Origin of the sequence: Microvirga flocculans ATCC BAA-817, from assembly GCF_000518665.1 — a bacterium.
GTDB lineage: Bacteria > Pseudomonadota > Alphaproteobacteria > Rhizobiales > Beijerinckiaceae > Microvirga > Microvirga flocculans.
In genome coordinates this window covers 1-55,838 of the sequence record NZ_JAEA01000015.1, presented here as the reverse complement: position 1 = coordinate 55,838, position 55,838 = coordinate 1, and the positions used below count along the sequence as shown (strand labels likewise).

The 55,838-nt window shown below is 65.3% G+C and carries 51 protein-coding genes (1 of these 51 running past the window's edge); 20 read left to right on the top strand and 31 right to left on the bottom strand.

Annotation, left to right across the window (positions count from 1 at the left end; all coding sequences use genetic code 11):
• Positions 1-384: the final stretch of an SDR family oxidoreductase gene (locus tag L879_RS0116300; protein WP_027317054.1), read on the top strand. 477 nt of this gene lie to the left of the window's left edge; only the last 384 of its 861 coding nucleotides appear in the window; the start codon falls outside the window, past its left edge; its stop codon occupies positions 382-384.
• A gap of 63 nt (positions 385-447) precedes the next feature.
• Here L879_RS0116300 and L879_RS0116295 read toward each other — a convergent pair whose 3' ends face one another.
• Positions 448-651 carry a hypothetical protein gene (locus L879_RS0116295; RefSeq protein WP_027317053.1) on the bottom strand — a complete coding sequence of 68 codons (204 nt, stop codon included), beginning with the start codon at positions 649-651 and terminating at the stop codon, positions 448-450.
• Between the two features lie 196 nt (positions 652-847).
• Between L879_RS0116295 and L879_RS23355 the strand changes: the two genes are divergently transcribed.
• On the top strand, positions 848-1,021 hold the full coding sequence (locus L879_RS23355) for a DUF1328 domain-containing protein (RefSeq protein ID WP_009494036.1): 174 nt from the start codon (positions 848-850) through the stop codon (positions 1,019-1,021).
• A gap of 238 nt (positions 1,022-1,259) precedes the next feature.
• Here the strand turns inward: L879_RS23355 and L879_RS0116285 are convergent, their stop codons facing one another.
• Together L879_RS0116285 and L879_RS0116280 are read right to left on the bottom strand one after the other, a co-directional pair.
• Positions 1,260-1,805, bottom strand: coding sequence for a sigma-70 family RNA polymerase sigma factor (locus L879_RS0116285; RefSeq protein WP_027317052.1), 546 nt, complete (start codon positions 1,803-1,805; stop codon positions 1,260-1,262).
• Positions 1,802-2,026 carry a NepR family anti-sigma factor gene (locus tag L879_RS0116280; protein ID WP_027317051.1) on the bottom strand — a complete coding sequence of 75 codons (225 nt, stop codon included), beginning with the start codon at positions 2,024-2,026 and terminating at the stop codon, positions 1,802-1,804. Before L879_RS0116280 ends, L879_RS0116285 begins: the two co-directional genes overlap by 4 nt.
• A 184-nt stretch (positions 2,027-2,210) precedes the next feature.
• Here L879_RS0116280 and L879_RS21950 point away from each other — a divergent pair, with 184 nt between their 5' ends.
• The 5 genes from L879_RS21950 to L879_RS0116250 all read left to right on the top strand — a co-directional run bounded on the left by L879_RS21950 (position 2,211) and on the right by L879_RS0116250 (position 5,874).
• The gene (locus L879_RS21950) at positions 2,211-3,071 is read left to right on the top strand and encodes a response regulator (RefSeq protein WP_245265252.1); all 861 of its coding nucleotides are present in this window, start codon (positions 2,211-2,213) and stop codon (positions 3,069-3,071) included.
• Positions 3,072-3,313: 242 nt separating this feature from the next.
• Positions 3,314-3,862: a hypothetical protein gene (locus L879_RS0116270; protein ID WP_027317050.1), complete on the top strand. Its 549-nt coding sequence runs from the start codon at positions 3,314-3,316 to the stop codon at positions 3,860-3,862.
• Positions 3,863-4,177: 315 nt separating this feature from the next.
• Positions 4,178-4,918, top strand: a complete 741-nt coding sequence (locus L879_RS21945) for a PRC-barrel domain-containing protein (RefSeq protein WP_084021100.1) — start codon at positions 4,178-4,180, stop codon at positions 4,916-4,918.
• 151 nt (positions 4,919-5,069) lie between these two features.
• Positions 5,070-5,339, top strand: coding sequence for a hypothetical protein (locus tag L879_RS21940; protein WP_035459889.1), 270 nt, complete (start codon positions 5,070-5,072; stop codon positions 5,337-5,339).
• A complete protein-coding gene (locus tag L879_RS0116250; protein ID WP_027317048.1) occupies positions 5,332-5,874 on the top strand; it encodes a hypothetical protein in 543 nt (180 codons plus the stop codon). The genes L879_RS21940 and L879_RS0116250 overlap by 8 nt, the downstream gene beginning before the upstream one ends.
• A gap of 76 nt (positions 5,875-5,950) precedes the next feature.
• Here L879_RS0116250 and L879_RS0116245 read toward each other — a convergent pair whose 3' ends face one another.
• Positions 5,951-6,142, bottom strand: a complete 192-nt coding sequence (locus tag L879_RS0116245) for a con-10 family general stress protein (RefSeq protein ID WP_027317047.1) — start codon at positions 6,140-6,142, stop codon at positions 5,951-5,953.
• Positions 6,143-6,593: 451 nt separating this feature from the next.
• On the opposite strand from L879_RS0116245, the gene L879_RS0116240 reads away from it, so the two are divergent.
• Complete coding sequence (locus tag L879_RS0116240) at positions 6,594-7,019, top strand: HIT family protein (RefSeq protein ID WP_027317046.1); 426 nt, start codon at positions 6,594-6,596, stop codon at positions 7,017-7,019.
• Between the two features lie 48 nt (positions 7,020-7,067).
• Here L879_RS0116240 and glpK read toward each other — a convergent pair whose 3' ends face one another.
• The 3 genes from glpK to L879_RS21935 all read right to left on the bottom strand — a co-directional run bounded on the left by glpK (position 7,068) and on the right by L879_RS21935 (position 11,391).
• Positions 7,068-8,564, bottom strand: a complete 1,497-nt coding sequence (gene glpK, locus L879_RS0116235; RefSeq protein ID WP_027317045.1) for a glycerol kinase GlpK — start codon at positions 8,562-8,564, stop codon at positions 7,068-7,070.
• A 14-nt stretch (positions 8,565-8,578) separates the two neighbouring features.
• A complete protein-coding gene (locus L879_RS0116230) occupies positions 8,579-10,099 on the bottom strand; it encodes a glycerol-3-phosphate dehydrogenase (protein ID WP_027317044.1) in 1,521 nt (506 codons plus the stop codon).
• An 89-nt stretch (positions 10,100-10,188) separates the two neighbouring features.
• On the bottom strand, positions 10,189-11,391 hold the full coding sequence (locus L879_RS21935) for an MFS transporter (protein ID WP_051435365.1): 1,203 nt from the start codon (positions 11,389-11,391) through the stop codon (positions 10,189-10,191).
• Positions 11,392-11,664: 273 nt separating this feature from the next.
• On the opposite strand from L879_RS21935, the gene L879_RS0116220 reads away from it, so the two are divergent.
• Positions 11,665-13,155, top strand: coding sequence for a DEAD/DEAH box helicase (locus tag L879_RS0116220; RefSeq protein WP_027317043.1), 1,491 nt, complete (start codon positions 11,665-11,667; stop codon positions 13,153-13,155).
• 93 nt (positions 13,156-13,248) lie between these two features.
• On the opposite strand, the gene L879_RS0116215 is transcribed toward L879_RS0116220, so the two are convergent.
• The 8 genes from L879_RS0116215 to L879_RS21930 are packed head-to-tail and all read right to left on the bottom strand — an operon-like array spanning position 13,249 to position 24,849.
• Positions 13,249-14,412 (bottom strand): ABC transporter permease, encoded by a 1,164-nt coding sequence (locus tag L879_RS0116215; protein ID WP_027317042.1) that lies wholly within the window; start codon positions 14,410-14,412, stop codon positions 13,249-13,251.
• The gene (locus L879_RS0116210; protein WP_027317041.1) at positions 14,409-15,428 is read right to left on the bottom strand and encodes an ABC transporter permease; all 1,020 of its coding nucleotides are present in this window, start codon (positions 15,426-15,428) and stop codon (positions 14,409-14,411) included. The genes L879_RS0116215 and L879_RS0116210 overlap by 4 nt, the downstream gene beginning before the upstream one ends.
• Positions 15,425-17,341, bottom strand: coding sequence for an ABC transporter substrate-binding protein (locus L879_RS0116205; protein WP_438268116.1), 1,917 nt, complete (start codon positions 17,339-17,341; stop codon positions 15,425-15,427). The genes L879_RS0116210 and L879_RS0116205 overlap by 4 nt, the downstream gene beginning before the upstream one ends.
• Positions 17,338-19,203, bottom strand: coding sequence for an ABC transporter ATP-binding protein (locus tag L879_RS0116200; protein ID WP_027317039.1), 1,866 nt, complete (start codon positions 19,201-19,203; stop codon positions 17,338-17,340). The genes L879_RS0116205 and L879_RS0116200 overlap by 4 nt, the downstream gene beginning before the upstream one ends.
• A gap of 30 nt (positions 19,204-19,233) precedes the next feature.
• Positions 19,234-21,174, bottom strand: a complete 1,941-nt coding sequence (locus tag L879_RS0116195; RefSeq protein WP_027317038.1) for a glycosyltransferase — start codon at positions 21,172-21,174, stop codon at positions 19,234-19,236.
• On the bottom strand, positions 21,171-22,301 hold the full coding sequence (locus L879_RS0116190) for a glycosyltransferase family 4 protein (RefSeq protein WP_027317037.1): 1,131 nt from the start codon (positions 22,299-22,301) through the stop codon (positions 21,171-21,173). Before L879_RS0116190 ends, L879_RS0116195 begins: the two co-directional genes overlap by 4 nt.
• On the bottom strand, positions 22,298-23,569 hold the full coding sequence (locus tag L879_RS0116185) for a glycosyltransferase family 4 protein (protein WP_027317036.1): 1,272 nt from the start codon (positions 23,567-23,569) through the stop codon (positions 22,298-22,300). Before L879_RS0116185 ends, L879_RS0116190 begins: the two co-directional genes overlap by 4 nt.
• 8 nt (positions 23,570-23,577) lie before the next feature.
• The gene (locus L879_RS21930; RefSeq protein WP_084021098.1) at positions 23,578-24,849 is read right to left on the bottom strand and encodes a glycosyltransferase family protein; all 1,272 of its coding nucleotides are present in this window, start codon (positions 24,847-24,849) and stop codon (positions 23,578-23,580) included.
• A gap of 165 nt (positions 24,850-25,014) precedes the next feature.
• On the opposite strand from L879_RS21930, the gene L879_RS0116175 reads away from it, so the two are divergent.
• From L879_RS0116175 to L879_RS22910, 3 genes are all read left to right on the top strand, one after another.
• Positions 25,015-27,732, top strand: a complete 2,718-nt coding sequence (locus tag L879_RS0116175) for an ABC transporter transmembrane domain-containing protein (RefSeq protein ID WP_027317035.1) — start codon at positions 25,015-25,017, stop codon at positions 27,730-27,732.
• Positions 27,729-28,175 carry a Crp/Fnr family transcriptional regulator gene (locus L879_RS0116170; protein WP_027317034.1) on the top strand — a complete coding sequence of 149 codons (447 nt, stop codon included), beginning with the start codon at positions 27,729-27,731 and terminating at the stop codon, positions 28,173-28,175. The genes L879_RS0116175 and L879_RS0116170 overlap by 4 nt, the downstream gene beginning before the upstream one ends.
• 172 nt (positions 28,176-28,347) lie before the next feature.
• Complete coding sequence (locus L879_RS22910; RefSeq protein WP_051435364.1) at positions 28,348-29,430, top strand: transglycosylase SLT domain-containing protein; 1,083 nt, start codon at positions 28,348-28,350, stop codon at positions 29,428-29,430.
• Positions 29,431-29,442: 12 nt separating this feature from the next.
• Here L879_RS22910 and L879_RS0116160 read toward each other — a convergent pair whose 3' ends face one another.
• Together L879_RS0116160 and L879_RS0116155 are read right to left on the bottom strand one after the other, a co-directional pair.
• Positions 29,443-29,679 carry an Lrp/AsnC ligand binding domain-containing protein gene (locus L879_RS0116160; protein WP_027317033.1) on the bottom strand — a complete coding sequence of 79 codons (237 nt, stop codon included), beginning with the start codon at positions 29,677-29,679 and terminating at the stop codon, positions 29,443-29,445.
• Positions 29,680-29,775: 96 nt separating this feature from the next.
• Positions 29,776-31,080 carry a UDP-glucose dehydrogenase family protein gene (locus L879_RS0116155; RefSeq protein ID WP_027317032.1) on the bottom strand — a complete coding sequence of 435 codons (1,305 nt, stop codon included), beginning with the start codon at positions 31,078-31,080 and terminating at the stop codon, positions 29,776-29,778.
• A 169-nt stretch (positions 31,081-31,249) separates the two neighbouring features.
• Here L879_RS0116155 and L879_RS0116150 point away from each other — a divergent pair, with 169 nt between their 5' ends.
• Positions 31,250-32,263, top strand: a complete 1,014-nt coding sequence (locus tag L879_RS0116150; RefSeq protein WP_027317031.1) for an asparaginase — start codon at positions 31,250-31,252, stop codon at positions 32,261-32,263.
• A gap of 7 nt (positions 32,264-32,270) precedes the next feature.
• Here L879_RS0116150 and L879_RS0116145 read toward each other — a convergent pair whose 3' ends face one another.
• The 3 genes from L879_RS0116145 to L879_RS21920 all read right to left on the bottom strand — a co-directional run bounded on the left by L879_RS0116145 (position 32,271) and on the right by L879_RS21920 (position 34,940).
• Positions 32,271-33,062 (bottom strand): bestrophin-like domain, encoded by a 792-nt coding sequence (locus L879_RS0116145; protein WP_027317030.1) that lies wholly within the window; start codon positions 33,060-33,062, stop codon positions 32,271-32,273.
• A gap of 104 nt (positions 33,063-33,166) precedes the next feature.
• Positions 33,167-34,150: a methylmalonyl Co-A mutase-associated GTPase MeaB gene (meaB, locus tag L879_RS0116140; protein ID WP_051435363.1), complete on the bottom strand. Its 984-nt coding sequence runs from the start codon at positions 34,148-34,150 to the stop codon at positions 33,167-33,169.
• A gap of 31 nt (positions 34,151-34,181) precedes the next feature.
• On the bottom strand, positions 34,182-34,940 hold the full coding sequence (locus L879_RS21920) for a DUF3750 domain-containing protein (protein WP_035459898.1): 759 nt from the start codon (positions 34,938-34,940) through the stop codon (positions 34,182-34,184).
• A gap of 184 nt (positions 34,941-35,124) precedes the next feature.
• On the opposite strand from L879_RS21920, the gene L879_RS0116130 reads away from it, so the two are divergent.
• The gene (locus L879_RS0116130) at positions 35,125-36,111 is read left to right on the top strand and encodes an alpha/beta hydrolase (RefSeq protein WP_035459886.1); all 987 of its coding nucleotides are present in this window, start codon (positions 35,125-35,127) and stop codon (positions 36,109-36,111) included.
• A gap of 189 nt (positions 36,112-36,300) precedes the next feature.
• Here L879_RS0116130 and L879_RS0116125 read toward each other — a convergent pair whose 3' ends face one another.
• The 4 genes from L879_RS0116125 to L879_RS0116110 form a co-directional block, all read right to left on the bottom strand.
• Entirely contained in the window at positions 36,301-37,077 is a 777-nt protein-coding gene (locus tag L879_RS0116125; protein ID WP_027317027.1) for a glucose 1-dehydrogenase, read from the bottom strand.
• Between the two features lie 74 nt (positions 37,078-37,151).
• Complete coding sequence (scpA, locus tag L879_RS0116120; protein ID WP_027317026.1) at positions 37,152-39,314, bottom strand: methylmalonyl-CoA mutase; 2,163 nt, start codon at positions 39,312-39,314, stop codon at positions 37,152-37,154.
• A 108-nt stretch (positions 39,315-39,422) separates the two neighbouring features.
• A complete protein-coding gene (locus L879_RS0116115; protein WP_027317025.1) occupies positions 39,423-41,405 on the bottom strand; it encodes a methylmalonyl-CoA mutase subunit beta in 1,983 nt (660 codons plus the stop codon).
• Positions 41,406-41,593: 188 nt separating this feature from the next.
• Positions 41,594-41,974: a DUF2267 domain-containing protein gene (locus L879_RS0116110; protein WP_027317024.1), complete on the bottom strand. Its 381-nt coding sequence runs from the start codon at positions 41,972-41,974 to the stop codon at positions 41,594-41,596.
• 122 nt (positions 41,975-42,096) lie between these two features.
• On the opposite strand from L879_RS0116110, the gene L879_RS0116105 reads away from it, so the two are divergent.
• The 3 genes from L879_RS0116105 (at position 42,097) to L879_RS0116095 (ending at position 46,010) form a co-directional block, all read left to right on the top strand.
• On the top strand, positions 42,097-43,635 hold the full coding sequence (locus tag L879_RS0116105) for a helicase HerA-like domain-containing protein (RefSeq protein ID WP_027317023.1): 1,539 nt from the start codon (positions 42,097-42,099) through the stop codon (positions 43,633-43,635).
• Between the two features lie 124 nt (positions 43,636-43,759).
• Positions 43,760-44,512 carry an SGNH/GDSL hydrolase family protein gene (locus tag L879_RS21915; RefSeq protein WP_051435362.1) on the top strand — a complete coding sequence of 251 codons (753 nt, stop codon included), beginning with the start codon at positions 43,760-43,762 and terminating at the stop codon, positions 44,510-44,512.
• A 115-nt stretch (positions 44,513-44,627) separates the two neighbouring features.
• Positions 44,628-46,010, top strand: a complete 1,383-nt coding sequence (locus L879_RS0116095; RefSeq protein ID WP_027317022.1) for a M20/M25/M40 family metallo-hydrolase — start codon at positions 44,628-44,630, stop codon at positions 46,008-46,010.
• Positions 46,011-46,118: 108 nt separating this feature from the next.
• Here L879_RS0116095 and L879_RS0116090 read toward each other — a convergent pair whose 3' ends face one another.
• The gene (locus L879_RS0116090) at positions 46,119-47,597 is read right to left on the bottom strand and encodes a methyl-accepting chemotaxis protein (protein ID WP_027317021.1); all 1,479 of its coding nucleotides are present in this window, start codon (positions 47,595-47,597) and stop codon (positions 46,119-46,121) included.
• 119 nt (positions 47,598-47,716) lie between these two features.
• Positions 47,717-48,397: a haloacid dehalogenase type II gene (locus L879_RS0116085; RefSeq protein ID WP_035459884.1), complete on the bottom strand. Its 681-nt coding sequence runs from the start codon at positions 48,395-48,397 to the stop codon at positions 47,717-47,719.
• 169 nt (positions 48,398-48,566) lie between these two features.
• Here L879_RS0116085 and L879_RS0116080 point away from each other — a divergent pair, with 169 nt between their 5' ends.
• Positions 48,567-49,442, top strand: coding sequence for a branched-chain amino acid aminotransferase (locus tag L879_RS0116080; protein WP_027317019.1), 876 nt, complete (start codon positions 48,567-48,569; stop codon positions 49,440-49,442).
• Between the two features lie 101 nt (positions 49,443-49,543).
• On the opposite strand, the gene murJ is transcribed toward L879_RS0116080, so the two are convergent.
• The gene (gene murJ / locus L879_RS0116075) at positions 49,544-51,070 is read right to left on the bottom strand and encodes a murein biosynthesis integral membrane protein MurJ (protein WP_027317018.1); all 1,527 of its coding nucleotides are present in this window, start codon (positions 51,068-51,070) and stop codon (positions 49,544-49,546) included.
• A 3-nt stretch (positions 51,071-51,073) separates the two neighbouring features.
• On the bottom strand, positions 51,074-52,060 hold the full coding sequence (locus tag L879_RS0116070) for a glycosyltransferase family 2 protein (RefSeq protein WP_027317017.1): 987 nt from the start codon (positions 52,058-52,060) through the stop codon (positions 51,074-51,076).
• A gap of 96 nt (positions 52,061-52,156) precedes the next feature.
• Here L879_RS0116070 and L879_RS0116065 point away from each other — a divergent pair, with 96 nt between their 5' ends.
• Positions 52,157-53,002 carry a ChbG/HpnK family deacetylase gene (locus L879_RS0116065; RefSeq protein WP_027317016.1) on the top strand — a complete coding sequence of 282 codons (846 nt, stop codon included), beginning with the start codon at positions 52,157-52,159 and terminating at the stop codon, positions 53,000-53,002.
• A 96-nt stretch (positions 53,003-53,098) separates the two neighbouring features.
• Here the strand turns inward: L879_RS0116065 and L879_RS0116060 are convergent, their stop codons facing one another.
• Positions 53,099-53,698: a superoxide dismutase gene (locus L879_RS0116060; protein ID WP_027317015.1), complete on the bottom strand. Its 600-nt coding sequence runs from the start codon at positions 53,696-53,698 to the stop codon at positions 53,099-53,101.
• Positions 53,699-53,873: 175 nt separating this feature from the next.
• On the opposite strand from L879_RS0116060, the gene L879_RS24010 reads away from it, so the two are divergent.
• Positions 53,874-54,824: a hypothetical protein gene (locus tag L879_RS24010; RefSeq protein WP_027317014.1), complete on the top strand. Its 951-nt coding sequence runs from the start codon at positions 53,874-53,876 to the stop codon at positions 54,822-54,824.
• Here L879_RS24010 and L879_RS0116050 read toward each other — a convergent pair.
• Positions 54,817-55,371: an isochorismatase family protein gene (locus tag L879_RS0116050; RefSeq protein ID WP_027317013.1), complete on the bottom strand. Its 555-nt coding sequence runs from the start codon at positions 55,369-55,371 to the stop codon at positions 54,817-54,819. The genes L879_RS24010 and L879_RS0116050 overlap by 8 nt on opposite strands.
• An 8-nt stretch (positions 55,372-55,379) precedes the next feature.
• The coding region (locus L879_RS0116045; RefSeq protein WP_027317012.1) for a sensor histidine kinase at positions 55,380-55,838 on the bottom strand (459 nt) is incomplete at its 5' end.

Sequence of the window (55,838 nt, the reverse complement as noted above, 5' to 3'; positions counted from 1 at the left end):
GTTCAGGCGGCGATGCCGCATCTCAGGAAGGGCGCGGCGATCGTCAACACCGCATCGGTGACCGCCTATCGCGGCAGCGCGGAGCTTCTCGATTACAGCGCCACCAAGGGCGCCATCGTCGCCTTCACGCGCTCGCTGGCACAGAAACTCGCGGGGGATGGGGTCCGGGTCAACGGCGTCGCGCCCGGGCCCATCTGGACGCCTTTGATCCCCTCGACCTTTCCTGCTGAAAAAGTAAAGCGGTTCGGAGCCGATACGCCGATGAAGCGACCGGGACAGCCGAACGAAGTGGCTCCGTCCTACCTGTTCCTGGCCTGCGAGGATTCCTCTTATGTCACCGGCTCGGTCCTGCATCCGAATGGTGGCGATCCGACGGAGGCCTGAAGATGCAAAGGGCGGCTCAATAGAGTCGCCCTTTGCACGAAGGATTATGGAGAATGATGATCGTCAGCGCCGCCGTTTGACGCGCACCGGAACGAGACTGTGTCTCGGCATCGTCGCGATAAAGAAAAGCATGACGACCGAGAGCGCTCCTCCGATCAGGAAAAGTACTTCTGCGATCTCGACTGCCGAGGTTACGCCCACGATTGCGGCAAGCATAGTAACAAGAGCAAAGATGAAAAAGGTACGAAGGGCAACTGAACGGGTCATTGACCATCACTCCCAAGTGTTTTGAAAAACGTCCGGGCGAAGGGCGGGTTCCATGCGGTGAAAAGCCTTAGGGAATACTTTTGAACGGGCGATGAACATGATCGATCCCGCTTCGCAGCCGGAACCTTATAGTCGCGCTTGGCGTTGTTCGTGCATCGTCGGCTGTAGCCGATTATCAAGTTAGCGAGGTAACACCATGCTTGGTTGGGCAGTCACGTTTCTGATTATCGCCCTGGTTGCGGCCCTGTTCGGCTTCGGCGGCATCGCAGGGACGGCGGTGGAGATTGCAAAGCTCATCTTCTTCGTTGCGATCGTCCTGTTCGCCATATCCGCCGTGATCGGCCTGCTGCGTGGGCGAAGCCCCATGTAGTCCCGAACCGGTTCAGTCCCGTGCGATGCGATGGGATACCGGGTTTCCGAACTAAAGCGCCGCCGTTCAAGGCGGCGTTTTCGTGTGGGGTGAATGGGATTTGAAAAAGAGCCTGCGGGCTTAGAGCCGGTTGCCTTTTCTTAGAATAGCAAGCCGCTGCACACGTTTTTGCTCGCCGCCATTTCGGACGCAAAAACCGGTTCCCAATTGTCCTGAAATGGCTCTCGGTTCGAGGCGCTTATCCCTGCAGCGCCGCTCGCGTCATGCTGTCCGGGCCGAGATCTTCCACATCGTCGACCTTCAGCATGCCGGCGAGACGCTGGCGAGCCCGATTGACGCGGCTCTTGATCGTGCCGACGGCGCAGCCGCAGATCTGGGCCGCTTCCTCATAGGAGAAGCCCGAGGCGCCGATCAGGAGCAGGGCCTCGCGCTGGTCGTCGGGAAGCTCGGCGAGGGCGCTGCGGAAATCCTCGAAGTCGAGATGCACGCCTTGTGCAGGATGAACCTTCAGGCGCCCGACATAGGAGCCGTCCGGGTCTTCGATCTCCCGGCGGCGCTTGCGGTATTCGGAGTGGAAGAGATTGCGCAGGATGGTGAAAAGCCAGGCGTTCAGGTTGGTGCCCTGCTCGAACCGGTGGAGATTGGACAGGGCCCGCAGGAGAGTGTCCTGGACGAGGTCGTCCGCCCGGTCGACCTGACCCGCGAGAGAAATGGCAAAGGCGCGGAGGCCGGGAACCGCTGCGAGGAGAGCCTCCCGCAGGTCCGGCTCCGCCTCTGAGCTCATTGCGCCGCCCCTTTTCCCCCGTTCTTCTTCTCGAGCTGGTCGAGCAGTTCCTTGAAGCGGTCGGGGACGGGCTGCTGCATCAGCTCGTCGTACATGGCTCGAAGTTGGTCGCCGATGCGTTTTTGACTGCTGCTGTCCAGTTTAGGATCGGTTGCAAGCTTCCGGCCCGAGGAGCTGTCATGGACGACCCGAGCAAGCTTGTTCCCCTTATCAACCGTCATATTCGTCCCCTTACCATCCCGTGACGTTGGACAGGGATGGCCAACCTTGGCAGTATCCATATATTCGTTTTCGAGCAATAACGCTGGTTACTGCACCCGGTTCCATCGATGGAACTTTTGCAGCTTTGCCACGTTGAATGGACCGTCGGTACAACGAGTCAAAAGCACAGTTAAGGGGAAGCGAATGTCGACAGCGCAGCTTGTCGTCCAGCATTTACCATACCTTCGCCGCTACGCACGCGCCCTGACGGGAAGTCAGATGGCCGGCGATGCCTATGTGGCGGCCACCCTCGAGACGCTCGTCAGCGAGCCTGAGACCATCGGCCCATCCGGAAACGTGAAGGTCGAGCTTTTCAAGGTCTTTACGCGCATCTGGAACTCGCTGTCGGTCAACGGGCGGAGCGAGCAGATCCAGCGCGATCTCCCTGCGGAAGTGCGCCTTGGGCAGATCACCCCGCTTCCCCGGCAGGCCTTCCTCCTGTCGTGCCTCGAAGGTTTCGGCGAGGAGGAGGTCGGCCAGATCCTCGACGTTGACACCAGGACCGTTCGCGATCTCGTCGACGAGGCGGGCCGCGAGCTGGCCGCCGACATGGCGACGGAGATCCTCATCATCGAGGACGAGCCGCTGATCGCCATGGATCTGGAGGCCCTGGTCGAAGGTCTGGGCCATAACGTGACGGGCGTGGCCCGCACCCGGACCGAGGCCGTCAAGCTCGCATCCACCAAGCAGCCCGGGTTGATCCTGGCCGATATCCAGCTTGCCGATGGCAGCTCGGGACTGGATGCCGTCAACGATCTCCTCAAGGCCTTCGAGGTGCCGGTGATCTTCATCACGGCCTATCCCGAGCGCTTCCTGACCGGCGAGCGGCCCGAACCGGCCTTCCTGATCGCCAAGCCGTTCCAGCCGGCGAATGTTTCGGCGGTCATCAGCCAGGCCCTCTTCTTCCAGCAGAGCGCACGTCGCCGCGAGCCGCGACGGCCTAAGCTCCGCCGGAACGCTCCATCAAGTAAAGACCCAGCCGCGAGGCTGGGTTTTTCTTTGTGATCTGATGTATTGGCGCAAAAAAAGACGGGCTCAAGAGCCCGTCCAAGGTGCCGGCCAATGCACAAGGGGAATGCGGGGAGGACCAGGAGGCCGGTGCTTTAAGAACGCGATATCGAAAACAAAGGTTCCAGGTCGATCGATGCTCTTTTTATTCACGATCTCTACGACAGGAGGCAGGAACATCGAAGTTAGAGGGGCGTTGTTTCTTCGAATAGCTGAGCTGAAGAGCGGGAGAGAAAGGGATGGTCCGCACGTCTGTGGCATTGGTTGGACTGGCTGGGGCGTTCTTCGTCGCCGGGAGCTTTTTCCCCTCCGCCTTCAACGTCTCTCCGCAGGCACAGTCGGAAGTCCGGTCGCCGGCGGATGGGCTGATCCGCGCAGCTTTGCTGCGCACCGCAGCTCCTTCAGGCAAAGGCAATCGCATCGGCGAGCCGATGCCGGAGCGTCATCCTGAAACGGTGACGATTGTCGAACTGGTCGGTGTGACCCAGGCGACGGTGATCCTCCGGGGAAGCGACGGCAGGATCCTCTACAAGTCCGATCCGCGGTCCGGCGTCACGACGCTTGTGCGCGGCACCGAACTGCCGGTCGTGAGCCTCAAGGAGGATGAGCGGGAGCCGGTCGTTCACCATCCCTCCGAGCAGAGAGAGGGCAATGAAGCGCCGGCCATCCAGAAGCCGAAGGGCCGCAATCCCGTCGGCTGCATGGGGGACGTCAGTCCCCTCGTCAAGGCAAGTGCCGACAGGATGCCGAGCCTCTGCCTTGCCTTTCTCGACCAATCCCTGTCCTGACGGGCCTCGACAGTCGGTCTGAAGCAGGCGGCAAGCCTCGTCGCCGACGAGGCTTCGCGCGATGCTGCCTGGAACCTTTCCGCCAGATCAAAGTTGTCTGCCGAATGAAGATGCTGCCAAGAAAAGCTCTATTGGCGGCATGCGTCCTCTCATTTCGAAATATTGAAAAGTATTTCTGTTTCGATTTTCGCATTTATAGCATCCAAAATTGAATTCAATATACAGATTTTCGGAACGGTTGCTGAAGCTATGCGTTTAGAACCCGCGCACTAAGGCGCTCAACGCGATGAAATGTATTCTCAGGAGAACAATACGATGCTGAAGAAGCATATGGCTGCCTGTCTTGTCGTGACGGCTTTCGCGGCTGCGCCCGCCTTTGCACAGACTTCGTCCTCGACGGCCCCAACGGACCGCCCGGCTGCCACCGGTTCCGGCTCGACCGCCACCGGCTCGCCGGCCATGCAACCCGGCATGTCGGGCTTGTCTTCATCCACGAACCAGCCTTCGGCCACCATGAGCCAGAGCGGCGCCATGCAGGGTCAGTTCATGACAAAGATGGACGCCGACCAGATGATGGCGTCGGACCTGATCGGCACCCGTGTGATCAGTGCCAACAACGAATCGATCGGCGACATCAACGACGTGATCCTGGGCCGTGACGGCCGGGTCATGGCGGCCGTGGTCGGCGTCGGCGGCTTCCTTGGCATCGGCGAGAAGGACGTGGCCGTTCCGTTCTCGGCGCTCGAGTTCCTGACCGACCAGCAGGTTCAGGCCATGAACAACGGCAACAAGGGCAATGTCGCCACCACCGGCTCGACCGCCACCGGTTCGTCTTCCTCAATGACCGGCAACACGGCGAGCACGGGCACGAACACCATGTCGTCCGACAACGACCGGAACGAGCCCGAACGGGTGATGCTCCGCATGACCAAGGCCGAGCTTCAGGCGGCCCCTGCCTTCGATGAGGACGGCGACGACAACAATCGCTCGACCACCGGCACGACGGGCGTGACCTCTCCGGCTCCGGCTGGCACGACCACGGCCCCCAAGAAGTAATCGTGAGGCCTTAGAGACGAGCGGCGCCCGGAACATCCGGGCGCCGTTTTTCATGGGCGCGGGCGAAAGGGAAGTTCGGTTGGCGTTGCCGCAGCAGGAACCGGGATTTGCCGCATACGTTGCCGTTTCACGAGCGATACGGAGAAAGCCTATGACTGCAACCAACGAGATGGACGCCGTGCTGTGCCAGGAGGAATTGCCCGATGAATTCTCCCGGCTGGCATCGAGTTCTCCATCGGGAGACAAGCTGTCCGTCGCATCCATGCTGAGCGGCGTCGTTCCCGCCGGTCATCCGGACGAGGTGACATGCCCCCTGCTGCTGAGGCGACATCTCGTCGTTCCGGCCTGGCCCCATGTCCTGATCACCGCATTTCCAGAAACCAGACCGTCTTCAGTGCAGAGGGCGCCGTTTCATGCGTGAGTTCCCCACGGTTTCGCAAGGCACTCGTTCCGTTGCAGTTCTGTTCCATCCCAGCCTCGTGCCGGTGCTGGATGTCTTCCGTTCCTTGAGCCGTTTGGATGACCATTACGATCTGACGCTGCTCGACGGGCCTGAGAAGGCGCTCACCTCCTATGCGCGCCCCGAAGCCGCCAAGGGCATTATTTCCGATGCGCTGCTGCTGGCATTCGCCTTGATCCGCCAGCGGGGCAGGGCTCTCTCGCATCGGCCCATCGGTGCCCGCCAGGGAAGCGGGGATGAATATTGCCTCCTGACGCTGCTCGGCTGCGCAGGCAACCTCGACTCGGACGTTGCGCGCGAGGCCGCCCGTCACCTGGAGATTGCGTCGCTCGATGTCCTGGGCACCCTGGCGATCGAGCTGGCTCGCCAGATCGATCGGGCCGGGCTCGCGCTGGAGACGCCGTCGCTGCCCGAGTTCCGGGCGGTCATGGGAGAGGGAGAGGAATTTCAGGTCGAGCTATCTGCGGACAGGTCCGGTTTGTCCGTCGGAATCTGACGGCTCTCGCTCGGGTCAGAGGTAAAAGTAAAGGGGCCGCGCGGCGGCCCCTTAACGTAGAAATTGTAGAAAGGAACTATTCCTGCGTGCTGCGTGTGCTGCCCGAGGCCTGACCGCCCTTGCGGCCCGCTTCCGAGGCGAGTTCGCGATCCTGCGAGAATGACCGCTTCTCGGCGGGAACGCTCTTGCCGCCCTTGCTGGCGATCTCACGCTGCCGGTCAGAATCCATCGACGCGAAGCCACGCTTCGAGGTCGAACCACCTGCCATGTCTGCCTCCTTATCGAATGGTGTTCGTGCTTCTTCAACCGCAAGGGGGATTCGATAGTTCCGGTTGGGAAGGTCGAACCTTTGCAAAAAAGTTCGTGAAAATATTCGGCCGTCACAAATTGTTACGCTCAGGCCGAGTTTTCGTCCGACTTAAGCGTGGCAAAAACTTGTCCTTGGGAATAAGAGCCAGGGCGCTACTGGCGGCGATACATGGAGGGGAGGACTGTTTTCTTTGCGAAGACGGGCGAGGCCGTGATCGGAAACGATAGCGTGACGGATCGACGCAAGCCCGGCCATGACGGCACGAACCGTCTTCCGCCGCCTGACGGGGACGGGGCTGCGGGGCAGGCGCAACGCAGGAGATGATTGTCCGCCCGCATCGGTATAAAAGGCTTTCCGATGCGCTCCACGTGGAGTGCGGATCGACGATGGATCAGCAATCGAGGACGGGATGACCTACGACGACAACAACGTGTTCGCGAAGATCCTGCGCGGCGAGCTACCGTGCCACAAGGTCTATGAGACGGATCGCATCCTGGCCTTCATGGATGTCATGCCGCGCGGCGACGGTCATGTGCTCGTCATCCCCAAGGTGAAGGCCCGCAACCTCCTCGATATCGCTCCCGACGATCTCGCCGAGCTCACGAAGGCGGTTCAGGTCGTTGGGAAAGCGGCCAAGACCGCTCTTGCGGCCGACGGGCTGACGATCCAGCAGTTCAATGAAAGCGCAGGCGGGCAGGTGGTCTTCCACATCCACTTCCACGTGCTTCCCCGCTTCGAGGGCGTGGCTTTGAAGCCCCATACGGGCCAGATGGAGAACCCGGAAGTCCTGGCAGAACTCGCCGCCAAGATCCGCGCCGCGCTGCCGGCCGCATAGGCGAACGAGAGCAGGCGGCAGGGTCATGCCCCGCCGCCTGACCGGCGATCATTCCGCCCAGTCGAGCGAGCGCGCGACGGCCTTGTTCCACACGGCGTTCAGGCTGTCGCGGCGGGAGGCCGCCATGGCGGGCTTCCAGCGCTTGTCGACCGCCCAGTTCCGGACCAGCTCGTCCGTTCCGCTCCAGAAACCGGTCGCCAGGCCCGCGGCGTAGGCCGCTCCGAGAGCCGTCGTCTCGATGACCTTCGGCCGCACTACGGGAACGTCCAGGATATCGGCCTGGAACTGCATCAGAAGCTCGTTGACGACCATGCCGCCGTCGGTGCGCAGTTCCCTGACGCCGATCCCGGTATCCTTGGTCATCGCTTCCAGAACCTCGCGGGTCTGGAAGGCCGTGGCCTCCAGCGCCGCACGGGCGATGTGCCCCTTGTCGGCATAGCGGGTGAGCCCCCCGATGAGGCCGCGGGCCTGGGCGTTCCAATGCGGCGCATAGAGGCCGGAGAAGGCGGGCACGATAGTCACGCCGCCATTGTCCTCGACGCTGCGGGCCAGGGTTTCGATATCGCTGCTCTGCTGGATGATGCCGAGATTGTCCCGCAGCCATTGCACGAGAGCGCCCGCGATCGCGATGGAGCCTTCCAGCGCATAGACGGTCTTGCCCTGACCGAAGCGGTAGCCGACGGTGGTCAGAAGGCCGCATTTCGAAGGGTAGGGGGTCTCGCCGGTGTTCATGAGCATGAAGCAGCCGGTGCCGTAGGTGTTCTTGGCCTCGCCCTGCTGGAAGCAGGCCTGCCCTACGAGGGCCGCCTGCTGGTCGCCGAGAATGCCTGCGATCGGCACGCCCGCCAGATCGTCAACCGCCTCGCCGTAGACATCGCTCGATGAGCGGATCTCAGGCAGGCAGGCCCTGGGGATTTCGAAGAGCCGCAGGATCTCCTCGTCCCACTCGAGGCTTGCCAGGTCCATGAGCTGCGTGCGGCTGGCATTGGTCACATCGGTGATGTGGCATCCGCCGTCGGCGCCGCCGGTCAGGTTCCACACGAGCCAGGTGTCGATATTGCCGAACAGAACGTCCCCGGCCTGCGCCTTCTCCCGGGCTCCGGGCACGTTGTCGAGAAGCCAGCGCAGCTTGAGGCCGGAAAAATAGCTCGCCAGCGGCAGGCCGGTCTTGGCGCGCAGCCGGTCGTGCCCGCCCTCGCGGGCGAACTCCTCGACAATGGAATCGACGCGGGTGTCCTGCCAGACGAGGGCATTGTGGAGGGGCTTTCCCGTCCGCCGGTCCCAGATCAGGGTTGTCTCGCGCTGGTTCGTGATGCCGATGGCCGCGAGGTCCCGAGGCGTCAAACCCTTCTTCGCCAGGGCGTCCCGGATGACCTCCCGGGTGTTGTGCCAGATCTCGAGCGGATCATGCTCAACATAGCCCGGTTTCGGATAGATCTGCGCGTGTTCCTTCTGCGCGACGGAGACGATGCTCCCGGCCTTGTCGAATACGATGAAACGCGAACTGGTCGTGCCCTGATCGATGGCGCCGACGTACTGAGCCATGGTCTTCCCCGAGTTTATTGCGCCGCGACCGGCGACGCTTTTTTCTTGGCCAAGTAGGCATCGATCTTGGACGCAGCGTCAACCGGCACATGCAGCCCGAGCTTCGAACGCCGCCAAAGAATGTCTTCGGCCGTGCGCGCCCATTCGCAGCGGACCAGATAATCGACCTCCGCCGCCGTCAGTCCCGCGCCGAAATCCTCGCCGAGGTCGGAAAGTGACTTCGACGAGCCCAGGATCTCGTCGACCCGCGTGCCGTAGGCCCGCGCGAGGCGATGGGCGAGGGGCTCGGGCAGGAAGGGCCAGCGCTGGCGCACGGTGGCGAAGAAGCGGTCGAAATCTGCGTCCGGCATGTCGCCGCCGGGCATCTTCGCCGTCTCCGTCCAGGACGGCTTCATGCCGGGGAAGAAAGGCTTCAACTCGTCGAGAGCGTGCTCGGCGAGCTTGCGGAAGGTGGTGATCTTGCCGCCGAAGATCGACAGCACCGGCGCCCCGCCCTGCGGCGCATCCATGTCGAACACGTAATCGCGGGTCACGGCGGAGGCGTTGGACGAGCCGTCGTCGAAGAGCGGGCGCACGCCCGAATAGGTCCACACCACGTCTGCAGGGGTCACCTGCTTCTTGAAGAAGTGGTTCACCACATTGCAGAGGTAGAGGATCTCGTCCTGGCTGATCTCCACCTTCCTGTCGGGCACGGATTCGACCGGAATGTCGGTGGTGCCGATGAGAGTGAATTTCTCCTGGTACGGAATCGCGAAGACGATCCGCTTGTCCGTGTTCTGGAGGATGAAGGCTTCCTTGGTGTCGAAGAGCTTCGGCACCACGATGTGGCTGCCCTTCACGAGGCGCACGTTCTTCGCGGTGTTGAGGCCGAGCTTGGCGTTAAGCACGTCGGCCACGAAAGGCCCGCCCGCATTGACGATCACTTTGGCGCGAACCTCCGAGGTCTCGCCGGTCTCGGCGTTCTGCAGGGTCGCGACCCAGATCGCGCCTTCGCGGCGGGCGGAGGTGAGCTTGGTACGCACGCGGATATCCGCGCCCTTCTCGGAGGCGTCGATGGCGTTGAGCGCCACCATGCGGCTGTCCTCGACCCAGCAGTCGGAATAGACGAAGGCGGTGTCGAAGCCCGGCTTCAGGCCTTGGCCCGCGGGGTGCCGGGTCAGGTGGATCGTCTCGGTTCCCGGCAGCTTCTTGCGCGGTGCCAGGTGGTCGTAGAGGAACAGGCCGAGGCGCACGAACCACGCCGGGCGGATGCCCTTCTCATGGGGCAGGATGAAGCGCAGGGGCCAGATGATGTGGGGAGCGGATTCCAGCAGGCGCTCGCGTTCGAACAGGGCCTCGCGCACCAGGCGGAACTCGTAATATTCCAGGTAGCGCAGACCGCCGTGGATCAGCTTCGTCGAGGCGGAGGAGGTGTAGCCGGCGAGGTCGCCCTGCTCGCAGAGCACCACCGAGAGGCCCCGGCCCACGGCGTCGCGCGCGATGCCTGCGCCATTGATGCCGCCGCCCACAATCAGAAGATCAGTCACTGTCGTCACGGAACGCGTCTTTCCTTGCAAGGATATCACCCTCAAGCCCTGCACATGATTTCTTTAGCCGTCTAAGGCAAGTCAATTCTTGAAGTTGTTCAGGGCTCCTTCGCCAGCCGCAGGTTTAGCATGAAAGCGAGGAGGGCGCATACGGACATCCTCAGGCACAGGCCAAGGACGGCATCGTAGCTGCCCCGCCATGCCCAGAGGGCGCCGAAGGCGAAGGGGGCCCCGGCCATGGCGATGCGGACCGGCATGGCGATCATGCCCTGGATGGCCCCGTAATCCTCCCGTCCGAAGAGCTCCGGCGGCAGGAGGGCCTTTACGATGGTGAGCATCCCGTTGGCGGCGCCGTAAAGGGCCGCGAAGCCGATGATCAGCCAGGACCCGGCCGGAATGAAAGGCAGGACCACGAAGGCGAGGGCGCTCAAGGCCATGGTCATCACCCCGATCCCCTTCAGGCTCATGGCCCGCTCCCCGAACCCGGTGACGAACCGCGCCGCGACCTGGGCCGGGCCGATCACCGCATAGGCGGCCACGGCCGCGTCGAGAGAAAACCCCCGCTCGAGGAAGATCGGGATCAGGTGAACCGGGATTCCCGTCGAGATCATGCCCTGCAGCACGTTGGTGGTCACGAAGAGCCAGAAGGCGGGCTCGCGGAGAACCCGGCGCGGGTTCGAGGCGGGGGCCGGGATCGGCTGGCTTTCCGTTCTGTGCCTTGGCCGGTCGGGCGCGGCCGGAATGCAGGAGGCGTGCAGCACGGCGCAGATGCCGAGATTCACGGCCGCCATCGCCAGCAGCGTGCCGCGCCAGCCATAGACATCGATGAGCATGTGCAGGAGCGGGATGAACACGGTGCTGGCGAAGCCCGCGACGAGGGTGATGATCGTGATGCCGCGCCGGGCCAGAAGGCCGAGATTGAGGGCCAGCACCGCAAAGCCCGCCTCGTAGAAGACGGCGCTCATGGTCGCGCCGATCCCGAGCCAGATCAGCACGAAGACCAGGTATTGGTCGGTCAAGGCCCAGAGAACGAGGAGGAGCGCAGCCAGCACCGAGCCTCCGGTCATCACCGCCCGGCCATAGCCCCGGTCGATCAGCCGTCCGACGGGCACGGCGAAGAAGGCCGACGAGACGAGGGCGAGGGAGAAGGCGGCGGTCAAAGCCGTCTTCGACCATCCGAGGTCCCGTTCCATGGGTTCGATGAGGAGCGCGAAGGCGTAGAACAGCGTCCCGTAGGAAACCAGGTGGGTGATGGAGAGAGCGAGGACGACGCGCCAGGGCATGGGGCCGGAAGGAGACATTTGTGCTTTATGTCAGGCCTTGCGGTTGACGGATAGGTTTTTAGCCTCCATATGCACAGCAGGCGACGGCGTCCGGCAACCGGAACGCTTGAGCGGGACTGCGTGACGGATATTCGCGGACAGTAGCGAAGACCCCGGTCCCCTTCTTCAATCGCTCAAATCATACGACGGCCCCATCACGCGGGCTCTCGCCTCAGAGCCCCGAAGCGCCCCTGCTTGCTTTAGCCGAACCTGCTTTGCGGCTCACCGCATCCGTTCGAAAGATCAATGACTTTGACACTCTTTTCCGATTTCGGATTGGCCCAGCCGATCCTGAAGGCCCTTGCAGCCGAGGGCTATGAGAAGCCCACGCCCATCCAGGCCCAGACCATTCCCTATGCCATGGAAGGCCGCGACGTCTGCGGCATCGCCCAGACCGGCACCGGCAAGACGGCCGCCTTCGCGCTGCCGATCCTGCACCGCCTGAATGCGAACCCGAAGCCGCGTAAGCCGAAAAGCCCGCGCGTGCTCGTGCTCAGCCCGACCCGCGAGCTCTCCGGCCAGATCGCCGACAGCTTCAAGGCCTATGGCCGCAACCTGCGCCTTACCACCGAGGTGGTGTTCGGCGGCGTCACCATCTCCCGCCAGGAGAAGGCGCTGGCTCAGGGCGTCGACGTGCTCGTCGCCACGCCCGGCCGCCTGATCGACCTTGTGGACCGCAGGGCGCTCTCCTTGCGCGACATTGAGATCCTCGTCCTCGACGAGGCCGACCAGATGCTCGATCTCGGCTTCATTCACGCATTGAAGCGCATCGTGACCCTTCTGCCGAAGGAGCGCCAGAGCCTGTTCTTCTCGGCCACCATGCCGAAGACCATCTCGACGCTCGCCGACTCGTTCCTGCGCGATCCGGCGCATGTGGCGGTAACGCCCGTCGCCACCACCGCCGAGCGCGTCGAGCAGAGCGTGATCTTCGTGCAGACCGGCCGCAAGCAGGTGCTGCTCGAAACGCTCCTGCGCGATCCGTCCATCGACCGCGTGCTCGTCTTCACCCGCACCAAGCACGGTGCGGACAAGGTGGTGCGCGGCCTCGACAAGGCGGGCATCGCGGGTGCCGCCATTCACGGCAACAAGTCGCAGCCGCAGCGCGAGCGTGCGCTTGCGGGTTTCCGCGACGGCTCGTGCCGCGTGCTCGTGGCGACGGATATCGCCGCGCGCGGCATCGATGTCGAAGGCGTGACGCATGTCATCAACTACGACCTGCCGAACGTGCCGGAATCTTATGTCCACCGCATCGGCCGCACGGCCCGCGCGGGGGCGACGGGCCTCGCCATCTCATTCTGCAACGATGAGGAAAAGGCGTACCTGAAGGACATCGAAAAGCTGACCCGCCTGAAGGTGCCGGTCATGCCTCTGCCGGAAGGACTTCCGGCCGCTCCCGCGGCTTCGGAGGCTTCCGAACAGCGCCGCGAGGCGTCCCATCGGAACGGCCAGCCGCAGCGGGGCCGTCCGGCTCCCCATGCCCGCGGGAACCAGGGCCATGGCCAGCCGCGCACGTCCGATCCGAATGCCGAGAAGGGGCCGAAGCGCCGCCGTCGCGGCGGGAAGCCCGGCAATGGACAGCAGCAGGTCGGCCAACCTGCCGGAAACCAGCAGCGCTCCGCGCAGGCTCAACGCCCCGCTCATGCGCCGCGCCCTGCCCAGGGCAAGCCCGCTGCAAGCCGCCCCGACGGGCGCCGCGACGGAGCCCAGGTGGCCTGGCTCGAAAAGAGCCCTCGCCGCCGGTAAAGACAGTAAAAGGCGCCTTCGGGCGCCTTTTTTTCATGCGACGCTTTATGCCTTTGCCCGGGGCATTCTCGACGCTCCCGGGCAAAAGCCGTTCTAATGGTAGGGATCGGCTGCGTCGCGCAGGCCGTCGCCCATGAAGTTGAAGGCGAGCACTACGATCACCACGGGCACCATCGGGAAGAGCAGCCAGGGATGAAGTTGCACCGCCGCGAGGTTCTGCGCCTCGTTGAGCAGCACGCCCCAGCTCGTCACCGGCGGGCGCAGGCCGAGGCCTAAGAAGGAGAGGGCGGTCTCGCCGAGGATCATGGACGGGATCGACAGCGTCGCCGAGGCGATCAGGTGGCTCATGAAGTTCGGGATGAGATGGCGCGCGATGATGCGCTGCTTGGAGGCCCCCATGAGCTCGGCGGCCTTCACGAAGTCCTCCTCGCGCAGGGCGAGCAGCTTCGAGCGCACGGCGCGGGCCAGCCCCGGCCAGTCGAGGAGCCCGAGGATGATCGTGATGCCGAAGAAGACGAGGATCGGGCTCCAGTTCGCCGGGAGGGCGGCGGAGAGCGCCAGCCACAGAGGCAGTTCCGGAAGCGAGCGCAGGATCTCGATCATCCGCTGGATCACGTGATCGACCCAGCCGCCGAGATAGCCGGCGAGCCCTCCGAAGAAGAGGCCGAGCGCGAACGACACCGCGATGCCGACGATGCCGATGGTGAGCGAGATCCGCGCGCCGTAGATGATCCGCGAAAGCAGGTCGCGCCCGAGCCTGTCCGTGCCCAGCAGGAACATCGTGCCGCCGTCGGGCGGGCAGACCAGGTGAAAATCCGCCTTCCACATTCCCCAGAACTCGTAGGCATCGCCCCGGCAGAGGAAACGGATCGGCTGGGGCTTCGATGTGTCGACCGTGTAGACGCGCCGGAAATTCTCCAGGTCGAAGCTGTAGCTGTAGGGATAGACGAAGGGGCCGACGAAGCGGCCTTCGTGCATCAGGTGAATCGCCTGGGGGCGGGCATAGAGGAAGTCGCCATGCCGCTTGATGTGGTTGTAGGGCGCGATGATCTCGACGAAGGGCAGCAGCGCATAGAAGGCGAGCAGCACGAAGGCGGCGGCGAGCGCCACCTTGTGGCGACGGAACTTCCACCACATCAGCTGCCAGGACGAGGCGCGATAAAAGCTCTCGCTTCCGGCTCCGACCGGTTCGGTCTTGCCGGGATCGAAGGGAGCCGGATCGACGTAGTGGCGCTTGGAGGTGACGGCTGTGTTCATCGTCCGCCTCCCATGCGGATGCGGGGATCGAGCCAGGCCAGCAGAAGGTCCGAGATGAGCATGCCGACGACCGTGAGAATCGCGACGAACATGAGGATGAAGCCCGCCAGGAATTGATCCTGGCTCTTGAGCGCGCTCAGGAGGATCGGCCCTACCGTCGGCAGGCTCAACACCAGCGATACCAGAACCGAACCCGAGACCAGGTGCGGGAGAAGGTTGCCCACATCGGCGATGAAGGGGTTGAGCGACATGCGGAAGGGATATTTCAGCAGGGCCTTGGTCGGCCCCAGCCCCTTCGCCTTCGCGGTCACGTAGTATTGCTTGCTCAGTTCGTCGAGGAGGTTCGCGCGCATGCGCCGGATCATGGCGGCCGTGCCGCCGAGCCCGATCACAACGGTGGGAACCACGAGATGCGAGAGCAGGGATTGGATCTTGGGCCAGGTCCAGGGTTCGCCCGCATATTGCGCATCGTAGAGACCGCCGATGGAAATGCCGAACCAGCGGTTCATGTAGTAGAGCAGGATGAGGGCCAGCAGGAAGCTCGGCGTGGCCAGACCGATATAGCCGATGAAGGTCGCAAGATAATCGCCGACCGAATATTGCCGCGTGGCCGAGTAGATGGCGATGGGGATCGAGATGAGGTGAATGAAGATCACCACCGCGAGATTGACGAGGAGCGTCAGCCACAGGGCATCGCCCACCACGTCAGCCACGGGCTTGTCGTATTCGAAGGACCAGCCCCAATCGCCCTGCAGCAGGCCGGAAAAGCCGTTGGGCCCGGGCATCACGCCGAGCCAGACCAGATATTGCTCCCAGGCCGGCCTGTCGAGCCCGTATTGCTTGATGAGAAACTCGGCCTTCGCGATGGATGCGGATTCTCCCTGCGCTCTCAGCTCCGCGATCTGATTGGACAGGAAGTCGCCCGGCGGCAGCTTGATGATGAAGAAGACCAGGGCCGAGATGATCAGCAGGGTCACCGCCATGGTGACGAGGCGACGCAAAAGGAAACGGATCATCGGCTGGCCTCTTTGCCGGCGGCTTTGTTCCAGTGGATCTCATCCAGGCGATAGATGCCGAGCATCGCCGTCGGCTCCCAGCTGTAGAGCGCCTTGGCGGGAATGCCTTGCAATCCGTTGCGGACGACGATGGGTTGCAGCGCGCCTGCGATGGTGCCGATGGACCATTGGTTCTCGGCATGATTGCGCAGCATTGCGCGCCACGCCTCTCTCTGAACCTTGCGGTCTCCGGTGTTGATCCAGGTCTCGTAGCTGTCGAGAAGGCGCTTGGCTTCGGGCATGTCGACGGGCTCGCCGTTCTTGCCCTTGGTTTCCACATACTGCCCCCATTTCGGCCAGCTGTAATTGTCCTGGCGCATGGGCGCGAACTCGGTCGGGGGCATGATGGCGGTGGGAATGGCGTTGTCTATTCCCGGGGCTGCCACCATCACGGTCAGGCCCGCGAAGGACCGGTTGCGCAGAACCGTGCGGTCCTGCGGCTTCACGAAGAGGCGCACGCCGATCTCGCGCCAGAACTCGGCGATCAGGGTGAGGCCGTCGACCACCAGAGTGCTTTCGCCGTCCGTCTCGACGATGATTTCCAGCTCGCGCCCGTCGGGCAGAAGGCGGATGCCCGCACCGTTGCGCTTCGTGAGGCCGATCTCGTCGAGAAGCCGCGAGGCCTGCGCCGGATCGTAGGTGGCGTTCGCGGTGCGCAGCTCCGGCTCGAAGAGGGGGCTTTCCTCGACGACGGTGTTGTTGCCCTCGGTGCCGAGCCCGAAGAGCAGGGCGTTGTTCAGGGTCTTGCGGTCGATGCCGAGCGAGAGGGCGCGGCGGAAGCGGATGTCCCGGTTGAGCTGCCGCCAGACGGGGTCCACGGTGTTGAGGTTGGGGTAGAGCGCAAGCTCCGTTCCCCGGGCATAGGGCCAGAGCAGGGTGCGGTATCCCTTCGCCTTCTCGCCCTCCTTCAGGACGGGAATGTCGCTCATGGACAGGCCGCGGAACAGAAGATCCTCCTCGCCCGCATTGGCCTTGGCCGCGAAGAGGCCTCCGGCGGATACGTCCATGATGATGCGGTCGACATAGGGAAGCTGCTGCCCCTTCGCGTCGACGCGGTGGTAATAGGGATTGCGCTCGAAGATGAAGCGGTTGGCAGGCGCGGCGTTCGTGACGCGCCACGGCATGAGGGTGGGTAGCGCGGGGTTGGTCTGCTCCTTCATGTCGTCCATGCGGTTGTGCAGGGCGGCCCAGGATTTCAGCTTCTGCTGCTTTGCCTTTTCCTCGAGCGCGGCCTTGTCCGCGTATTTCGCGTGGAACTGCTTGAGATAGGCCGAGGCGCGGTAGATTGCGGGGTCGAGCGGCCCGGCCAGTTGCGGCAGGAAGCGGGGATTGGGCTTCTCCCAGGTGTAGCGCACCGTCCGTTCGTCGAGGATCTCGAAGCGCGGGAGCTGCCCATCCACCAGCATGAACTCGGGCGGACCGGCGGGCGACAGATCGGGGTTCTGCGCCACGTCCTCCCAGTAATAGCGGAAATCCTCCGCCGTGAACGGCGTGCCGTCCGACCAGCGATGCCCGGCGCGCAGGGTGAAGGTGAAAACCCGATCGCCCTCGTTCTCGAACTTCTCCAGAAGATCGGGCTGAAGATGAAGCTTCGCGTCGTAGCCGACGAGGCGCGTGTAGGTGTAGGTCGAAATATAGCGGATGTCGCGCGGGCGCGCGACGAGGGTGACGATGTCTCCGCCATAATGCCCAGAGGACGTGACGACGATGGGCGGGTTCGGGAGCCGCTCGGCGAGCGGCGGCAGCTTCTTGTCCTGCCGCAGGCTGTCGAAGAAAGGCGGCTCCTTGTACTCCAGGGCCCAGGCCGGAAGCGCGAGCAACCCAAAGGCGAGCGCCAGAGCGAGAGAGGCTTTTCGGGATGTGAGCGGCATCATGCGGCCTCCCGGTCTGTGAGATGCCCCAGGCGAACCTTGTGGCCGGGCTCGATCTCCTTCATCGCACCGAACTCGCCCGGCTTGATGCGGAAAGGCTCCGGCCATTCCGAGGGCTGCGAGAAGCGTCCCTCCCGCAGCTTCGCGAAATCGAGGGGGCGGTCGATATCCGGATCCGGCACGGCAGCGAGAAGCGCCTGCGTGTAGGGATGCACCGGATTGCGGAAGAGGGAGGATTTCGGAGCCTCCTCGACGATGTAGCCCCGGCACATGACGGCAATGGTGTCGGCGATGTAGTCGACCACCGCGAGGTTGTGAGACACGAAGAGATAGGAGAGGCCGAGCGCCGCCTGCAGATCCTTGAGCAGGTTGAGCACCTGCGCCTGCACCGATACGTCGAGGGCCGATACCGGCTCGTCGCAGAGCAGGACGCGCGGCTCGAGGGCAAGGGCCCGGGCGATGCCGAGACGCTGGCGCTGCCCGCCCGAGAAGGAGTGCGGATAGCGCCGGAGGGCGCGTTGATCCATACCGACCATGTCGAGAAGCTGTTTCGCGCGCTCATAGCGCTCGTCCGGCGTCCCGATATCGTGGATGCGCAAGGGCTCGGTCAGCAGTTCGTAGACCGTCATGCGCGGGTTGAGCGACGAGAACGGGTCCTGGAAGATGAACTGCACCGAGCGACGGTAGGCCGTCAGCGCATCGCCCTGCAGCTTGTGCACGTCCTTCGGGCCCGTGCCGTCATCGAACAGCACCCGGCCGGAATCGGGCGTGAGCGCCCGCATGATGATCTTGGAAACGGTCGTCTTGCCGCATCCGGATTCGCCCACGAGTCCCAGAGTCCTGCCGGCGGGAAGCGCGAGGTCGACCTCGCTCACCGCACGGATGGTCTGGCTCTTGCCGGAGAACCAGCCCGACCGGAGCGTGAAGGATTTGGTGAGGCGCTCGGCCTTCAGGATCGGACCCGTCGGCTGGACGCGCGCAGGTGCATGAACCGAGGGGAGATTCCTGCTCGTCACCTCGCGGATCGGCGTCAGGCGCTCGTTCTCCGCCATGGCGAAGCGCGGAACCGCCCGCATCAGCGCCTTGAGATAGGGGTGCTGGGCATTGCGGAAGATATCCTCCCGGGATCCGGCCTCCATGACGCGCCCGCGATACATCACCACCACCTCGTCGGCCACGTTGGCTACCACGCCGAGATCGTGGGTGATGAGGAGCACCGACATGCCGGTTTCGGATTGCAGCTCCTTGATGAGGTCGAGGATCTGCGCCTGCGTGGTGACGTCGAGCGCCGTCGTCGGCTCGTCGGCGATCAGGAGCGCCGGTCGGGTGATGAGCGCCATCGCGATCATGGCGCGCTGGCGAAGGCCGCCCGAGAGTTCGAACGGATAGGTTGTCAGGGCGCGCTTCGGGTCGGGGAACCCGACACGGGCCAGCACGTCCATGGTCCGCTGGTTCGCCTTGGCCGGGTCCACGTCCGCATGGACCTTCAGCGCCTCGGAAATCTGATCGCCGATGGTGTGGAGCGGAGACAGGGAGGTCATCGGCTCCTGGAAGATCATGGCGATGCGCCCGCCGCGCAGGGCGTGCATGGCATCGCTTTCCGCCGGTAGCCCGGCGATGTCGACGCTTCCCCCGTTCTTGGGATCGTCGAAGAGGATCGATCCGCCGGCGATCTTGGCCTTTTTGGGCAGGATCTGGAGAATGGCCTGGGCCGTGACGGACTTGCCGGAGCCGGACTCGCCGACGAGCGCCACCGTCTTGCCCTTCGGAATGTCGAAGGTGAGTCCGTCGACCGCGCGGAAGTTACCGGCGTCGGTGCTGAAATCCACTGTCAGCTGGCGAACCGACAGGAGTGGCGTTTCCATATGCTCCTCCAGATCTACGAGCATAACGCATCAGATCCCATTAGATCGCAAATGTGATCCTGTTTCCAATCCGAAACACGCATCCGGCCGCAGAAAACGGATGTTCTGCGCGGCAAGGTGGGCGATAAGCCGTTCGCATGACGACCAGATGGCGTCGTCGTGCGCGAGATGGTGCGTCAGAAGGCCGATGGGCTCGTCTCTGTCTGCCTCGCCCGATACCCGCCGCAGGACGGCCCCGGCGACGGCCGCGATGAGCTCGGTGGGCGCGACTGCGCTTCGCGTTCCATGCCAGTCGATGGGATCCACATGGGTGTTGACCTGCAGGAGACCTTCCGCAGGCATTGCCTTCCTCCGGTCCGTGAAGGTGGACACGCCCACGAAGCCTGAGCGCGGCAGCGCGACCACGAGACCCGGATCGATGCGGTTCCACGGCGGAACGAAGACGGGCAGGAGTTTCGGGCCGAAGAATCCTTTCGCCACCTGGAGCGCCTGCGCGGCTTCGGCAGTCATGACCTCCAGCGGACGATGGGCGCCGAACTCGGCCTTCTTCACGCCGGGGGGCGCATGGTTCGCGTGGCTCCAGCCATGGACCAGGGCAAAGGCCTTTTCCTCTTCGCCGAGGCAGGCGGCGAGAGACGGATCGAGGCTCTGCGGAATGACGGCCAGTCCGATCCCGGCTTCGTAGCGGCGGGCGAGGACCAGAAGCCGGTCGAGTTCGTCGGACCCGGCCACCGCGTCGTCGTCGCGCCACCAGAAGCGGAGGGCACAGTCCCGCTCTCTCGCCTGCTCCAGCGCGGCATCGAGAGGCGACCAGTCGATGCGGCGATGAAGGGCAGGACCGGAGCGCGCGAGGCTTTCCGCAATGGCGACGCTCTGCCGCGCCCCATCGAGGGAAACGTCGAGAGATGGGGAGGGAGCCAGCGCCAGAGCTTCGCGGATCGCCTCCGCAAGGTTCTCCGGCGACAGGCTGTTCTCCGGGACGATTTGCGCGGCGCCCAGCGCCTTCAGGCGTTCGGCACGCAGGCGCTGTTCTGTCTCGCGACCCGCCTCGAAGGGGACGAGGATCGACTTCACGCCGCAGCGCAGCAGGTCGACAATGGTGTTGTAACCGGCTTGGCTGATGGAAACCTCGGCGCGCGCGAGAAGCTGCCGAAAGTCCGGCCGGGCCCGCTCGACGAGCACGTGCGAAGGGGCGCGCTCCCGGAGCTCCTGGAACTCCGCTTCCGGCACGCCCTGTCCGACGAGGATGCGCCATGGCCGGTCGGCGATCCGGGGCGAAGCGTCGAGCGATGCGCGATAGAGCGGCAGGCTCGCCGCGCTCGATCCGCCCGAGACCACGATTCCTTGCCGCATTCCTACGGAAACGGGATTCTCGTTCTCGTCCACATAGCCCGTGTAGCGGATGAGCGGCGCAATGCGTTCGTCCACCGGCCACGACGCTTCGAGGGGAGCGAGCGCGGGATCGCCGTGGACGAGAACGGCATCGTAGTGGCGAAGCAGGCGCTCGTGCGTTTCCGCTATCCGTTCCGCCTTGGAGGAGGGAACGAGAATATCGCGGATGGAGCAGAAAACGAGCGGCCGCGGTCGCGCGGATCGCACTGTGTCGAGCAGGGCCATGAACTCGCCCGCCAGAGTCCTGCGGCCGAAGGGGAAAAGCTCGGTGATGAGAATGTCGGGGCGGATCGTTCTTGCGGTATCGAGAAGGAGGGCCCTGCGCCGGTCGAGATAGGCGCCGTCGACGGGTTGCAGATTCTCGTCCAGCAGCATTCTGAAATCCGTGCCGATGGTGCGCAGCGGCGGCAGCTGGACGAACCTCACCTGACCGAGCTCGGCCAGGCGCGCAGGGGCGCCGCCCGACACGAGCGTCGTCTCGTGGCCCCTGCGCGCGAATGCGCGCGCCAGGGCGGCGGCCCTGGTGAGGTGGCCCGCGCCCAGAAGATGCGTAACGGCGATGAGAACCCGTAAACTCATGACGCCACTCTACCCGCGAGCGGTTCGAGTGCATTGCGCAAGCGCAAAACGGCATGAGCGAGATCGCGCTCCCTCCTCACGAAATTCGCCGCCTCCGCTCCGAACCGTCGCAACCGCTCCCGGTCCGACAGGAGGCTTCCGAGGGCATCGGCGAAGGCCGCGATGTCGCCGGGGGGCGCCAGCAACCCCGTCCGCTCATGCTGGACCACGCTCGCGACGCCGCCATAGGCCCCGGCGATCGCCGGGCAGCCGAGCGCCTGGGCCTCCAGCAGCACCATGCCGTAGGCTTCGTTGACGGCAGGCCAGACGAAGAGATCGGCGGCCGCGTAAAGCGCAGCCAGATCCGCCTTGTTCTCGATCCGGCCATGGAAGCGCACACGCTGCGCGAAGAGAGCGAAGAGCCCTTCGACTTCTTCCCGCGCCTCGCCGTCTCCCACGATGTCGAGAATCCATGGCAGATGCCGGAGCCTTTCGAGAGCCGCGGCGAGAATGCGATAAGAAGCCAGCTTGTCGCCGTCGCGCATCATGGCGACGGCCAGCAGGCGCGGTTCGCTTGCCGGTGCCGGGCGGATGCCGGACGAAGGCCAGCCCTCCAGGTCCAGAAACGGCGGCAGGTCGACCAGCATTTGCCCCGGCGGTCGGGCGGCTTCCAGCGCCTGCCGGTCCTGCTCCGTCATGACGAAGATCGCATCGGCCCGGTCGAGAGCCGCCTCTGCGCCCTCGTGCCCGAGGGCCCAGGGACCGGAGGCGCGTTTCGCCGCCCGCGATCCCTCGGCCACAGCATAGGGAATGCCGAGCGCATCGGCGACGCGAGGGCCGATCCAGTCCGGAGCCTTGTAATAGACGTGATAGGTGAACCACAGACACGGACGGCTCTGCACCGGCAGAGCGCGATACTGCGCGATCAGGCGCGCGGCCTCGTCGAGGGATTGGCGACGGACCGTGTCCTGATGGTGAGCGTCGCCTGTCTTGTCGAAGGTCCGCAATTCGCTCGCGAGCTGCGGTGAAAAGCCCGCCGTGCCGAGCGCCTTCAGGAGCAGGCGCGCCATGGTCCGGTCGCCCGAGGGAAGGGGGTGGTCCGGGCTCTTCAGCGGGGCATAGAATGCAACGGGCCTCGCGACGGTCACACGTACTCCGGTTCTTTCGAGGGGCTCTCCGCCAGGGACCGGAAGCGCCGCTCCAGCCCGTCGATCCCGCCTTCCATGGAAAAGTCCCGCCGCAGCCGGGCGAAGGCCGCCGCGCCGAGGGCCCTGCGCCGCTCGGGATCGCGGGCGAGAAGGTTGAGGGCGTTGGAGAGGGCTTCCCAATCGCCCGGCGGAACGAGCTCGCCTTCCACGCCGTTGCGGATGAATTCCGGAATTCCGGCGAAGTCCGTGGCGACGATGGCGAGTTCCTGGCTCGCGGCTTCCATGATCACGTTGGGCAGCCCGTCCCGGTCGCCCGATTTCGCCTCCTTGGACGGCAGCACGAAGAGATCGGCCTGTTGCAGCAGGCCGATGATCTCGGGCTGCGCTTTCGATCCGAGAAAGATCACCTTGTCGGCGATGCCGGCCTCCTTGGCCTGCTTCTTCAGCGCGTCGAGCAGCTCTCCGCCGCCCACATGGGCGAAGCGCCAGTGCAGGTCCGGCGGCAGGGCCGCAAGAGCCTTGATCAGGTCGCCGAAGCCTTTCTTCGCCACGGCCCTGCCGATCGAGACGATGCGCAGCGGATCCTGCGGATCGGAGCCGTCCCGCGCGGGGCGGCTCTCGGGCGGAGCGGGAAAGCGGGAGAGGTCGAGCCCGTGATAGACGAGGGAGACCTTCTGCGGATCGGACAGGGCCTGGAGATGGGACGCGCCGTGCGCCGTGCAGGTCACGCCCCACAGGGCCTCGGCCATCTTCTCGCGCTTCTCCCAATCCGGCGTCGTCCAGATGTCCTTGGCATGGGCCGAGAAAGTCCAGGTCCGGCCCGTCAGGAGCGCTGCGTAGCGCACGACGGAGGCGGGCGTGTGCAGGTAGTGGACGTGGAGATGTCCTACATCCGGTGGCATTTCCCGCGCCATCACGAAGGCTTGGCCGAGGCGTCGGACCCGGTTGACTGTGAAGTCGCGCTTCAGGTCGCGCCAGAAAGCCCGGATCGTGGGACCGAACCCTTTCTGCCGCAGGCTCCAGGCGGCTCCCCGGAGCACGCGCAGGGGTTCCTCGTAGAGGTATTCCGGCAAATAGGTGACCGGCGCCTTGATGGCCTTGTGCATGGGATGCACGGCCCGCTCGGTCGGGTGGCGAAGGGACCAGATCGCGAGCTCCAGGCCGCGCTCCTGGAGGGCCAGGATCTCCTGCGCGATGAAGGTCTCCGAAAGGCGTGGATAGCCTTTCACGACGACGGCGATCCGTCGGGCTGTCTTCGAAGGAAGCATGCGTGTTCTTACTCGGCCGCCTGATGGTAGGCAGGGGCGAAGGGGGCCCTGGTTTCTGTGAGAGCCTTAAGCCGCTCCTGCACCCGGTCAAGGCCGTCGAGAAGACCCGGGATGAACACTTCGGAGGGACGCGGCTGCGAGGACAGGTTTCGCAGGGCTGCCGCCATCCGCTCCGGCGTGCGCGGCTCCTTATAGTCGCTCAGCATGCTCACCAGGCCGAGCCGCTCGGCCTCGACCGCGCGGATGTACTGCTCCAGCCGCGGGCGGGTGCGCGGCACGATCAGGGTGCGCTTGTCGAAGGAGAGTGCCTCGCAGAAGGTGTTGTAGCCGCCCATGGCCACCATGGCGTCGGCCCTCTTCATGAGCCGTTCGATCTTGTTGTCGAAGGACATCGCGTCGAGCTTGGGTTGCCTGGCGATGCGCTCCATGAAGGAGCGCCGCTTGTCCCGGTCGATGAAGGGGCCGAAGAGGATGAGGGCCGGCTGTTCGAGCGTCTCATCCGCCTCATAGGCCGAGATCACCCAGTCGATCAGGTCGTCCCCGTCGCCGCCCCCGCCCGTGGTCACCAGGATGAAGGGCTGCTTGGTGATCTTCGGGTATTTCGTCAGGGACGGGGTCGGCGGCACCTCCCGGCGCAGATAGCCGGTATAGGTGATGCGCCGCTCCACCTCGGCGGGCAGGTCGAGGGCCTTGAGGGGCTGGTAGACGTCCTTGAGGCCGTAGACCCAGATCTCGTCATAGTAGCGGGTCAGGGCTTCGGTCGCGCCTTTGCGCTCCCATTCCGGGACGAGCAGGGCGGGCTCGTCCATCACGTCGCGGATGCCGAGGACGAGTCGGCAGCCCGTGGCCTGGAGATAGTCGAGGGCAGGCACGACCTCGCCGCGAAAGCCGGTCGGCTCCTTGTCGACGATGAAGACATCGGGCCGGAACGCCCTGGCGGCCTGGAGGATGAGCGCCTGGCGCAGGCCCACCGCCTCATCCAGGCTGACGTTGAGGTTGAGACAGCGATAATCCCCGTCGGGCAACTTGGTGACGCCGGGGATCCGGATGTAGTCGACGCCGCTCTCGAACTCGAAATTACCGATGACCGGGGAGCCCGAGATGATGACCACGGAGGCGCCGGGCCGATCTTCGACGATCGCATTGGCGATCGCCCGGGAGCGGCGCAGATGCCCGAGCCCGAACGTATCGTGGCTGTAGATGAGAACCCTTGCGCCCTGAAGGGGCGCGGACAAGGGCAATCCCTTGTCTGCCTTGGGGTTCGTGACCGCGTTTGCCATGCAGGCGTCCCTTGGTGGGAGAGGTAAAGTTGGCTGCCGTATCGTAATTTGACGTTAGGACAGCTATCTCTACCCTTGCAATAGCCCCTCTCGTCAAACTATGGCGGTGCCCCAGTTCGGAAAGAGGGGGGACGTAAAGCACATGAATGTGATGTCGTTGCGCTGATGGAGAAGAGCCTTTTCCGGTACATCTGGACTCATTCGAGGCGCGACCAGCTGATCGTCTGCGCGGTGGTCCTTGCGTCCCTGCCTTTTTACTTCATGTCTCTCGATCTGCCCCGCCAGATCGTGAACCAGGCGATCCAGGGCGAGGCGTTCCGGGAGGGCAACCCGACGGCGCCCTTTCTTCACCTCACATACGACTGGCCGGTCTGGCTGGGCGGCGGCACCCTGGAAATCTTCGAAGGCTTTCAGGTCACCCGTATCGGCCTGCTCATGGGCCTGTCGCTGCTTTTTCTCTTCTTCGTCGTCGTCAACGGGGCGTTCAAGTACTGGATCAACGTCGAGAAAGGCATTCTCGGAGAGCGGATGCTCAGGCGCATGCGCTTCGACCTTTTCTCCATGGTCCTGCGCTTCACCCCGGAGGCTCTGCGCACTGTCAAGTCCTCCGAGACGGCAACCATCATCAAGGATGAGGTCGAACCCATCGGCGGGTTCATCGGCGATGCCTTCATCACGCCGATCTTCCTCGGCACGCAGGCGATTACGGCCCTTCTCTTCATCATGGTGCAGAACGTCTGGCTCGGTCTGATCGCCCTGGCCGTGATCGCGATACAGTTCATCATCATTCCCAGGCTGCGGCGCGAATTGCTGCGCCTCGGAAGGCAGCGCCAGCTGGCCTCACGCCAGTTGGCCGGGCGCATCGCCGAAGTCCTCGACGGGATCGAAGTGGTCCATGTCCACAATGCCTACAACTGGGAGCGGGCCGAGATCGGCCATCGCCTTTTCGATCTCTTCACGGTCCGGCTGAAGATCTACAACCGAAAATTCTTCGTCAAATCCCTCAACAATTTCCTGGCGCAGCTTACCCCGTTCTTCTTCTACGCCGTCGGCGGTTACTTTGCCCTGCGCGGCACGCTCGATATCGGTCAGCTCGTCGCCGTGATCGCCGCCTATCGCGAATTGCCGCCTCCCTTGAAGGAGCTCATCGACTGGGATCAGCAGCGCCTCGACGTCCAGGTGAAGTACGATCAGGTCACGCAGCATTTCGCCGAGGAGCGGCTCGGCCCCATGGTCGAGGCGCGCCAGGACGAGGAGGAGGACACGCCTCTCGTCGGACCTCTGGTGGGCGAGGGGATCCGCGTCGCCGGGCCTCATGGCGACATGATCATCGAGGGAGGGGCTTTCGCCGTCGATCTGCCCGCCAGCGTCGCCCTGATCTCCAACGGGGGGACGGCGGCCAGCATGATGGCCCGCATTGTCGCACGGCGGACGACGGAGTTCAGCGGCCAGCTCCGCATCGGCGACAGGGACCTGCTGCAGCTTCCCCATGCCGTGGCCGGGCGCAGGATCGCCTATGCGGGCGTCGATCCCATCCTCTTTCCCGGGAGTATCCGCGACAACCTGATCTATGGCCTGAGGTCCAAGCCTCTCGGCAAGGTCGTGGAGAGCAAACGCGATATGGACCGCAGGATCGCCGAGGCGCTGCGGACGGGAAATCCGCTCGAGAGCATTTCCGATCAATGGGTGGACTACAAGCGCATCGGCGCCAAGGACGAGAACGATCTCGACCGTATCCTCATCGACCTTCTGGAGAGGATCGGCATGGGGGACACGATCTATCTGCTCGGACTGGCGGGCTGGATCGATCCCGCGCGCGACAGCGCCCTGGCCGGGCGCCTGGTGGAAGCCCGGCAGCGCCTGCGCGAGACGTTTCGGTCGAACGGCATGTCCGATCTCGTCGAGCCGTTCGATCCCGAGCGCTACAACAGCCAGGCCACTATCGCCGAGAACCTGCTCTTCGGCGTGCCGATCTCCGACGAGTTCAAGGGACGTCAACTGGCCGAGAATGCGCAGTTCCGCAGTGCCATCCGCCGTGCCGGGCTCACGGACGGTCTGGTGCGGATGGGACTTCAGATCGCGGAGACGATGACCGAAATCTTCGAAGGCCTGCCGCCTGGGCATTCCCTCTTCGAGCAGTTCTCCTTCATCGGCGCGGAAGAACTGCCGGAATACCAGAAGATCCTGCGGCGTTACGCGCGTGGCGAGGGGCACTTGCGGCGTGAGGACCGCACGCGCCTCCTGGCCTTGCCGCTCGCCTATGTCGAAGCGCGGCATCGACTGGGCCTGCTCGACGACGGCATGACGGACCGGATCGTGGGGGCGCGGGGGCTCGTCCGCGAGGTTCTCGAGAAAGCCGACCCCGAGGGCGTCGAATTCTACGATCCGGAAAAGATCTGTGCGGCGGCGCCCTTGAGGGACAATCTCCTGTTCGGGCGCGTCAGCTATCAGGTGGCCAATGCGAGGGCGCGGGTCGCTCAGGCGGTCGCGACGGTCATCCGGGAACTCGACCTGCTGGAGGACGTGCAGCGCATCGGTCTCGATTACGACGTCGGGACGGCGGGCCGGCTCCTGTCGCCGCAGGAGCGGGCGAGCGTCAATCTCGTGCGTTGCCTGGTCAAGCGGCCGGACATTCTGGTCGTGGACGGAGCGCTCGCTCCCTTCGACGAGGCGAGGGGGCAGCAGCTGATGCAATTGCTGCTTCAGTTTTTCCAACAACAAAGCCTGTTCATGGTACTTCCGAATGATCGACAGGCAGGTGCCTTCGATGTTCAGATGCGCTTCCGCGATGGACAGATCATCATCGACAACACGGCCCATCCGCCGCTCGGGCGTGCCAAGCCCGGGCCGGAAGCCGAAAGAATAACAGGAGAGGTGGCATGACCCTTGAGACGGAGGTTCAGTCCTTGCGACAGGTCCCCATGTTCAGGGACGTGGATCCGGCCCGTCTGAAGCTGCTCGCCTTCACGAGCGAGCGGGTGCAGTTCGCCGGTGGGCAGCGCTTCTTCTCGCAGGGAGACCCCTCCGACGCCGCCTATGTGATCCTCGATGGGCGGGCGAGCGTCCTCCTCCATACCCCCGGCGGGGACATCCAGGTGGCCGAGCTGGGCAGCAGCGCTCTCGTCGGGGAGATGGGCATTCTCTCGGACACGCCCCGCTCCGCGACGATCATGGCCACGGAGCCGACCACGGCCCTGCGGATCGACAAGCGGGTCTTTCTCGAGCTCCTGGCGCAATTTCCCCAGATGTCCCTGGCGATCATGCGGGAATTGGCCAAACGCCTCGAGCGGACGAATGCGCAGCTCGTCGCACAATCCTCGGCGTGAAATGCAGTAAAAAACGCGGTTATCCGGGGGAAAAAGGCGGTAGCGCCGTTAAAAATGTGCCTTTTATGGCCAAGCTGACCGATTGTCGACACATCTTCCCGTCAACCCTTGTCTCAGAATGACACAAGGGAAGGCCCGTCCGTCAGGTTCGGGCCGTGCGGGATAAGTGACGATGAGTAACGCGAGAAACCTGCTCTGCGCAGTTCCGCAACCTGTTGCGAACACGCGCAAAACCGGAAGCCGCCGCCCTCTCCGCCTTGCCCTGACCGCGGGCCTGGTCATCGGACTTCAGGGAATCGCAGCCGGGCCGGCTGCCGTGGCCACCCTCCCGAGCGCCCTGATGGCGAGACCCCTGGCCGCTCCTCCGCTGCGGCAGGACATCGCCGGCTCCCTGGCGACCGCTTCCGTCGGTTTCACCCCGGCCCTGGCGAAGAACCCGGAACTTTTCCGTGAAATCCTGGACGGCGCCTTCATCCGTACGAAGCCCCAGCCCGCCAAGCCGGCACACCAGGAGGTGCTGGACGAGGCCGCCGGAGACCCGGACGAGCTGATCCCCTTCAATGGACGCAATGTGCCGCGCTGGCTGGTGCATTCCATCCTCAAGGCCGCTCATGTGACGGGCGTCGACCCGGTCTACATGATGACCCTGGCCGATGTGGAATCGAGCCTTTCGCCCGAGGCCAGGGCGCCGACCTCCTCCGCCGAAGGGCTGTTCCAGTTCATCGACCGGACCTGGCTCGAGATCGTCCAGCTCCACGCCGCGGATTACGGTTTCACGGCAGCGGCCGAGGCCATCAGGATCGTCGACGGCGATCCCGTGGTGAGCGACAAGGACCGGGCCTGGATCATGAACCTGCGCACGGATCCCTATTTCTCGGCCCTCATGGCCGGGGAACTGATCAAGGACGTGGAGCGGGCGCTCCAGGCGCAGGGAGAGCGGGAGCTCGCCGAGGCCGAACTCTACCTCGCGCATTTCCTGGGCGCATCCGCCGCCGTGCGCTTCCTCGAGGTCCTGGATCAGGACCCGAACATGAAGGCCTCCAAGCTCTTCCCGAAGGCGGCCCGCGCCAATGCGGGGCTCTTCATGGAAGGCAAGGGCCGCAAGCGCCGTCCCGTGAGTGTCGCTGAGCTCTACAACAAGATCGACTCCAAGATCGTCCGCCGCCTCGACCGCTACGAGGGCATCGGGCCCTATCTCGCCGAGATCGCCCGTCAGGCCGAGAGGACGGCCGAGGCCAGCGCTCTGGTGCAGTGATCAGGCCGAAGGTCAGAACGCCTTGAAGGTGATGATCGTGTGCGTGTCGGCGATGTCGGGGATGACCTGCACGTTCTCGGCGATGAAATGCCCGATATCGACCCCGTCATCCACGTGAAACTTGGCCAGGATGTCGTAGTTGCCCGCCGTCGAGTAGATCTCGGATGCGATTTCCCGGTCCGCGAGAGCGTTTGCGACGGCATAGGTTTTGCCGAGCTTGCATTTGATCTCGACAAAGAAGGTCTGCATGGATCGCTCCAAGGGCTATTTCAAGGTGGCTGTCTCGCGGTGGATCTATCTCATGGCACCCGGCGGAGCGGCGCGCAAGCCGCTCCGCGCGGGAGTTCAGGCGCGCCCGATGCTGAGGTATGTGAAGCCGTGGCGTTTCATGTCGTCGGGGCGGTAGACGTTGCGCAGGTCGACCACCACCGGGGCGTTCAGCGCCGCCTTCAGGCGCGGCAGGTCGAGCGCCCGGAACAGGTCCCATTCCGTCACCAGCACCAGGGCATCCGCCCCGCGGGCGCAGTCATAGGGGTCCCGGGCGTAGTCCACGTCCGTCAGCACCGCGCGCGCCGCCGCCATCCCCTCCGGGTCGAAGGCCCGGATCCGCGCCCCCGCATCCTGCAGCGCCGCGATCACGTCGATTGAAGGCGCGTCGCGCATGTCGTCGGTGTTCGGCTTGAAGGTCAGCCCCAGAACCGCCACGGTCTTGCCCCGCACCGAGCCGCCGCAGGCCGCAATCACCTTGCGTCCCATCGCCCGCTTGCGCTGGCTGTTGACCGCCGCCACCGTCTCCACGATCCGCATCGGCGCCCCGTGATCCTGCGCGGTCTTGATCAGCGCGAGCGTATCCTTCGGAAAGCACGAGCCGCCATAGCCCGGACCGGCATGCAGGAACTTCGCCCCGATGCGGTTGTCGAGCCCGATGCCGCGCGCCACGTCCTGCACGTTGGCGCCCACCTGCTCGCACAGGTCCGCGATCTCGTTGATGAAGGTGATCTTGGTGGCCAGAAAGGCGTTGGCCGCGTATTTCGTCAGCTCCGCCGTGCGCCGCGACATCGCCAGCACCGGCGCCTGGTTCAGGTAGAGCGGGCGGTAGAGATCGCTCATCACCGCCTTGGCGCGCTCGTCCTCGGTGCCGATGACGATGCGGTCCGGGCGCTTGAAGTCGGCGATCGCCGCGCCCTCGCGCAGGAATTCCGGGTTCGAGACCACGGCCACCTCCGCGTCGGGGCGGGCCTCCCGGATGATCCGCTCGACCTCGTCGCCGGTGCCCACCGGCACGGTCGACTTGGTCACCACCACCGTATAGCCCTCGATCGCCGCCGCGATGTCGCGGGCGGCCTGGTAGACGTAGGAGAGGTCGGCATGGCCGTCGCCGCGCCGCGAGGGGGTGCCCACCGCGATGAACACCGCCTCGGCCGCCCGGACCGCCGGCGCTAGTTCCGTGGTGAAGCTCAGCCGGCCCTCCCGCACGTTCTTGGCGACAAGCTCGGCCAGACCGGGCTCGAAGATCGGGATCTCGCCCCGGTTGAGCGCCGCGATCTTGGACGGGTCCTTGTCGACGCAGCATACCTCGTGCCCGAAATCCGCAAAGCACGCCCCGGACACAAGCCCTACATAGCCCGAGCCAATCATCGCTACCCGCATCAGGGGCTCCCCTTTTGTTCGGATCCTGGGTTTAGGGGGAGCCGAGCCGCATCGCAAGCCATGGCGAGAGGTGTTTTCGGGTTGCATTTTCTGCGTTTTGCAACAATGCCCCCTTTGACATTGGGATGGAGTGCCTCCACAACACCGCCGCTTTTCAAACGGGGCATTGATGGACAATCCTTTCCTTGTCGAGGTCATGCGCGGAAATCTGGTCGAGTCGCGCCACCGGGGCAGCATCTCGGTGGTCGACGCGGAGGGCGCCACGGTTCTATCGATCGGAGACGTGGATCGGCGCGTTTTTCCGCGCTCCGCCGTCAAGGCCCTCCAGGCCATGCCGCTGGTCGAGAGCGGAATCGCGGACAAATACGGCCTGACCGATGAGGAGATCGCGCTCGCCTGCGCCTCGCATTCGGGAGAGCCGGAGCATGTGGCCGTAGCCCAGGCCATGCTCGCCAAGGCCGGTCAGGATGTCGGCTGCCTCGAATGCGGCGTGCACTGGCCGATGGGCGAATCGGCGAACCGCGCCCTGGCTGCGTCGGGAAAGACCCCGAGCGCCCTCCACAACAACTGCTCGGGCAAGCACGCGGGCTTCATCTGCCTCGCCTGCGGCCAGGGCCAGAGCCCCAAGGGCTATGTGGGGGCGGATCATCCGGTGCAGCGCATGGTGCGCGAGACCCTCGAAGAGATCACCGGAGCCTGCCACTCCATCGACAAGAGCGGCATCGACGGCTGCTCCATTCCGACTTACGCGGTCAAGCTTCCGTCGCTCGCCTTCGGCTTCGCCCGCTTCGGCACCGGGATCGGCCTGCCGGGCGACGGGAAGGCCGCGGCTGCGCGCATTCGCAAGGCCGTTGCGCGCCATCCCTTCATGGTCGCCGGCACCGGCCGGTTCGATACGAATCTGATGGGCTATCTCGGCGAGCGCGCCTTCGTGAAGGTGGGCGCGGAGGGCGTCTATTGCGCTTCCTTCCCCGAACTCGGCTATGGGGTCGCCCTGAAGGCTGACGACGGCAATGCCCGTGCGGCCGAGGCCATGATGGCCGGGCTCGTCCTGCGGTTCCTCGACCTGAGCCATGACGAGCGCAAGGCCGTCGAGGCCCTGGCCCAGCCCGTTTTCAAGAACTGGAACGGGATCGAGGTGGGGCAGATCCGCCTGACCCCGGAGATTGCCGGGGGCGCCTGAAACGGCTTTACCGCAGCGGGGTCATCTGCTGCCGGGCCTGGATGAGATCGCCGGGCTTCAGCCCATGGGCGCCGTGGAACGGCCGGTCGAGCACGCCGACCATGTAGATGACGAGGCCGATATAGGTCATCAGCACGCCGCCGAGGATCAGGTGGGTGGTTCTTCGCAGGTCGAAGAGCCACAGGATGAGGACGTTGAGGGCTGCGCCGACGAGGACGATGGACCATATCACCCGCGGCACACGGGTCCCGGCGGCCTGGAGGCGCAGGCGCCGCTGTTCGATGAATTCGTCGAATGTCTGAAGCGCCGCGCTATGGATCGGGCTTTCGCCCGCATTCGGATCGGGCCTGAAACCCAGGAGCTCGCGGCTCAGCCGGTCGACGAGCTGGGCGCCCCGCATCGAGATCCGGCCGTCCCGCTGAAACGCCCAGCCCGGCCCGGTCTCTTCGTCAAGGTATTGGCGGAGCAGATACGAAAGAGATGTACGGGCAGGCTCCGGATAGCCGCTGAAGATGCGATAGAGGGCGACCGCGCTCGAGGCTTCGCGACCGACCGCGTCCTGGGCCCTGTTGTAGTTCTCGAACACCGCAATGGAGAGAAGGGCCAGCAGGACGCCGTAATAGAGCGAATAGACGTTCAGGAGCAGGCCGACCACGGGGTTCGGATCTCTCTCCCCGCGCAGCAGGCGCCCGACGGCAGGCTGCAGCAGGAGCGAGCCGATCAGGGTCGGCACCACGAAGATCAGGCAGACGATCACGGCGCCCAGCAGAAGGGGCTGTTGATGCAGTCTGTCGATCACGGCGCGATCCGTTCGTTCCGGAGAGCTGGAGCGTCTTTCCGGATTGAAGCGGTTTTCGTGGCCGGGATCAGGTGCAATTCCGGATAGGCCGCCGGTCCTGCCCGTCAAATCCCCAGGAGCCTCACGATCTCGCTGGCCCCGGCATTCGGCGCGAGGGTGCCCTCGGCGATGGCCTTCTCGATTTCCGGGACACGTTGACGCAGGGCGGGGTCGTGGGTGAGCCGCTCATGCAGGCGCTCGTGGACGAGGGCCCACATCCATTTCGTGTCCTGCGCCCGCCGCTTGGCGGCAAGCTCTCCCGTCGCTTCCAGGCGCTTGCGGTGGTCGAGCACCTTGGTCCAGAGCTCGTCCAGCCCCTGGCCGGTCAGGCCTGAGATCGTCAGCACGGGCGGCGTCCAGGTCGGCGAGGCGGGCGCCAGGATGTGCAGGGCCGCCTTGTATTCCGCCGCGGCGGCCTTGGCCTTCGTCCCCGCATCGTCCGCCTTGTTGACGGCGATCAGGTCGGCAAGCTCGAGAATGCCCTTCTTGATGCCCTGCAGCTCGTCGCCCGCGCCCGGCAGCATGAGGACGAGGAAGAAGTCGGTGAGGTCCGCGACCGCCGTTTCCGATTGCCCGACGCCGACCGTCTCCACCAGGATGACGTCGAAACCGGCGGCCTCGCAGAGCAGCATCGTCTCGCGGGTTTTCGCGGCGACGCCGCCGAGGGTCCCGGAGGAGGGCGACGGGCGGATGAAGGCGTTGGCATCGGTCGCGAGACGCGCCATCCGCGTCTTGTCGCCGAGAATCGCGCCGCCGGTGCGGGTGGAGGAGGGGTCTACCGCGAGCACCGCCACCTTGTGCCCCTTCTCGGTGAGCATGGAGCCCAGGGTGTCGATGGTGGTGGACTTGCCCACGCCTGGAACGCCGGTGATGCCGATGCGCACCGCATGGCCGGTGCGGGACATGAGCGCCTGGAGGAGGACGCGCGCCGCCTCGCGGTGATCGGGCCGTCGCGATTCCATGAGCGTGATGGCGCGCGCCAGCGCGGCGCGATCGCCCGATGCAACCATCTCCGCCGTCACGGCCGTTTTTGCAGAGCCCCCGATCATGGGACAGGTTTAGCGCATCCGGCCTCGGCTTTCACCACGTGATCGCGTCCACGCCGATTCGTCCCCAGGCAGGAATTTTCAAGGCAGGGCGGCGGATGTCGATTCCCGCCACGAGGCCCATGAAGTCGATCTCGATGCCTTCCACCCAGCCGAGTGCGAGACCGGCATAGCCGCCCAGCGAAATCTGGATGCCGGTGCGGCTCGGGGTAAAGCCCACGATCTCCCGCCAGGGCTGCCAGTCCTTGCCGAGAGCCGTGGGCGGAAGGGCCGCGCCGAGTTCGGGAACGGAGCGCATCACATGGGCCACGAAGGTGTTGGAGTTCGGGCCGGGCCATGCGTTGTAGGCCCCAAGGGTCTGGTAGGGATAGCTCGCCACCGCCTGCCGGATCTGCGGAATCAGCCGCTCCGCCTCCGCGCCTTCGATCACGACGACGGGCTGCGGCGCATTGCCGAACCAGCGCCCGTCCGGCGCCCAGCCGTTGGTCCGCACCGGGCTGCCCCAGCCGACCTTGTCGTAGCGCGTGTACCGGCTCGCGCCGGCCTCCTTCACGACGATCCAGGTGTGGTGGGCGAAGATGCCGCGCCAGCGGCCGACCCGCGCCGCATAGACCGCCACCATGGCCTGGGGCGCTTCGGAGGCCGCGGGCAGGAGTTCGGCGCTCGACCAGTCGGCGGCGCGCCAGCTCGGCGCGACATCGTCGCGCATGGCCCACCAGAGGGCATGGGATCCCAGGGGGAGGAGAAAAAGGCCGAGAATGACGAGAAGGATGCGGGCGAAGGCGGCGAGCATGAAGGCAAGGTACGGGCCGCTTCCCCGGCCATCAAGGCGGCCCACCGGCCTCCTCGTTCACCATTGCTTTACCTTGCTGCTTCTCGGACACCGCCAAGGCCAAGACTTGCCTTGCGCATGCCATGATCGAGGCGAAAAGAGCGGGGTCATCCTTCTTTCGTCCGTTCCTCGAATCTCCGGCCTCATGATCCCCACCGTTTCCCGCCTTGCCGCTGTCTGCCTTGCGAGCCTCGCCCTGTCCGGCTGCCTGGGAGAGGATTCGGCGCTCGTCAGCCCCGCCTCGTCGCGCGTCGGCCTGGAGCGTGATCCGAAGCTTCTCGTGGCGACCACGCGCCTGCCGGTCGGCGACCCGCCGGCGAAGCCCTGGTTCAGCAGCGAGCGGTCCCCGGACCTGATCTTCGCGGAGGCGCGCCTCACGCCGCCGTCCGATTCCCTCCTCGGGCGGGTCACGGCGGGGGGCTGGAGCATCGCGAAGGTCGAGAACATGGAGCGCGGCAACGCGGCCCAGGCCTTCGCCCAGGCGGCCTTCGGCCGCAACCTGCTGCTCTATATCCACGGCTATCGCGAAAGCTTCGAGACGGCGGCCACCTCGACCATCGATCTCTCGGAAGGCATCAGGTTTCCCGGCGTGACGGGCCTCTTCACCTGGCCCTCCGCCGCCTCGACCTTCAGCTACGTGGCCGACCGCGAAAGCGCCATGTGGTCGCGCGATGCGCTGGAGGACCTGCTGACCGCCATCGCCAGGACGCCGAGCGGCGGACGCATCCACATCGTGGCCCACAGCATGGGAACGCTTCTCACGCTCGAAACCCTGCGCATGCTGCGCGCCTCCGGCGGCGAGAGCGCCATGGAGCGCATCGGCGCAGTGGTGCTGGCGGCGCCCGACATCGACATCGATCTTTTCGCGCGGGGCCTGGAGCGCCTGGGGCCGGATGCGAAGAAGATCACGGTCATCAGCTCCACCAACGACCGCGCGCTCGCCGTGTCGAGCCGCCTCGCGGGCGGCATCGTTCGCGCGGGCGCGGCCGATCGCGAGCGGCTGGAATCCCTGGGCGTGCGCGTGGCCGATGCCTCGGAATTCGGCGGCGGCATCATCAACCACGATCTCTTCCTGACGAACAAGGAAGTGCAGCAGGTGATCAAGCGCGCGATCGAGCGGGCACAGGGTTAGAGCCCTCGCCCGATATCGCGCGCTGCTCGCTCAAGGGCTGCGGTTCACCCTGCCTGGTCAGCTTCGGACGTTTGTCTGTGCCTGCCGCGCGAGCCATGCATCGTGCAGCCACATCTCGGTTCCGCGCCGGCCCGATGACGAATGGAACTGCTGCCATCGGGAGCCGCATGCCCTGCAAGCGTTCAGCGTTCACTGCGCCGTATAGCCGCCGTCGATCACGAGCTCTGCGCCCGTGACGAATTTCGACTCGTCCGAGGCGAGATAGAGAACGCCGTAGGCGATATCGTCCGGCTGTCCCACATGCCCGAGCGGGTGGAGAGCGCCTGTGGCCTTGCGGCCTTCTTCCACGTCGCCGTGCTCCGCCAGATAGTGCTCCACCATGGGCGTCCAGATATAGCCGGGATGGATGGAGTTCACCCGGATGTTCCATCCTTGCTTCGCGCAGTGGAGCGCCACCGACTTGGTGTAGAGCCGCACGCCTCCCTTCGATGCGCAATAGGCGCCGATGTCGGGAATGCCGATCTGACCGGCAATGGAGGAGAGGTTGATGATCGAACCTCCCGACGGCTGCTTCTGCCGCATGGCGGGAATGGCGTGCTTCGTGCCGAGGAAGACGCCGTCGAGATTGATGCTCATCAGCCTGCGCCATCGCTCCAGCGTCTCTTCCTCGGGGACGCAGGAATGCACGACACCGGCATTGTTGACCAGAATGTCGAGCCGCCCGAAGCGGGAGAGCGTCTTCTTCATGACCTGCTCCCACGCTGCTTCCTGGGCGACGTCGTGATGAAGGTAGAGCGCCTCTCCGCCCCCATCCCGGATCTTCTTCGCGACAGCTTCGCCTTCCACATCCCTGATATCGGTAACGACGACCTTCGCACCCTCCCGGGCCAGCATCGCTGCCGAGGCCTCACCGAGGCCCAGCGCGGCCCCGGTCACGATGGCAACCTTGTCTTGCACACGACCCATGGCGAACCTCCTTCAAGGTGCCCCCAGCATCGTTGCCCCTGTTCTGGTTGTCAGGTTCTTGCGTCGCGCGGATATCACCCCGCCGCCATTTTCGTTTTGTATCCGAGTTTTGCGTTGAGTTCGGCGATGAGGTTTTCGGCGGCGTCGGCGATGACGGTGCCGGGGGGGAAGATGGCGGAGGCTCCGGCCTTGGTGAGCGCCTCGAAGTCCTGGGGCGGGATCACGCCGCCGACCACGATCATGATGTCCGCGCGGCCGAGCTTTTCCAGCTCCGCCTTCAGCTCCGGCACCAGGGTCAGGTGGCCCGCCGCGAGCGAGGACACGCCGACGATGTGCACGTCGTTCTCGATCGCCTGGCGCGCGGCCTCCGCCGGGGTCGCGAAGAGCGGGCCGATATCCACGTCGAAGCCGAGATCGGCAAACGCCGAGGCGATCACCTTCTGGCCGCGGTCGTGCCCGTCCTGGCCCATCTTGGCGACCAGGATGCGCGGGCGGCGCCCGTCGTCATGCTCGAACTGCTCCACCAGGCGGCGGACCTTCTCCACGGCTGGCGAGCCCATGCCGACCTCCCGCTTGTAGACCCCCGAGATCGCCTTGATCTCGGCGCGATGCCGGCCCCAGACCTTTTCCAGCGCCTCCGAGATCTCGCCCACCGTCGCCTTGGCGCGCGCCGCCTGCACCGCCAGGGCGAGCAGGTTGCCCTCGCCGGAAGCCGCGACCTGCGACAGGGCGGTGAGCGCCGCATCCACATCGGCCTGGTTGCGCTCGGCCTTGAGCCGCCTGAGCTTCTCGATCTGGCTGACGCGCACGGCGGCGTTGTCGACCTTGAGGATCTCGATGGACGCCTCGTCCGTCGGCTTGAAGCAGTTCACGCCGACGATCCTCTGCTGGCCGGAATCGATGCGCGCCTGGGTGCGGGCGGCGGCCTCCTCGATCTTCAGCTTCGGAATGCCCGCCTCGATGGCCTTGGCCATGCCGCCGAGTTCCTCGACCTCCTGGATGTGGGCCCACGCCTTCTGCGCCAGCTCGCAGGTCAGGCGCTCCACGTAATAGGAGCCGCCCCACGGATCGATGATGCGCGTGGTGCCGCTTTCCTGCTGCAGGAAGAGCTGTGTGTTGCGGGCGATGCGCGCCGAGAAGTCGGTGGGCAGCGCCAGCGCCTCGTCGAGGGCGTTGGTGTGCAGCGACTGGGTGTGGCCTTGCGTGGCCGCCATCGCCTCGACGCAGGTGCGCACCACATTGTTGAACACGTCCTGCGCGGTGAGCGACCAGCCGGAGGTCTGGGAATGGGTGCGCAGGGGCAGCGACTTCTCGCTCTGCGGGTTGAACCCCTTCACGAGCTTCGCCCAGAGGAGGCGCGCGGCGCGCATCTTGGCGACTTCCATGTAGAAGTTCATGCCGATGGCCCAGAAGAAGGACAGGCGCGGCGCGAACCGGTCGATGGTCAGCCCCGCCGCGAGGCCGGCGCGGATGTACTCGACGCCGTCGGCGAGCGTGTAGGCGAGCTCGAGGTCCTGCGTCGCGCCCGCCTCCTGCATGTGGTAGCCGGAGATCGAGATCGAGTTGAACTTCGGCATGTGGGCCGAGGTATAGGCGAAGATGTCCGAGATGATGCGCATCGACCCCTTGGGCGGGTAGATGTAGGTGTTGCGCACCATGAATTCCTTGAGGATGTCGTTCTGGATCGTGCCGGCGAGCTTCTCCGGCGGCACGCCCTGCTCCTCGGCGGCGACGATGTAGAGCGCGAGGATCGGCAGCACCGCGCCGTTCATGGTCATCGACACGCTCATCTGGTCGAGCGGGATGCCGGCGAACAGGGTGCGCATGTCGTAGATGGAGTCGATGGCGACTCCCGCCATGCCCACGTCGCCCGCCACGCGCGGATGATCCGAGTCATAGCCGCGATGGGTGGCGAGGTCGAAGGCGACCGAGAGGCCCTTCTGGCCGGCTGCCAGGTTGCGGCGGTAGAAGGCGTTGGAATCCTCCGCCGTGGAGAAGCCGGCATATTGGCGCACGGTCCAGGGCTGGTTGACGTACATGGTCGGGTAGGGACCGCGCAGGTAAGGCGCGAGACCCGGATACGTGTCGAGGAAGTCGAGCCCGGCGCGATCCTCGGGACCGTAGACGTTCTTTACCGCGATGCCCTCCGGCGTCAGCCAGGGCTCGGCCTTGGCCGGTGCGGCGGCCAGGGGGGCGTCGGCGAAAGCGATGCGGGCGAAATCCGGAATGCTGGTCATGGCAGAGACGGCCCTTGCCGGTGAAGCGGATCGAGGAGGGTCAAGTGTAGGCCAGGCGCCCGGGCGAGGCTATCGGCGCGGCGCGGGCGCGGCCTGGATTCGGGCGCGTCAGGCATCGGCCGTCCCGAGCGCTTGCGTCAGGACCTGGAGCGTGTCGCAGCCCGCAAAGACGAAGGCGGAAACCCCGGCTGCGGCGAGCGCCGCCTCCAGCTCGCCCGGGCGGCCCGCCAGATAGACGGCGTCGCATCCCGCCGCGCGCAGGGCCTGCGCCGCCTCGACGGCGTGCGACGCATAGATCTCGTCGCTCGAGCAGAGGCAGGCGAGCCGGGCCTTGCTACCGCGCCAGGCCGCGGCGAGCTGATCCATTCCCGAGAAGCCGTCGGTCATGATGGCCTCGAGGCCGCCGGCCTCGAACAGGTTCTTGGCGAAGGTGGCCCGCGCCGTGAAAGCGGCGACCGGCCCGAGATTGGCCAGGAACACCTTGGGGCGCTCCCCGGTCCTGGCCAGGATGGCGTCGGAGCGGTCGCGCAGGCGCTCGAAGGGCTCGGCGGTGCGGGTCGAGGGCAGGGGGGCGACGGCCACGGGGGCGGCGCCCGCGGCGGTGCCGGCCAGGTGGGCGAGGCCTGCGCCTTCGCCTGCCCGCGCGACGAGGGCCGAGAAGGCGGTCTCGGCCGGGGCCGCCAGGGCGGGAGCCGGAGACGGGGCCGGGTTCTGCTGCGTCGAGTTCTCCTGCGCCGCGGGCATCGGCATCAGCACGGCGACTGCGGCCTCGCCGAGGTTCGGGAATTCGCTCGTGCCGGTGATCGGCTCCTTGCGGGTGGCGACGGCCTTGTCGCGCTGCGCGCGCACGGTGGCGATGCGGGCCTGGAGCTGGCCGGCCTGCAGGCTCTCCAGGAGGCCGCCCTCGCGCTCGATCTCCTGGAACAGGGCCCAGGCCTTCTCGCACAGGGCCTCGGTGAGCGCCTCGAAGCCGCCCGCGCCGGCGGCCGGATCGGCGACGCGGGCGAGGTTCGCCTCGTCGAGCAGGATCAGCTGCGTGTTGCGCGCGACCCTGCGGGCGAAGGCGTCGGGCAGCCCCAGGGCCGTGGTGAAGGGCAGCACCGTGAGCGCATCCGCCCCGCCGATCCCGGCGGAGAAGGCCGCCACCGTGGTGCGCAGCATGTTCACCCACGGGTCGCGCCGCGTGGTCATGCGCCAGGCGGTCTCCGCATGCAGGCGGATCGGCTGCGGCTCCAGGCCGCAGGCCTGCTCGACCCGCGCCCAGAGGCGGCGCAGCGCCCGGAACTTGGCCACGGTGAAGAATTCGTCCGCATCGGCCACGAGCAGGAAGGCGAGCGCCCGCCGGGCGGCATCAAGGGTATGGCCGCCCGCTGCGAGGGCGCGCAGATAACTCACGCCCGTCGCCAGCACGGCGGCGAGCTCCTGCGCCTCGCTGGCGCCGGCCTCGTGATGGACGCGCCCGTCGGCCAGGAAGGCCCGGCCGGCGAAGCCCCGGGCCGTCAGGTGGCCGAGCGTGTCGGCCATGCGGCCCGCCACCGCGTCCCAGGAGGCCGACATCCTGCCCTGGGCCGCCAGGGCGCCGAGCGGGTCGAGGCCGAGATCGAGGGAGAGATCGGAAAGCGTGTGGCCGCGGCGCTTGGCCAGCGCCAGGAGCAGGGCCGCCATCGGGCGGCCGTGCCCGCCCGCATCGAGGCGCAGGTGGATGAGGTCGAGCATGACGCCGTCAAGCGCCCGGTCGAGATCCGCCAGGCTGTCGATCGCGACGCCGAAGCCGCGGGCGGCCGGGGCCGTGCGGGTGACGAGGGTCAGCGCATCCGCGCCGCCCTCGAGATCAAGCAGGGCGAGCTCGTTGGCCTTGGCCGGATCGGGATGGTCGACCCGCTGCGCCACGCGCCAGCGCCCGGCCTGCGCCCGGTCGACCCGCGGCGCTCCTTCGGCCTTCGGGTAGAGCGGCTGGATCGCGATCCCGTCAGCGCTGCGCGAGACCAGCCTTCGCTCGAAATCCGCCCCCTTCAGAACCCCCTCCACCAGCGCAAGCCAGCGCTCGCGCGTCGCTGGGGGGAAATCAGAGGCAAAAGAAAGGTCGTCCATGGCGGTCCTCATCCGGAGGAGGGGCTCGATTTGCGGCGCACAATACCGGGCTCGGATGGCAGTGGAAATGCCCAAATGGACGAGGATCGACGAAGGTTGGGATGGAATTATGTCAGCAGGTCCCAGGCTGCCCCGAGACCTGCTTTCGCCATGTCCAGGCCGGGAACGCCCGGCTATGAACGGAGTCCTTAAACGAACTGCGACAGGCCGGGGATGGAGCCGACGATGGGTCCCATCACGTCCTCGCCGGCCTTCTCGCGGCCATAGGCGAAGAGTTCCTTGCCCAAGGGCTGCATCTGGCCCATGGAAACGCCCGCGCCCATGAGCTGGCCGCCGAGCGCCATCACGCCGCCGCCCATGGCGCCCACCATGCCCATGAGGCCGCCACCGCCGCCGGACTTGGACTGGTCGATGGCGTCCTGCGCGCCCGGCAGGGCGGCAATGAGCTGGCTGACCTCGTTCTGCGGCCCTTCCTTCTGGAGATAGGCGAGGATGATGCCGATAGCTTTGCGGGCTGTCGCCTGATCGAGGCCCGTCTTCTGCGTCACGCGGGCAATGAGCTCTTCCATCTGATTCTCCTGAAGCTGGAACGGGACCGATAGTTCACATATGAACCGTTAAATCAAGAAACCCGAGAGTGGAAACTCGCCATGAGGCCTTTAAGATCCTATCTCGATTCTGGAGGGATACGATGCTCGAGGGCGGCAAGATCTTCATCGGCAAAAGCACCAAGCCTGAATATCTGGATCTGAGGCTGGCCAACCGGCATGGGCTCGTGACCGGAGCCACCGGCACCGGCAAGACCGTTTCCCTCCAGGTGCTGGCCGAAGGGTTTTCCAGCGCGGGCGTTCCCGTCTTCGCCGCCGACATCAAGGGCGATCTCTCCGGCATCGCGGCCCCCGGCAACGGCAAGGAGCCGCTGGTCAGGCGCGCGAAGGAAATCGGCATCGACTACGCGCCCGACGAGTTTCCCGTGGTGTTCTGGGATCTCTTCGGCGAGCAGGGACACCGGGTGCGGGCGACGATCTCCGAGATGGGGCCGCTGCTGCTCTCGCGCCTGCTCGATCTGAACGACACGCAGGAGGGCGTGCTCAACATCGCCTTCCGCGTCGCCGACGAGCAGGGCCTCCTGCTTCTCGACCTGAAGGACCTGCGCGCGCTGCTTCAGCTCATCGCCGACAATGCGAGCGAGCTGACGACCACCTACGGCAATATCTCGAAGGCCACTGTCGGCACGATCCAGCGCCAGCTTCTGGTGCTCGAGAACCAGCAGGGCGACCAGTTCCTCGGGGAGCCCGCCCTCGACATCAAGGACCTGATGCGCACGGATCGCGACGGACGCGGCGTCGTGAACATCCTGGCGGCGGACAAGCTGATGAACAATCCGCGCCTCTACGCCACCTTCCTGCTCTGGCTCATGTCCGAGCTGTTCGAGGAGCTGCCGGAGGTGGGCGACCTCGACCAGCCGAAGATGGTCTTCTTCTTCGACGAGGCGCATCTTCTTTTCGCCGACGCGCCGAAAGCCCTCATCGAGACGGTGGAGCGCGTGGTGCGGCTCATCCGCTCCAAGGGTGTCGGCGTGTACTTCATCACGCAGAACCCGGTCGATATTCCCGAGACCGTCCTGGCGCAGCTCGGCAACCGGATCCAGCATGCGCTGCGGGCCTATACCCCGCGCGAGCAGAAGGCGGTGCGCGTGGCGGCCCAGACCTTCCGGCAGAACCCCGCCTTCGATACGGAGAAAGCCATTACCGAGCTCGGCGTCGGCGAGGCTCTCGTGTCGACTCTGGAAGGCAAGGGCGCGCCCTCCATGGTGGAGCGCACGCTCATCGCTCCGCCGATGGCCCAGGTCGGCCCCATCGACGCCGAGGAGCGGCGGCGGATCATGGCTTCGAGCCCCATGAAGGGGAAATACGATCAGCCCATCGATCCGGAATCCGCCTACGAGATGCTCGCCAAGCGCGCCGAGCAGGCCGCCGCCGAGGCCAAGGCGGCTGAGGAAGGCGGCGGCATCCTCGACATGCTGGGCGGCCTCTTCGGCGCCGGTTCGCAGCGCAAGGGCACAATGACGGTCGGGCAGAAGGTCGTTCGCGAAGTGACGCGCACCGTGGTCAACCAGACGGTCGGCAACATCGCCGCGGAGATCGGCAAATCCATCGGCGGCCGCCAGGGCGGCTCCATCGGCCGCGCCATCGTTCGCGGGACCCTGGGCGGCCTGCTCCGGCGATAGGACAAAAATATCACATCGGTTCTCAATATCGGGTTGCGAGGACTGCCCGATATTGAACGGTCGCTACGTAATTCTGTAGTGTTCGAGGGCTCCATGAAGGAGTGTTGCGAACGCCGCCGATGTGATGTCTATCGGATTCACCATTCCTGCCCTTTCCGCCGGCTGGGCCGGACGCCATCCCCGCTGGGTGGCGGCGTCGCTTTCCATCATCGCCCTGTGCTGCGGCCTGGCCCTCTGGGCCGGGGGCCGGGAGGGGGAGGGCGACCGCGCCGAGATTTATGCCGAGCGGCGCCTTCAGACGATCAACACCCAGCTCGACGAGGCGCGCAAGGGCTTCATCTTCATGGCAGGGGACTCGCATGCGGAACTCATGAACGCCGCCTACCGGCTCTGCGGCCGGGAGGTCGTGAACGGCGGCGTCTCCGGTGCGAGGGCGGAGCTCTATGAGGACGTGGCGCGGCGGCTCGAATTCGCGGCGCATCCCGAAATCGTCGTTCTGACCATCGGCACCGGCGATGTCAGCCACAGCAAGGATCCCCTGTCGCCTCGGACGATGAGCGCGTTCGAGCGGAGCGTCGCGCGCACCGTTGCGCTCTTCGGCAAGGTGGCGAAGCGGGTAGTGGTCACGGCCCTGCCGCCGATCGGCCCCAGCCTCGGCGAGAGCTTCGAGATCCCGGCGGTCGCGGCCTATTCCGAGCGCCTCCGCGCTCTCTGCGCCAAGGAGGGCTGCGAATTCGTGGACCCCTTCATGACGTTTCGTGAGGAGGACGGAGCCACCGCGCAGCCCGGCGCCACCCGTGACGGCCTGCACATGAGCTCGTATCGTGTCGTCCAGACGCGGCTCGCGGCGCTCATCTGCCCGAACGGCTCGCTTTAGAGCCGATTTCCACTCCAGCGAAAAGCGACGCCTCCGGGAACCGCCCGGCGGGGCTTGCCAAGAAGGGGGATCGGGAGCATGGAATCCTCCCTTCCAGAAGCGAGTTGTTCCCGTCATGTCTCATCTCGACCAAGTTCTCCAGCGCATCGATGCCGATCTCGATTCCTCCCTGGAGCGGCTGTTCCAGTGGATCAGGATCCCCTCCATCTCGACCGATCCGGCCTACAAGGACCATTGCCGCGCGGCCGGCCAGTGGCTCGTCGATGAGCTGAAGAGCATCGGGGTCGACGCGTCCCTCCGCGAGACGGGCGGGCATCCCGCCGTCGTCGCGCATGCCAAGGGCGATGCGAAGCCGCATGTGCTGTTCTACGGGCATTACGACGTGCAGCCGGTCGATCCCCTCGATCTGTGGGAGCGTCCTCCCTTCGAGCCGCGCCTGGTGACCCTGCCCGACGGCCGCAAGGCCATCAGCGCCCGCGGCTCCTCGGACGACAAGGGCCAAGTGATGACCTTCGTCGAGGCGTGCCGCGCCTGGAAGGCCGTGACCGGCTCGCTGCCGATCAACATCACCTTCCTCGTCGAAGGCGCGGAGGAGGACGGCTCGAAGTTCCTCCCCGAATTCATCGAGGCCAACAAGGACGAACTGAAGGCCGACGTGGCCCTCGTCTGCGATACGGGCATGTGGGACCAGGACACGCCCGCCATCACCTCCTCCTTGCGCGGCATGGTCTATGAGGAAGTGATCGTGCGCTGCGCCGATCGCGACCTGCATTCGGGTTCCTTCGGCGGCGCTGCGCGCAATCCGATCCACGTGCTGTCGAAGATCATCGCGGCGATCCACGACGACAACGGCCGCATCACGATCCCCGGCTTCTATGAAGGCGTGCACGAGACGCCCACCCAGGTGCTGGAGCAGTGGAAGGGCCTGAACCTCACGGAGGAGGAATTCCTCGGCCAGGTGGGCCTGAAGCATTCCGCCGGCGAGAAGGGCCGCATGCTCATCGAGCAGATCCAGTCGCGCCCGACCTGCGACGTGAACGGCATCATCGGCGGCTACACGGGCGAGGGCACCAAGACCGTGATCGCAGCGGAGGCGCGCTGCAAGATCTCGTTCCGCCTCGTGGGCGATCAGGATCCGGCGCGGATCTCGGAGAACTTCCAGACCTTCGTGCGCGAGCGCATTCCCGCCGACTGCTCCGTGGAGTTCATCAGGCACAAGGGCTCGCGCGCGCTCGCTCTCCCGCACGACTTCCCGGCGATCACGGCGGCGAAGTCCGCGCTGCACGACGAGTGGAAGAAGGACCCGATCGTCATCGGCATGGGCGGATCGATTCCCGTCGGCGGCGACTTCAAGCGCACCCTCGGCCTCGACACGCTCTTCGTCGGCTTCGGTCTCGATGACGATCGTATCCACTCGCCGAACGAGAAGTACGATCTCAAGAGCTTCCACAAGGGCACCCGCTCCTGGGCGCGCATCCTCGCGGCTCTGGCGAAGTAGGCGGACACGGGCCTTTCATGTTGCGTCATGCCCGGGCTTGTCCCGGGCATTTGCTTTTCGTGTAAGTCCTCTGAGAGGTCCGGAGCGGAAATGCTCCGGACCTCATCGTTACACCAGGGTGCGGGAGAATTCCCGGACCTTCCTCGCCGCTTCATCGATGAACTGGGTCGAACGGGCTATTTCGTCCGTGCTGCTGCTGATCGCTGCGACGCCTTCCGCGGCCGCCTGCATGTTGGCGGACATCTTCTGCGTAACGGCGGCCTGCTGTTCCACGGCCGCTGCGATGGCGGCGGAAATCTCGTTGATCCTCGTGATCGTTGCAGCGATGTTCTCGATGGCGCCTGCAGCCTCCTGCGTCATGGTCTGTGAGCCGAGAATCTGATTGCCGATCTCCTCGGTGGCTCTTGCCGTCTGCATGGCGAGCGTCTTCACTTCGGACGCGACGACCGCGAAGCCGCGTCCTGCCGGGCCTGCGCGTGCCGCCTCGATGGTGGCGTTCAGCGCGAGAAGGTTGGTCTGTCCGGCTACCCTGTCGATGAGGGCAACGATCTCTCCGATCTTCTGTGACGCGGATACGAGGCCCTCGACGATGGCGTTGGTCTGCTGTGCCTGAGCGACGGCTTCCATGGAGACCTTCAGGGCCTGGCTGACCTGCAGGCTGATTTCGTTGATCGATGTGGCGAGCTCTTCCGCTCCGGAGGCGACGGCCTGCACCTTGGCCGAGACTTCATTCGATGCGGTTGCCGCGCTCAGCGCCTGCGAGGACGCCTCTGAAACGGAGGCGCTGATTCCGCCGAGGTCGGAATCGATATCCCTCTGAAGGACTTCGCGCCTCGTCCGCTCCTGGACCTGGAGCGTAATGTCGGTGGCGAACTTGACCACCTTGAACAGCCTGCCGTTCATGTCGAAGATCGGGTTGTAGGATGCCTGGAGCCACACGTCCCGACCGTTCTTGCCGACCCGCCGGTATTCTCCCGCCTGATACTCGCCCCGTGCGAGAGCTTCCCAGAAGGCGCGGTATTCTGCGCTGTCGCGATAGCTGGGCTCGACGAACAGGCTGTGGTGCCGCCCCTGAATTTCGTCCAGATCGTAGCCGACGGCCTTGAGGAAATTGTCGTTGGCCTTGGCGATGACGCCGTCCAGGCCGAACTCGATGACGGCCTGGGATTTGTGGATCGCCTGAATCTGCCCTTCGTAGTCGGCGTTCTGCAGCTTCTGGGCCGTGACATCGCTGGCGAATTTGATGACCTTGATGGGCTTTCCGTGACGCCCGAGGACTGGGTTGTACGATGCCTGGAGCCAGATTTCCCGGCCTCCTTTTGCGAACCGCCGAAACTCGCCGCTCCGATGGGCGCCTCCGGCGAGCGAAGCCCAGAACGTCTTGTACGCGTTGCTGCTTCGATCGCCGGGTTCGAGGAAGATGCTGTGATGCCTGCCCTGGATTTCCTTGAGTTCGTAGCCGACGGTTCTCAGGAAGTTGTCGTTGGCCGTCAGGATATTGCCGTCGAGGTCGAACTCGATGATGGCCTGGGAACGGTCGAGCGCATCGAGCTTGGCGCGCGCCTCGGAATAGATGAACAGTCTCACGGTTTGCCCCCGGATTGTATTTTGGATCACTTAATTCGTTTTCAGGCCTCCCTTGGATCAGTGGCACGGCGTCCTTTGGTTAACGAAGGTTGCCTGCGGGCATGGCCGCGGCGGGAAGTCTACGCGCCGAGGACCGTCAGGTCGGCAACGACGGCTTCAGGCGGCAGGTCCGCATACTCGTCGGGCATTCCGAACCGGTTGACCCAGACCGCACGAAATCCAAAAGCGGCGGCGCCTGCGACGTCCCAGCGGTTCGACGAGGCGAAGACGATGTCGCTGGCATGGAGGGAGAGGGCATGGAGCACGAGTTCATATGCCCGAGGGCTCGTCTTGAATACCTGAACGGTATCGACGGAGAGAACGATGTCGAGATCGCCGGCAAGGCCTGCCGACGTGACGGCATCGTTCAGCATGCCCGGATCGCCGTTCGACAGGATGCCCGTGCGCAGGCCCCGTGCCCGCAGCGCGCTCAGGGTCTCGCGAACCTCCGGATAGGGATCGAGGCGGCGATAGGCTTCCAGCAACGGCCGTCGCAGCGCGGGGTCGATACTTGGGAACCGGGCAAGGGCATGGTCCAGCGCCTTCTCCGTCAAGGACCAGAAAGGCTCGTAGCGGCCGGCGAGGGACAGCACCCAGGAATATTCGAGCTGTTTTGCGCGCCACAGGTCGGAGAACCGCGCCGCATCCGGCCCGACCTGGACCATGTGGCGGCCCACCGCCGCATGCACGTCGAACAATGTTCCGTAAGCGTCGAAGATGACCGCGCGGGTCCCGGCTGGAATGATCGATGAACTGGCCATGTGCGGAGCTTCCGATTCAGTGACGGCGGCGATAATGCGGCAAATGATCAGTCCTCGTCATCGGATCCATCACAAGACTTTATGTGCGGGCCCGAGGTCGGGAGATTGACGGTTGCAGGCGTAAGGAGTTCGATAGGGCAGACACTCTGACCCATAAGGATTGAGACAAGTGGCTTGGTATTCGCAGACCTGGAACTGGTACAACGGTGCGTGGCATGAGGGCAATCCCGCCCTCATCGGGCCGCGTTCGCATGTGTCGTGGCTCGGCTCGTCCGTCTTCGACGGCGCGCGGGTGTTCGAAGGCGTCGCCCCCGATCTCGACCGGCATTGCGAGCGGATCAACCGTTCTGCGCTCACCATCGGCCTCAAGCCAACCATGGAAGCCCAGGCTATCATGGATCTCGTGCGCGAAGGCGTGAAGAAATTCGCTCCGGGCACGGCGCTCTACGTGAAGCCGATGTACTGGGGCGAGGCCGAGGGCCTTGCCACCATCGCGCCGGATCCGGAATCGACCCAGTTCTGCCTGTCCCTGTTCGAGGCTCCGATGCCCGTGCCGGGGGGCTTCTCCGTCATGAAGTCGAGCTTCCGGCGCCCGACGCTGGAATCCATGCCCACCGATGCGAAGGCGGGCGCGCTCTACCCCAACAACGCCCGCGTGATCCGCGAGGCGCGGGAGAAGGGCTTCGACAACGCGCTCGTCTGCGATGCGCTCGGCAACGTTGCCGAGACCGGCACGTCCAACATCTTCATGGCCAAGGGCGGCGTCGTCTACACGCCTTATCCGAACGGCACGTTCTTGAACGGCATCACCCGCCAGCGCGTGATCCAGCTTCTGCGCGACGACGGCGTCGAGGTCGTCGAGAGCACCCTGCGCTACGAGGATTTTGCCGGCGCGGACGAGATCTTCGGTTCAGGCAATTATTCCAAGGTGATGCCGGTGCTGCGGATCGACAGCCGCGATCTCCAGCCCGGTCCTTTCTACCGCCGCGCTCGCGAGCTCTACTGGGCCTTCGCCCACGACAAGGGACTCGGCAAGGCGGCCTGAGACATCGGTTCGCAAAGAGCGACGATCCCGGGTTCGCAAGAGCGGAACCCGGGATTCATCAATACTGAATTTTCAAGATAAGCCGCCGTTCCCGCTCCCGATCAGCGCCGCGACAGCCTGATCCCGAGAGCCTTCATCCCCACCAGAAGCGCGCCGCCATAGATCAGGGCTCCCGCCATCCCGAGAATGGCGAGCAGGGATTCGTTGCGCCACGCGGGCAGGCGGGACGTCCATTCCGCGAGAGGAAGGGGCGCGAGCCAGGCGAAGGCCGCGAGCAGGAGGCCCGCGACGCCCACGGCGGCGGCGGTCCTTCCCAGGGAGCCGCTGGGGACCATCCAGCCGCGGCGCATGGCGAGGAAGACGAGCAGGGCGAGATTGACCCAGATGCCGATGGCGGTGGCGAGCGCAAGTCCCACGACTCCATAGGGGCCCGTGAGCACGATCTTCAGCGCCACATTGATCGCCACGGCCGCGAGAGAAGCGATCAGCGGCGTCACCGTGTCGGAGCGGGCATAGAAGCTTGCCACGGCGGAGCGGATGAGCAGGGCGGCGGGCAGGCCGATGGCATAGGCTGCGAGCACCGCGCCGGAGCGTTCGGCGGCGGCTGCGTCGAAGGCTCCCCGCTGGAACAGGGCCGCCATGATGAGATCGGGCAGGGTGATGAAGGCCACGATGAAGGGAGCGGCGAGGGCCAGGGTCAGGCCCACCGCCCGGTTCTGGGCGCCGTGGGCGCCCGTCACGTCGCCCGCGGCGATGCGGCGGCTCATCTCGGGCAGGAGCACGGTGCCCGCCGCGATGCCGATCACGCCAAGCGGAAGCTGGTAGATGCGATCCGCATAATAGAGCGAGGCCACGGCGCCGGTCGGCAGGAAGGAGGCGATGATCGTGTCGGCGAACATGGCAAGCTGCACGCCCGCCGAGCCGATCACGGCCGGACCCAGGACCTTGAAGAAGTGCTTCATGGCCCCATCGAAGCGCGGCGCCTCGATCCTCGGCGCGACGCCCAGGCGCTTGGCCGAGATCCAGACCAGCAGCAATTCGAGCACGCCCGCGGCCGTCACGCCCCAGGCGGCGGCATAGCCCGCATTCGGGAACAGGAAGGCCACGGCGAGCGCCGCCACGATGGAGACGTTGAGCAGCACGGGCGCGGCCGCGGCCGCCGCAAAGCGCTCATGGGCGTTGAGGATCGCGGAGAGGATCGTCACCAGGGTGACGAAGAGGAGATAGGGAAAGGTGATGCGGGTCAGCGTCACCGCCAAGTCGAATTTCTGTGGATCCTCGGAGAAGCCGGGCGCAAGCAGCGTCACCACCGCCGGCATGGCGACGAGCGCGAGCGCCAGAAGCGCGATCTGCACGATCAGCATCAGGGTGCTGATGCGGCTTGCGAAGGAACGGGCAGGGGCGGCGCCCTCTTTTTCGAGAACGCTCGCATAGGTGGGCAGGAATGCGCTGTTGAACGCGCCCTCGCTGAAGATGGCGCGGAAATGGTTGGGAATGCGCGAGGCGACCACGAAGGCGTCGGCGATGGGGCCCACGCCCATCACCGCCGCGATGACCACGTCCCGGATGAATCCGGTGAGGCGCGAAACCAGCGTCCAGCCGCCGACGGAGAGGATCTTCTTGAACATCGGTCAGGTCCGGCGCATGCGGTCGTTGTCGGGAATGAGGCTATCCGAGACTTCCGCCGCACCGCCGATCCGCTCGGCCACCACGTAGAGCGGCCTCCGCTTCACCTCGGCGAAGATGCGGCCGACATATTCGCCGACAATGCCAAGCGACATGAGTTGGATGCCGGAGAAGAACATGATGGAGACGATCAGGCTCGGGAAACCGGGCAGGTCGGTGCCGAACAGCAGCGTCCGGACCAGGAAGAACAGGGCCGTGGCGATGGCGAGAAAGGAGATGACGAAGCCGATATAGGTCCAGATCCGCAGCGGCGCGGTCGAGAAGGCGGCCATGCCGTCGAAGGCGAAGCGGAAGAGCTTTCTGAAGCTCCATTTGGTGGTGCCGAAGCGGCGTTCCTCCACCACGAAGGGAACCCCGGTGGCCTTGAATCCGATCCAGGCATAAAGGCCCTTCGAGAAGCGCGCCTTCTCGCCGAGCGTCCGCAGGACCTCGACCCCCTTGCGGTCGATGAGCCGGAAATCGCCCGCGCCTTCGGGCAGGCTGATCTCTCCGAAGCGGGCGAAGAGTTTGTAGAAGAGCTGGGCGAAGCCGCGCTTGACGCGGGTTTCGTCGGCCCGGTCCGTGCGCTGGCCATAGACCATGAGGTAGCCCTCCCGCCAGCGTTCCACGAAGGTCTCGATCATCTCCGGCGGGTGCTGGAGATCGGCGTCCATGATCACGACCGCATCGCCGCGAGCATGGTCGAGCCCCGCTGCGATGGCGATCTCCTTGCCGAAATTGCGGCTGAAGGAGACGGCGCCGATCCGCGGCTCACGCAGGCCGATCTCCCGGATGCGCTCCAGGCTGTCGTCCCGGCTGCCGTCGTCGACGAAGATCACCTCCCAGAGGGCAGTGATCCGGTCGAGGATCGGCAGGAGGCGCTCGCACAGGGGCGCGATGTTCGCGCTTTCGTTGTGAACCGGGATGATGACGCTGAGCTTGGGCGACGCCACGGAGAGACCCTTCGATTGTCGGGCCGCATCAAGAGCCGAGTTTGCAGCTCAGCTCAAGAGCATTAGGGTGCGGCAAAGCCGATTTCGGGAATATTGATGGGCCAATTCCGTAACGTCATATTGTGTGCCGACGATTTCGGTCTCGCCGATGGGGTGAGCCGGGGCATCGTGGAGCTGGCCGAGATGGGCCGCCTGTCGGCAACCGGTGCGATGACAAACATGCCGGGCTGGCGTCGCGCGGCCCCAAACTTGCGGCCTCTCAAGAGCCGGATCGGGATCGGGCTTCACCTCAACCTGACGACGGGCTCTCCTCTAGGCCCCATGCCGGGTCTTGCTCCCTCGGGCACGTTCCCACCGCTGAAGGAGCTGCTGGCGAAGGCGGTTCGGCGTCGGCTCGATCCGGCCGAGATCGCCCGGCAGATCGCACGCCAGCTCGACGCCTTCGTGGAGGCTCACGGCGCGGACCCGGATTTCGTCGACGGTCACCAGCATGTCCACGTCCTGCCCGTCGTCGGGCCTGTCCTGATCGAGGTCCTGAAGGAGCGGGGCTATGCAGGCCGTCTCTGGCTGAGAGACCCTTCCGACAGCCCCGCTTCGATCCTGCGCCGTTCCGTCGGGCGCAACAAAGCCCTCATCGTGAAATCCCTGAGCCGGGGCTTCGCCGGGCGCGCCCATGCGGCGGGCTTCCGCACGAACAAGGGGTTTTCGGGTTTCGCCCCGTTCGACCTCTCCGTGCCTGCGGGCCGGATCTTCGAGGAGGCCTTCTCGCATCTGGGGCCGGTCCCTCTCGTCATGTGCCACCCGGGCTACGTGGACGACGAGCTGCGCGGTCTCGACCCGGCTGTCGAGAGCCGCGAGGACGAGCTGAAATATCTGAAATCGGACGCCTTCGGCGAGTTCCTGAAGGAGAGGGGATTGAGGCTCGCGAGCACCATCGCCTAAAAGCCGGGCTCTTTACACCGGGACGGCAAGAGGAACGGTCCGCAAAACAAAACGGGCCTCCGAAGAGGCCCGTATGACGCGGCGTTATCGTGCCGCTTATTTCATCGCGGTCTCGAACATTTCCTCGACATGTTCCCAGTTCACGAGGTTCTCGAGGAAGGCCTTGAGGTAGTCGGGACGGCGGTTGCGGTAATCGATGTAGTAGGAATGCTCCCACACGTCGCAGCCGAGGATCGGCTGGGCGCCGTGCACGAGCGGGTTCTCGCCGTTCGGGGTCTTCATGATCGTGATCTTGCCGTCCTTGACCGCAAGCCAAGCCCAGCCCGAGCCGAACTGACCGACACCGGCCTGGATGAAGTCTTCCTTCATCTTCTCGACCGAGCCGAGATCCTCGACGATCTTCTTCTCGAGCTTGCCGGGCAGGGCGCCGCCGCCGTTCGGTTTCATCCACTTCCAGAAGTGGATGTGGTTGTAATGCTGGCCGGCATTGTTGAAGAGGGCCTGATTCTTGCCGTAGGAGCCTTTTACGACCTCCTCGACGCTCTTGCCCTCGAATTCGGTGCCTTTCAGCAGGTTGTTGCCGGTGTTGACATAGGCAGCGTGGTGCTTGTCGTGGTGAAACTCCAGGGTTTCCCGGGACATGTAGGGCTGCAGGGCATCATAGGCATAAGGCAGTTCGGGCAGGGTGAACGACATATCGGCGTCTCCTTTGGATTGAGCGACCTGACGCGTTAGTTAAAGCGCGGCAGGCATCATAGCAACGGCCCAGCTCCGGACTTTTTTCTGCCCAAGCTTCCCTCCCGGTTGTCTTTTGCCTATAGAGGCATAGCTTTGGCTCGAAAGGTAACAGTTTGCGTATGATGGAGACAGCATGATCATCGCTCTTCAGGCCCTCGCTTCGGCGATGATCTTCGGCGGTTTGCTGCTTGCCTTCTTCGGATGGGATATTGTTCTGGTCGAGCGCGGCTGGACCATGGTGATCGCGGGCAGCATCTTCGCAGCCGGCGGCGCGGTCCTGCTCGGCATTTCGGCCGCGGTTTCCAGGCTGGCACGGATCGAAGGCCACCTGTCCCAGCTTCAGGATGGCCTCCCCGAGGACGAGTTCGTCGAAATGTCGAAAACCTCCAAAGGCCTTTCCATCGGGGCTCTCCTGGGCGGTCTGGTGGGGGGCAAGGCGGCTGCGGATGCCGCTGGGGCAGAGCCTGCCGACGAGACGCAGCCCTCCCTGCCGCTGTTCGAGGACGAGGAGCGGCGCGACCGCGAGGAGGATCGGGTGACCGCCGCCGAGTGGCCGAAGGAGAAGGATCTCGCCGCCCCCGTCATCCCGTTCCCGCCCAGGACGACGACGCCTTCTTCCGGGGAGGAGGAGCCGGACATGAAAGTGCCGGATTTCCTGCTGGCCGAGCGTCTTGGCGACGCCGACCGGGATCTGCGCGTCACAGAGCTGGATATCGCCATCTACGAGTCCGGGCCGGAGGATCGCGACCTGGAGGAGCAGGGCCGTGACGAGCGCGATCGTCGCTTCGAGTCCTCTTCTGAGATTGCGTCCGAAGCCGAGCCCGAGGCACAGGCCGACACCGACATCGAGGCCGTTGTCGAAGAGACCGAGCGGGAGACCGCTTCCGAGGAAGCGGCCGTTTCTGACGAAGCGCGTTCGAATACCGTCGTCGGCACGTATAATTCCGGGGAGAACAAATACGTCATGTTCTCGGACGGCTCGATCGAGGCGCAGACCCCGAGCGGCGTGTTCCACTTCAAATCGCTGGACGAGCTGAAGGAATTCATCGCCGCAGGAGGCGAGGAAAGCGCGTCGTCTACTTGAAGAGGGGAGCGAGCGCCCGGAAATCCTCCGTCGCCGCTTGCCACATCCATTCGAAGGCGACCATTTCCGTCGTGACCCAGTGACAATCCGCATGGAGCAGCCGCGAGCGGGCGGCGCTCACGCTGTGTGGCGAACGGCTCGAAACCGCATCGCCGACCGCAAAGACCTCGAGGCCGGCCCCTTTGAATTCCAGGGCGCTCTGCAGGACGCAGATATGCGCCTCCGCGCCGCAGACGACGAGCTGGTGTCGTCCTTTGCCGCGCAGCGAGGCGATCCGCTCCGCAATCTGTGGATCGCGCGCGGCCGAGAAAGTCGTCTTGGGCAAGGTCACCGCATCGGCGGGCAGAGCGCCTTCGATTTCCGGAACGGTTGAACCAAGCCCTTTGGGATATTGCTCCGTCACCGTGACGGGAATGCGAAGCCGTTGGGCCGCTTGAAGCAGGATGCTCGCGTTCAGGATCAGTCTGCCGCCTTCGTGGATGACGGGCATCAGGCGGGCCTGGATGTCGACGACCAGAAGGTGCGAGCGTTCCGCATTCAGCAACATGGCGGTGCCTACTTTTCCGCGTTGAAGATCGGTATTTCGCCTGGCAAGGGCATCGTCATGGTGAAGCGAAGCCCTTCCTCAGGGAAGTTCATGGCGACGTCGGCCTGGAGCTGTGTTGCGAGGACGCGCTGGAGGAGCCTTGAGCCGAAGCCCTGGCGGGTGGGCGGGCTGACCCTTGGCCCGCCCTTCTCGGTCCAGGCGAAATGCAGCAGCGGGCGCTCCGCGCCGGGCTCGATGCGCCAGCGCACCTCGACCTGCCCGCCGAAGGTGGACAGGGCGCCGTGCTTGGCGGCGTTGGTGGTCAGCTCGTGGATGGCCATGCCGATCGGCACCGCCGCCTCGGAGGGCAGCTCCACATGCGGGCCGTCGATGACGATGCGGTTGCGGGCCTCGTCCTCGTAGGGCCCGAGTTCGGTCTGGATGAGATCGGACAGGGCGGCCTTCTGCCAGAGGTCCTCGGTGAGCAG

Excerpts from the sequence above, each read along its gene's own strand:
- L879_RS0116295 (WP_027317053.1), bottom strand. The coding sequence starts at position 651 with ATGACCCGTTCAGTTGCCCTTCGTACCTTTTTCATCTTTGCTCTTGTT.
- L879_RS23355 (WP_009494036.1), top strand. The coding sequence starts at position 848 with ATGCTTGGTTGGGCAGTCACGTTTCTGATTATCGCCCTGGTTGCGGCC.
- L879_RS0116285 (WP_027317052.1), bottom strand. The coding sequence starts at position 1,805 with ATGAGCTCAGAGGCGGAGCCGGACCTGCGGGAGGCTCTCCTCGCAGCG.
- L879_RS0116280 (WP_027317051.1), bottom strand. The coding sequence starts at position 2,026 with ATGACGGTTGATAAGGGGAACAAGCTTGCTCGGGTCGTCCATGACAGC.
- L879_RS21950 (WP_245265252.1), top strand. The coding sequence starts at position 2,211 with ATGTCGACAGCGCAGCTTGTCGTCCAGCATTTACCATACCTTCGCCGC.
- L879_RS0116270 (WP_027317050.1), top strand. The coding sequence starts at position 3,314 with ATGGTCCGCACGTCTGTGGCATTGGTTGGACTGGCTGGGGCGTTCTTC.
- L879_RS21945 (WP_084021100.1), top strand. The coding sequence starts at position 4,178 with ATGCTGAAGAAGCATATGGCTGCCTGTCTTGTCGTGACGGCTTTCGCG.
- L879_RS21940 (WP_035459889.1), top strand. The coding sequence starts at position 5,070 with ATGACTGCAACCAACGAGATGGACGCCGTGCTGTGCCAGGAGGAATTG.
- L879_RS0116250 (WP_027317048.1), top strand. The coding sequence starts at position 5,332 with ATGCGTGAGTTCCCCACGGTTTCGCAAGGCACTCGTTCCGTTGCAGTT.
- L879_RS0116245 (WP_027317047.1), bottom strand. The coding sequence starts at position 6,142 with ATGGCAGGTGGTTCGACCTCGAAGCGTGGCTTCGCGTCGATGGATTCT.
- L879_RS0116240 (WP_027317046.1), top strand. The coding sequence starts at position 6,594 with ATGACCTACGACGACAACAACGTGTTCGCGAAGATCCTGCGCGGCGAG.
- glpK (WP_027317045.1), bottom strand. The coding sequence starts at position 8,564 with ATGGCTCAGTACGTCGGCGCCATCGATCAGGGCACGACCAGTTCGCGT.
- L879_RS21935 (WP_051435365.1), bottom strand. The coding sequence starts at position 11,391 with ATGTCTCCTTCCGGCCCCATGCCCTGGCGCGTCGTCCTCGCTCTCTCC.
- L879_RS0116215 (WP_027317042.1), bottom strand. The coding sequence starts at position 14,412 with ATGAACACAGCCGTCACCTCCAAGCGCCACTACGTCGATCCGGCTCCC.
- L879_RS0116210 (WP_027317041.1), bottom strand. The coding sequence starts at position 15,428 with ATGATCCGTTTCCTTTTGCGTCGCCTCGTCACCATGGCGGTGACCCTG.
- L879_RS0116205 (WP_438268116.1), bottom strand. The coding sequence starts at position 17,341 with ATGATGCCGCTCACATCCCGAAAAGCCTCTCTCGCTCTGGCGCTCGCC.
- L879_RS0116200 (WP_027317039.1), bottom strand. The coding sequence starts at position 19,203 with ATGGAAACGCCACTCCTGTCGGTTCGCCAGCTGACAGTGGATTTCAGC.
- L879_RS0116195 (WP_027317038.1), bottom strand. The coding sequence starts at position 21,174 with ATGAGTTTACGGGTTCTCATCGCCGTTACGCATCTTCTGGGCGCGGGC.
- L879_RS0116185 (WP_027317036.1), bottom strand. The coding sequence starts at position 23,569 with ATGCTTCCTTCGAAGACAGCCCGACGGATCGCCGTCGTCGTGAAAGGC.
- L879_RS21930 (WP_084021098.1), bottom strand. The coding sequence starts at position 24,849 with ATGGCAAACGCGGTCACGAACCCCAAGGCAGACAAGGGATTGCCCTTG.
- L879_RS0116175 (WP_027317035.1), top strand. The coding sequence starts at position 25,015 with ATGGAGAAGAGCCTTTTCCGGTACATCTGGACTCATTCGAGGCGCGAC.
- L879_RS0116170 (WP_027317034.1), top strand. The coding sequence starts at position 27,729 with ATGACCCTTGAGACGGAGGTTCAGTCCTTGCGACAGGTCCCCATGTTC.
- L879_RS22910 (WP_051435364.1), top strand. The coding sequence starts at position 28,348 with ATGAGTAACGCGAGAAACCTGCTCTGCGCAGTTCCGCAACCTGTTGCG.
- L879_RS0116160 (WP_027317033.1), bottom strand. The coding sequence starts at position 29,679 with ATGCAGACCTTCTTTGTCGAGATCAAATGCAAGCTCGGCAAAACCTAT.
- L879_RS0116155 (WP_027317032.1), bottom strand. The coding sequence starts at position 31,080 with ATGCGGGTAGCGATGATTGGCTCGGGCTATGTAGGGCTTGTGTCCGGG.
- L879_RS0116150 (WP_027317031.1), top strand. The coding sequence starts at position 31,250 with ATGGACAATCCTTTCCTTGTCGAGGTCATGCGCGGAAATCTGGTCGAG.
- meaB (WP_051435363.1), bottom strand. The coding sequence starts at position 34,150 with ATGATCGGGGGCTCTGCAAAAACGGCCGTGACGGCGGAGATGGTTGCA.
- L879_RS21920 (WP_035459898.1), bottom strand. The coding sequence starts at position 34,940 with ATGCTCGCCGCCTTCGCCCGCATCCTTCTCGTCATTCTCGGCCTTTTT.
- L879_RS0116130 (WP_035459886.1), top strand. The coding sequence starts at position 35,125 with ATGATCCCCACCGTTTCCCGCCTTGCCGCTGTCTGCCTTGCGAGCCTC.
- L879_RS0116125 (WP_027317027.1), bottom strand. The coding sequence starts at position 37,077 with ATGGGTCGTGTGCAAGACAAGGTTGCCATCGTGACCGGGGCCGCGCTG.
- scpA (WP_027317026.1), bottom strand. The coding sequence starts at position 39,314 with ATGACCAGCATTCCGGATTTCGCCCGCATCGCTTTCGCCGACGCCCCC.
- L879_RS0116115 (WP_027317025.1), bottom strand. The coding sequence starts at position 41,405 with ATGGACGACCTTTCTTTTGCCTCTGATTTCCCCCCAGCGACGCGCGAG.
- L879_RS0116110 (WP_027317024.1), bottom strand. The coding sequence starts at position 41,974 with ATGGAAGAGCTCATTGCCCGCGTGACGCAGAAGACGGGCCTCGATCAG.
- L879_RS0116105 (WP_027317023.1), top strand. The coding sequence starts at position 42,097 with ATGCTCGAGGGCGGCAAGATCTTCATCGGCAAAAGCACCAAGCCTGAA.
- L879_RS21915 (WP_051435362.1), top strand. The coding sequence starts at position 43,760 with ATGTCTATCGGATTCACCATTCCTGCCCTTTCCGCCGGCTGGGCCGGA.
- L879_RS0116095 (WP_027317022.1), top strand. The coding sequence starts at position 44,628 with ATGTCTCATCTCGACCAAGTTCTCCAGCGCATCGATGCCGATCTCGAT.
- L879_RS0116085 (WP_035459884.1), bottom strand. The coding sequence starts at position 48,397 with ATGGCCAGTTCATCGATCATTCCAGCCGGGACCCGCGCGGTCATCTTC.
- murJ (WP_027317018.1), bottom strand. The coding sequence starts at position 51,070 with ATGTTCAAGAAGATCCTCTCCGTCGGCGGCTGGACGCTGGTTTCGCGC.
- L879_RS0116065 (WP_027317016.1), top strand. The coding sequence starts at position 52,157 with ATGGGCCAATTCCGTAACGTCATATTGTGTGCCGACGATTTCGGTCTC.
- L879_RS0116060 (WP_027317015.1), bottom strand. The coding sequence starts at position 53,698 with ATGTCGTTCACCCTGCCCGAACTGCCTTATGCCTATGATGCCCTGCAG.
- L879_RS24010 (WP_027317014.1), top strand. The coding sequence starts at position 53,874 with ATGATCATCGCTCTTCAGGCCCTCGCTTCGGCGATGATCTTCGGCGGT.
- L879_RS0116050 (WP_027317013.1), bottom strand. The coding sequence starts at position 55,371 with ATGTTGCTGAATGCGGAACGCTCGCACCTTCTGGTCGTCGACATCCAG.